Origin of the sequence: Mesorhizobium loti CJ3sym (genome assembly GCF_000472785.1) — a bacterium.
Lineage (GTDB): Bacteria > Pseudomonadota > Alphaproteobacteria > Rhizobiales > Rhizobiaceae > Mesorhizobium > Mesorhizobium loti_E.
In genome coordinates this window covers 57490-113482 of sequence record NZ_AXAL01000018.1, presented here as the reverse complement: position 1 = coordinate 113482, position 55993 = coordinate 57490, and the positions used below count along the sequence as shown (strand labels likewise).

Annotated in this window: 55 protein-coding genes (2 of these 55 running past the window's edge); 34 read left to right on the top strand and 21 right to left on the bottom strand. The window is 62.6% G+C overall.

The window, feature by feature from the left end:
* From A3A9_RS0123870 to trmB, 6 genes are all read left to right on the top strand, one after another.
* On the top strand, window positions 1–277 hold the final stretch of the coding sequence (locus tag A3A9_RS0123870; RefSeq protein WP_027061034.1) for a hemolysin family protein. 818 nt of this gene lie to the left of the window's left edge; the window shows 277 of its 1095 coding nt (coding positions 819–1095); the start codon falls outside the window, past its left edge; the stop codon is at window positions 275–277.
* Window positions 278–293: 16 nt separating this feature from the next.
* On the top strand, window positions 294–764 hold the full coding sequence (locus tag A3A9_RS0123865) for a VOC family protein (protein ID WP_033838759.1): 471 nt from the start codon (window positions 294–296) through the stop codon (window positions 762–764).
* A gap of 100 nt (window positions 765–864) precedes the next feature.
* Complete coding sequence (gene lnt, locus A3A9_RS0123860; RefSeq protein WP_027061032.1) at window positions 865–2457, top strand: apolipoprotein N-acyltransferase; 1593 nt, start codon at window positions 865–867, stop codon at window positions 2455–2457.
* 139 nt (window positions 2458–2596) lie between these two features.
* Window positions 2597–3016, top strand: coding sequence for a helix-turn-helix domain-containing protein (locus A3A9_RS0123855; RefSeq protein ID WP_027032979.1), 420 nt, complete (start codon window positions 2597–2599; stop codon window positions 3014–3016).
* 168 nt (window positions 3017–3184) lie between these two features.
* Window positions 3185–4450, top strand: a complete 1266-nt coding sequence (gene metK, locus A3A9_RS0123850) for a methionine adenosyltransferase (protein WP_027061031.1) — start codon at window positions 3185–3187, stop codon at window positions 4448–4450.
* Window positions 4451–4476: 26 nt separating this feature from the next.
* Complete coding sequence (trmB, locus tag A3A9_RS0123845; RefSeq protein WP_027061030.1) at window positions 4477–5178, top strand: tRNA (guanine(46)-N(7))-methyltransferase TrmB; 702 nt, start codon at window positions 4477–4479, stop codon at window positions 5176–5178.
* 92 nt (window positions 5179–5270) lie between these two features.
* Here the strand turns inward: trmB and A3A9_RS45300 are convergent, their stop codons facing one another.
* Entirely contained in the window at window positions 5271–5435 is a 165-nt protein-coding gene (locus A3A9_RS45300) for a hypothetical protein (protein ID WP_080680922.1), read from the bottom strand.
* Window positions 5436–5785: 350 nt separating this feature from the next.
* Between A3A9_RS45300 and rimP the strand changes: the two genes are divergently transcribed.
* The 10 genes from rimP to A3A9_RS0123790 all read left to right on the top strand — a co-directional run bounded on the left by rimP (window position 5786) and on the right by A3A9_RS0123790 (window position 17975).
* A complete protein-coding gene (gene rimP / locus A3A9_RS0123835) occupies window positions 5786–6430 on the top strand; it encodes a ribosome maturation factor RimP (RefSeq protein ID WP_027061029.1) in 645 nt (214 codons plus the stop codon).
* Window positions 6431–6478: 48 nt separating this feature from the next.
* Complete coding sequence (gene nusA, locus A3A9_RS0123830) at window positions 6479–8074, top strand: transcription termination factor NusA (RefSeq protein ID WP_027061028.1); 1596 nt, start codon at window positions 6479–6481, stop codon at window positions 8072–8074.
* Between the two features lie 38 nt (window positions 8075–8112).
* The gene (locus tag A3A9_RS0123825; protein WP_027032984.1) at window positions 8113–8763 is read left to right on the top strand and encodes an RNA-binding protein; all 651 of its coding nucleotides are present in this window, start codon (window positions 8113–8115) and stop codon (window positions 8761–8763) included.
* Window positions 8760–11336 carry a translation initiation factor IF-2 gene (infB, locus tag A3A9_RS0123820; RefSeq protein WP_027061027.1) on the top strand — a complete coding sequence of 859 codons (2577 nt, stop codon included), beginning with the start codon at window positions 8760–8762 and terminating at the stop codon, window positions 11334–11336. The genes A3A9_RS0123825 and infB overlap by 4 nt, the downstream gene beginning before the upstream one ends.
* Before the next feature lie 126 nt (window positions 11337–11462).
* Entirely contained in the window at window positions 11463–11897 is a 435-nt protein-coding gene (rbfA, locus tag A3A9_RS0123815) for a 30S ribosome-binding factor RbfA (RefSeq protein ID WP_027061026.1), read from the top strand.
* Window positions 11897–12874: a tRNA pseudouridine(55) synthase TruB gene (truB, locus tag A3A9_RS0123810; RefSeq protein WP_027061025.1), complete on the top strand. Its 978-nt coding sequence runs from the start codon at window positions 11897–11899 to the stop codon at window positions 12872–12874. The genes rbfA and truB overlap by 1 nt, the downstream gene beginning before the upstream one ends.
* 43 nt (window positions 12875–12917) lie before the next feature.
* Entirely contained in the window at window positions 12918–14012 is a 1095-nt protein-coding gene (gene corA, locus A3A9_RS0123805; protein ID WP_027061024.1) for a magnesium/cobalt transporter CorA, read from the top strand.
* Between the two features lie 182 nt (window positions 14013–14194).
* Window positions 14195–14464, top strand: a complete 270-nt coding sequence (gene rpsO / locus A3A9_RS0123800; protein ID WP_006202929.1) for a 30S ribosomal protein S15 — start codon at window positions 14195–14197, stop codon at window positions 14462–14464.
* 280 nt (window positions 14465–14744) lie between these two features.
* Window positions 14745–16892: a polyribonucleotide nucleotidyltransferase gene (pnp, locus tag A3A9_RS0123795; protein WP_027061023.1), complete on the top strand. Its 2148-nt coding sequence runs from the start codon at window positions 14745–14747 to the stop codon at window positions 16890–16892.
* A 69-nt stretch (window positions 16893–16961) separates the two neighbouring features.
* Window positions 16962–17975, top strand: coding sequence for a class I SAM-dependent methyltransferase (locus A3A9_RS0123790; RefSeq protein ID WP_027061022.1), 1014 nt, complete (start codon window positions 16962–16964; stop codon window positions 17973–17975).
* A 4-nt stretch (window positions 17976–17979) separates the two neighbouring features.
* Here A3A9_RS0123790 and A3A9_RS0123785 read toward each other — a convergent pair whose 3' ends face one another.
* The 4 genes from A3A9_RS0123785 to fabA all read right to left on the bottom strand — a co-directional run bounded on the left by A3A9_RS0123785 (window position 17980) and on the right by fabA (window position 22323).
* A complete protein-coding gene (locus tag A3A9_RS0123785) occupies window positions 17980–19524 on the bottom strand; it encodes a putative bifunctional diguanylate cyclase/phosphodiesterase (RefSeq protein ID WP_027061021.1) in 1545 nt (514 codons plus the stop codon).
* A 175-nt stretch (window positions 19525–19699) separates the two neighbouring features.
* Complete coding sequence (gene fabI / locus A3A9_RS0123780; protein WP_027061020.1) at window positions 19700–20503, bottom strand: enoyl-ACP reductase FabI; 804 nt, start codon at window positions 20501–20503, stop codon at window positions 19700–19702.
* A 31-nt stretch (window positions 20504–20534) separates the two neighbouring features.
* Complete coding sequence (fabB, locus tag A3A9_RS0123775) at window positions 20535–21755, bottom strand: beta-ketoacyl-ACP synthase I (protein WP_027061019.1); 1221 nt, start codon at window positions 21753–21755, stop codon at window positions 20535–20537.
* Between the two features lie 49 nt (window positions 21756–21804).
* Window positions 21805–22323: a 3-hydroxyacyl-[acyl-carrier-protein] dehydratase FabA gene (gene fabA, locus A3A9_RS0123770; protein ID WP_027032995.1), complete on the bottom strand. Its 519-nt coding sequence runs from the start codon at window positions 22321–22323 to the stop codon at window positions 21805–21807.
* Between the two features lie 243 nt (window positions 22324–22566).
* Between fabA and irrA the strand changes: the two genes are divergently transcribed.
* A complete protein-coding gene (irrA, locus tag A3A9_RS0123765) occupies window positions 22567–22998 on the top strand; it encodes an iron response transcriptional regulator IrrA (protein ID WP_027032996.1) in 432 nt (143 codons plus the stop codon).
* A gap of 46 nt (window positions 22999–23044) precedes the next feature.
* The gene (locus A3A9_RS0123760; RefSeq protein WP_027061018.1) at window positions 23045–23425 is read left to right on the top strand and encodes a DUF4260 domain-containing protein; all 381 of its coding nucleotides are present in this window, start codon (window positions 23045–23047) and stop codon (window positions 23423–23425) included.
* Here A3A9_RS0123760 and A3A9_RS0123755 read toward each other — a convergent pair.
* Window positions 23415–23972, bottom strand: coding sequence for an SH3 domain-containing protein (locus tag A3A9_RS0123755; RefSeq protein WP_033838758.1), 558 nt, complete (start codon window positions 23970–23972; stop codon window positions 23415–23417). The two genes, A3A9_RS0123760 and A3A9_RS0123755, sit on opposite strands and share 11 nt — an antisense overlap.
* 148 nt (window positions 23973–24120) lie before the next feature.
* Between A3A9_RS0123755 and A3A9_RS0123750 the strand changes: the two genes are divergently transcribed.
* A complete protein-coding gene (locus A3A9_RS0123750) occupies window positions 24121–25122 on the top strand; it encodes a 2-hydroxyacid dehydrogenase (protein WP_027061016.1) in 1002 nt (333 codons plus the stop codon).
* A 34-nt stretch (window positions 25123–25156) separates the two neighbouring features.
* Here the strand turns inward: A3A9_RS0123750 and A3A9_RS0123745 are convergent, their stop codons facing one another.
* The 9 genes from A3A9_RS0123745 to A3A9_RS0123705 form a co-directional block, all read right to left on the bottom strand.
* A complete protein-coding gene (locus A3A9_RS0123745) occupies window positions 25157–25633 on the bottom strand; it encodes a GNAT family N-acetyltransferase (RefSeq protein WP_033838757.1) in 477 nt (158 codons plus the stop codon).
* Between the two features lie 14 nt (window positions 25634–25647).
* A complete protein-coding gene (locus A3A9_RS0123740; protein ID WP_027061014.1) occupies window positions 25648–26400 on the bottom strand; it encodes a molybdopterin-synthase adenylyltransferase MoeB in 753 nt (250 codons plus the stop codon).
* Window positions 26401–26431: 31 nt separating this feature from the next.
* The gene (recF, locus tag A3A9_RS0123735) at window positions 26432–27571 is read right to left on the bottom strand and encodes a DNA replication/repair protein RecF (protein ID WP_027061013.1); all 1140 of its coding nucleotides are present in this window, start codon (window positions 27569–27571) and stop codon (window positions 26432–26434) included.
* Window positions 27572–27654: 83 nt separating this feature from the next.
* The gene (dnaN, locus tag A3A9_RS0123730; RefSeq protein WP_027061012.1) at window positions 27655–28773 is read right to left on the bottom strand and encodes a DNA polymerase III subunit beta; all 1119 of its coding nucleotides are present in this window, start codon (window positions 28771–28773) and stop codon (window positions 27655–27657) included.
* A 385-nt stretch (window positions 28774–29158) separates the two neighbouring features.
* A complete protein-coding gene (gene dnaA, locus A3A9_RS0123725; RefSeq protein ID WP_027061011.1) occupies window positions 29159–30703 on the bottom strand; it encodes a chromosomal replication initiator protein DnaA in 1545 nt (514 codons plus the stop codon).
* Window positions 30704–31553: 850 nt separating this feature from the next.
* Window positions 31554–31820, bottom strand: a complete 267-nt coding sequence (rpsT, locus tag A3A9_RS0123720; RefSeq protein WP_027033005.1) for a 30S ribosomal protein S20 — start codon at window positions 31818–31820, stop codon at window positions 31554–31556.
* Window positions 31821–32001: 181 nt separating this feature from the next.
* Window positions 32002–32775: an enoyl-CoA hydratase gene (locus A3A9_RS0123715; RefSeq protein ID WP_027061010.1), complete on the bottom strand. Its 774-nt coding sequence runs from the start codon at window positions 32773–32775 to the stop codon at window positions 32002–32004.
* A gap of 31 nt (window positions 32776–32806) precedes the next feature.
* Window positions 32807–33697: a bifunctional DNA-formamidopyrimidine glycosylase/DNA-(apurinic or apyrimidinic site) lyase gene (gene mutM / locus A3A9_RS0123710; RefSeq protein ID WP_027061009.1), complete on the bottom strand. Its 891-nt coding sequence runs from the start codon at window positions 33695–33697 to the stop codon at window positions 32807–32809.
* Window positions 33690–34931 carry a phosphopentomutase gene (locus A3A9_RS0123705; protein ID WP_027061008.1) on the bottom strand — a complete coding sequence of 414 codons (1242 nt, stop codon included), beginning with the start codon at window positions 34929–34931 and terminating at the stop codon, window positions 33690–33692. The genes mutM and A3A9_RS0123705 overlap by 8 nt, the downstream gene beginning before the upstream one ends.
* Before the next feature lie 214 nt (window positions 34932–35145).
* Here A3A9_RS0123705 and A3A9_RS0123700 point away from each other — a divergent pair, with 214 nt between their 5' ends.
* Window positions 35146–36069, top strand: coding sequence for a phosphate/phosphite/phosphonate ABC transporter substrate-binding protein (locus tag A3A9_RS0123700; RefSeq protein ID WP_027061007.1), 924 nt, complete (start codon window positions 35146–35148; stop codon window positions 36067–36069).
* 7 nt (window positions 36070–36076) lie between these two features.
* On the opposite strand, the gene A3A9_RS0123695 is transcribed toward A3A9_RS0123700, so the two are convergent.
* The 3 genes from A3A9_RS0123695 to A3A9_RS0123685 form a co-directional block, all read right to left on the bottom strand.
* Window positions 36077–36700: a TadE/TadG family type IV pilus assembly protein gene (locus A3A9_RS0123695; protein ID WP_027061006.1), complete on the bottom strand. Its 624-nt coding sequence runs from the start codon at window positions 36698–36700 to the stop codon at window positions 36077–36079.
* A gap of 35 nt (window positions 36701–36735) precedes the next feature.
* Window positions 36736–37326, bottom strand: a complete 591-nt coding sequence (locus tag A3A9_RS0123690) for a TadE/TadG family type IV pilus assembly protein (RefSeq protein WP_027061005.1) — start codon at window positions 37324–37326, stop codon at window positions 36736–36738.
* Window positions 37327–37460: 134 nt separating this feature from the next.
* The gene (locus A3A9_RS0123685; RefSeq protein WP_027061004.1) at window positions 37461–37883 is read right to left on the bottom strand and encodes a pilus assembly protein N-terminal domain-containing protein; all 423 of its coding nucleotides are present in this window, start codon (window positions 37881–37883) and stop codon (window positions 37461–37463) included.
* A 357-nt stretch (window positions 37884–38240) separates the two neighbouring features.
* Here A3A9_RS0123685 and A3A9_RS0123680 point away from each other — a divergent pair, with 357 nt between their 5' ends.
* The 9 genes from A3A9_RS0123680 (at window position 38241) to A3A9_RS0123640 (ending at window position 47360) form a co-directional block, all read left to right on the top strand.
* Window positions 38241–38417, top strand: coding sequence for a Flp family type IVb pilin (locus tag A3A9_RS0123680; RefSeq protein ID WP_027033013.1), 177 nt, complete (start codon window positions 38241–38243; stop codon window positions 38415–38417).
* 181 nt (window positions 38418–38598) lie between these two features.
* The gene (locus tag A3A9_RS0123675) at window positions 38599–39117 is read left to right on the top strand and encodes an A24 family peptidase (RefSeq protein ID WP_027061003.1); all 519 of its coding nucleotides are present in this window, start codon (window positions 38599–38601) and stop codon (window positions 39115–39117) included.
* A gap of 214 nt (window positions 39118–39331) precedes the next feature.
* Window positions 39332–40147 (top strand): Flp pilus assembly protein CpaB, encoded by an 816-nt coding sequence (gene cpaB, locus A3A9_RS0123670; protein WP_027061002.1) that lies wholly within the window; start codon window positions 39332–39334, stop codon window positions 40145–40147.
* Window positions 40144–41661: a type II and III secretion system protein family protein gene (locus A3A9_RS0123665; RefSeq protein WP_027061001.1), complete on the top strand. Its 1518-nt coding sequence runs from the start codon at window positions 40144–40146 to the stop codon at window positions 41659–41661. The genes cpaB and A3A9_RS0123665 overlap by 4 nt, the downstream gene beginning before the upstream one ends.
* A 14-nt stretch (window positions 41662–41675) precedes the next feature.
* Entirely contained in the window at window positions 41676–42413 is a 738-nt protein-coding gene (locus A3A9_RS0123660) for a CpaD family pilus assembly protein (RefSeq protein WP_027061000.1), read from the top strand.
* Window positions 42414–42469: 56 nt separating this feature from the next.
* Window positions 42470–43753 carry an AAA family ATPase gene (locus tag A3A9_RS0123655; RefSeq protein ID WP_027060999.1) on the top strand — a complete coding sequence of 428 codons (1284 nt, stop codon included), beginning with the start codon at window positions 42470–42472 and terminating at the stop codon, window positions 43751–43753.
* A 23-nt stretch (window positions 43754–43776) separates the two neighbouring features.
* Complete coding sequence (locus A3A9_RS0123650) at window positions 43777–45282, top strand: CpaF family protein (protein WP_027060998.1); 1506 nt, start codon at window positions 43777–43779, stop codon at window positions 45280–45282.
* A gap of 29 nt (window positions 45283–45311) precedes the next feature.
* Window positions 45312–46325 (top strand): type II secretion system F family protein, encoded by a 1014-nt coding sequence (locus A3A9_RS0123645; protein ID WP_027060997.1) that lies wholly within the window; start codon window positions 45312–45314, stop codon window positions 46323–46325.
* 9 nt (window positions 46326–46334) lie between these two features.
* On the top strand, window positions 46335–47360 hold the full coding sequence (locus A3A9_RS0123640) for a type II secretion system F family protein (protein ID WP_027060996.1): 1026 nt from the start codon (window positions 46335–46337) through the stop codon (window positions 47358–47360).
* A 70-nt stretch (window positions 47361–47430) separates the two neighbouring features.
* Here A3A9_RS0123640 and A3A9_RS0123635 read toward each other — a convergent pair whose 3' ends face one another.
* Window positions 47431–48255 (bottom strand): tetratricopeptide repeat protein, encoded by an 825-nt coding sequence (locus A3A9_RS0123635; RefSeq protein WP_027060995.1) that lies wholly within the window; start codon window positions 48253–48255, stop codon window positions 47431–47433.
* Window positions 48256–48383: 128 nt separating this feature from the next.
* On the opposite strand from A3A9_RS0123635, the gene A3A9_RS0123630 reads away from it, so the two are divergent.
* The 5 genes from A3A9_RS0123630 (at window position 48384) to pdeM (ending at window position 54510) form a co-directional block, all read left to right on the top strand.
* The gene (locus A3A9_RS0123630; protein ID WP_027060994.1) at window positions 48384–49748 is read left to right on the top strand and encodes a leucyl aminopeptidase family protein; all 1365 of its coding nucleotides are present in this window, start codon (window positions 48384–48386) and stop codon (window positions 49746–49748) included.
* 72 nt (window positions 49749–49820) lie between these two features.
* Entirely contained in the window at window positions 49821–50171 is a 351-nt protein-coding gene (locus A3A9_RS0123625) for a MarR family winged helix-turn-helix transcriptional regulator (protein ID WP_010913361.1), read from the top strand.
* Window positions 50172–50198: 27 nt separating this feature from the next.
* Window positions 50199–51059, top strand: coding sequence for a C40 family peptidase (locus A3A9_RS0123620; protein WP_027060993.1), 861 nt, complete (start codon window positions 50199–50201; stop codon window positions 51057–51059).
* A gap of 201 nt (window positions 51060–51260) precedes the next feature.
* Window positions 51261–53780: a ligase-associated DNA damage response DEXH box helicase gene (locus tag A3A9_RS0123615; RefSeq protein ID WP_027060992.1), complete on the top strand. Its 2520-nt coding sequence runs from the start codon at window positions 51261–51263 to the stop codon at window positions 53778–53780.
* Window positions 53781–53793: 13 nt separating this feature from the next.
* Window positions 53794–54510, top strand: a complete 717-nt coding sequence (gene pdeM, locus A3A9_RS0123610; RefSeq protein ID WP_027060991.1) for a ligase-associated DNA damage response endonuclease PdeM — start codon at window positions 53794–53796, stop codon at window positions 54508–54510.
* A 2-nt stretch (window positions 54511–54512) separates the two neighbouring features.
* Here the strand turns inward: pdeM and A3A9_RS0123605 are convergent, their stop codons facing one another.
* Both A3A9_RS0123605 and A3A9_RS0123600 read right to left on the bottom strand, forming a co-directional pair.
* Window positions 54513–55448 (bottom strand): dimethyl sulfoxide reductase anchor subunit family protein, encoded by a 936-nt coding sequence (locus A3A9_RS0123605; protein ID WP_027060990.1) that lies wholly within the window; start codon window positions 55446–55448, stop codon window positions 54513–54515.
* Window positions 55449–55451: 3 nt separating this feature from the next.
* Window positions 55452–55993: the 3' portion of a 4Fe-4S dicluster domain-containing protein gene (locus A3A9_RS0123600; RefSeq protein WP_027060989.1), read on the bottom strand. The gene runs 193 nt beyond the window's last position; only the last 542 of its 735 coding nucleotides appear in the window; its start codon lies beyond the right edge, outside the window; its stop codon occupies window positions 55452–55454.

The window sequence follows — 55993 nt, the reverse complement described above, 5'->3', positions numbered from 1 at the left end:
CATTGTCGACGGCAAGGCCGAGATCGACGACGTCGCCAAGATGATCGGCGAGGATTTCGCCGCCGGCGAGCATGGCGAATATGTTGACACGATCGGTGGCATGATCTTCAACACGCTCGGCCGCGTGCCCGCGCGTGGCGAGGTGGTGCAGGCCATTCCGGGCTTCGAATTCCATGTCCTCGATGCCGATCCGCGCCGCGTCAAGCGCGTGCGTATCGTGCAGAGCCAGAAGGGCGAGCGCCGCCGGCGCGCCACGGCCCGCACCGAGCAGGCGTGAGCATTTCGCTCAGCCGATGACCATCGACGACCCGTTCAAGCACGCAAGTCTGGGCTCAGGCGTCTTCTACAGGGATCCTCGTGCGGCGCTAGCGTGGCTTGAAGCGGCTTTCGGTTTCGAGCGCAGCATGGTGGTCAGCGACGCCGACGGAAAGCTCGTCCATTCCGAGATGCGGTTTGGCGAGTGTACCATCATCGTCGATTCCGAATGGGCCGACTATGTCGCAAGTCCCGCCTCGGTCGCGGGCAAGAACACGCAATCGGTCTATGTCAGGCTGAAGGACGGCCTGGATGCGCATTGCGAGCAGGCGCGGACAGCGGGTGCTGCCATAATCCAGGAACCGGCGGACCAGTTCTACGGTGAACGCCAGTACCGGGCCCGCGATCCCGAGGGCCATGTCTGGACCTTCAGCCAGCCCATCCGCTCGGTTTCCCGTGAAGAGGCCGAACGGCTGGGCGGCCTGCGCATCGAGGGCTGGCACGGGTAGAGCGGCGCTCGGGACGTGGCCGCTGACCGGCCGGCGTTTGGAGCGCGGAGCGCGGCCTGATAAATCTTGGCCTCCTGATTCGCGCGACTCGGAAGTTTGCATGGAGCGCCTGGCCGGCCGGATAATTCTGCTTTGGGGTTGGCGGCGTGCGCTTGTGGCGTTTCTTGCCGGAGCGCTGGCGGTACTTGGCCAGGCGCCTTACGATTTCTTCGCCGCCTGCTTCATCTCGTTTCCGCTGTTGGTCTGGCTGCTCGACGGCGCGACTGGCGAAGCCTCGGGCAGCCTGTTCCGGCGCCTGCGGCCGGCCTTCGCCGTCGGCTGGTGGTTCGGTTTCGGCTATTTCCTCGCCGGCCTCTGGTGGATCGGCTCGGCGCTGCTGGTCGAGGCCGATGATTTTGCCTGGGCGCTGCCCTTCGCCGTGGTCGGCATTCCCTTTGCGCTCGCCTTTTTCTATGGCTTCGCAACGATGGTCGCCCGGCTGCTGTGGAGCAGCGATATCGGCCGCATCGCCGCCCTTGCGTTCGGCTTCGGGCTGACGGAGTGGCTGCGCGGCTTCCTGTTCACCGGTTTTCCCTGGAATGCCATCGGCTACGCGGCAATGCCAGTGCCTCTGATGATGCAGAGCGTATCGGTGACCGGCATGATCGGCATGAACGCGCTTGCCGTGTTCGTCTTCGCGCTGCCCGCACTGCTGGCGGCGCGCCGGCATCTTCGCCTGGGCGCGGCTCTGTTCGTCGCGCTGGCCGCGGCCCATGTCGGCTTCGGCTATGTCAGGCTTGCCGCCCCTGAAAAGCCGGCCGAGCGCAGCCTGGATGTCCGCATCGTCCAGCCGGCCGTCGACCTCAGTGAAAAATGGGACGCTTCGGTGCGCGACCGCATCTTCGCCACCTTGCTGGGTCTGTCCGCCAAGGCGCCGGACCCCGGTCACGGCAAGCCACAGCTCATTCTTTGGCCGGAAACCTCCGTGCCATTCCTCTTCACCGAACGCCCGGACGCGCTGACGGCGCTGGGCGACATGCTGGCCGACGGCCAGATGCTGATCGCCGGCGTCGTTCGCGAGGAAGGCGGCTCGGCGGCCGGCACCGACAGCCGCTATTACAACTCCGTGGTGGCGATCAATGACAAGGGCGAAATCGCTGACGCCGTCGACAAGGTCCATCTGGTGCCGTTCGGCGAATACCTGCCTTTCACCGACCTGTTCAACCGTTTCGGCATCGCACAGCTTGTCGCCGGACCGGTGACGTTCGCCGCCGGCAACGAGCGCCACGCCATCACGCTGCCGGGCGGCATCCGTGCCCTGCCATTTATCTGTTATGAGGTGATCTTCCCCGATCTTGTGGCAGTTGACGCTACGTCAGCGCAGCTTATTGTGAACGTTACCAATGATGCGTGGTTCGGCGACACGCCGGGACCGTATCAGCATTTCAGGCAGGCCCAGATTCGCGCGGTGGAGAACGGATTGCCCTTGCTGCGTGCTGCCAACAACGGCATCTCGGCCGTCGTCGACCCACATGGCCGCGTCGTCGACGCGCTGGCGATCGACGCGCGCGGGGCCATCGATGTGAAGGTGCCGATTTCCGGACAGAGTGTAGTTTCCCCCAGTCAGCGGCGCATTAACGGAATGCTGATCATGTTGCTGTTTGCGCTGGTCGGGGCGCTGTTGAACGTAAGGCAAAGGCTACGGGTGAATTGACAGTCGACACATTAGAAACTCATACTGTATCGCCTGAAAATTTCTCGAAGCTGGTGGATCGTTCTGTTGGGGCAGTCGCCTCCGGCATTTTTTGGGCGAGAAAAAAATCACAAAGCCGAAAAAATTCGGCGAGGAAAAAATGACAGAAGAAAACAAGAAGAAACCGAATCCCATCGACATCCACGTTGGAAGTCGCGTCCGGCTTCGGCGCAACATGCTCGGAATGAGCCAGGAAAAGCTGGGCGAGAATCTCGGCATCACATTTCAACAGATCCAGAAATATGAAAAGGGCACCAATCGCGTCGGCGCCAGCCGGCTGCAGGCGATTGCCTCCATACTAGGCGTGCCCGTCGCCTTCTTTTTCGAGGATGCGCCGGGCCAGGAAGCGGTGGCCGGCCGTGGATTTTCGGAGGATGCGTCGATGGCTTTCGCCGTCGAGTTCTGCGGCAGTCCCGAAGGCCTTCAACTCAACCGGGCGTTCGTCAAGATCGCCGACGTCAAGGTGCGCCGCAGGATCATCGACCTGGTGAAGTCGCTCGCCGCCGACGATCTCGACTGACCCTCAATGCGCCTCGAGCCGGCGGCGTTTGCCGCCGGTGGCACAAGATATCGACATCGACAGTCGTGCCAGAATGGCGGCAACGCTTGACGAGCGGCGCTTTGCCCCGCTAACACGTGGCGCGCCAAAATCGGCAGCCTGCCGATCGTTTTTCAAGAGGGGACACCCGTGACGCGGCAGAACTACTTCTTTACCTCGGAATCCGTTGCCGAGGGCCATCCCGACAAAGTCTGTGACCGGATCTCCGACGAGATCGTCGATCTGGTCTACCGTGAAGCCAAGAAGACCGGCATGGACCCATGGAAAGTCCGTGTTGCCTGCGAGACGCTGGCGACCACCAACCGCGTCGTCATCGCCGGCGAGGTGCGCGTTCCCGAGACGCTGCTGAAGAAGGACAAGGCCGGCAATATCCTCAAGGATGCGGCCGGACATTCGATCATCAACCCAGCCAAGTTCAAGTCGGTCGCCCGCAAGGCGATTCGCGAGATCGGCTATGAGCAGGCCGGTTTCCACTGGAAGACGGCCAAGATCGAGGTTCTGCTGCACGGCCAGTCGCCGGACATCGGCCAGGGCGTCGACAACGCGTCCGACCGCCAGGGCGAGGAAGGTGCCGGCGACCAGGGCATCATGTTCGGCTATGCCTGCCGCGAGACGCCGGACCTGATGCCGGCGCCGATCTATTACAGCCACAAGATCCTCGAGCTGCTCGCCGCCGCCCGCCACGAAAACAACGGCGAGGCCGGCAAGCTCGGGCCGGACGCCAAGAGCCAGGTCACCGTCCGCTACATCGACGGCAAGGCCGCCGAGGCAACGCAGATCGTGCTGTCGACCCAGCATCTCGACGCCACCTGGGATTCCAACAAGGTCCGCAAGGTCGTAGAGCCATACATCCGCGAGGCATTGGGCGACCTCAAGATCGCCGACGATTGCATGTGGTACATCAACCCGACCGGCAAGTTCGTCATCGGCGGGCCGGACGGTGACGCCGGCCTTACCGGCCGCAAGATCATCGTCGACACCTATGGCGGTGCTGCCCCCCATGGCGGCGGCGCCTTCTCCGGCAAGGACACCACCAAGGTCGACCGATCGGCGGCTTACGCGGCGCGCTACCTAGCCAAGAATGTCGTGGCGGCGAAGCTTGCCGACCGCTGCACCATCCAGCTTTCCTACGCCATCGGCGTCGCCCAGCCTTTATCGGTCTATGTCGACCTGCATGGCACCGGCAAGGTCGATGAGGCAAAGCTCGAGGACGCGCTGCGCACCGTGATGGACCTGTCGCCGTCAGGCATCCGCCGCCATCTCGACCTCAACAAGCCGATCTACGCCAAAACGTCCTCCTACGGCCATTTCGGCCGCAAGGCCGGCCGTGATGGGTCTTTCTCCTGGGAAAAGACCGATCTCGCCAAGGCGCTCAAGGATGCTGTCGCGGCCTGAGCGCCACGACGGCCTTGCTCCACCCGATGAGCCCGCAAGACAGGCCAAGCCGTGCGACCGAAGCCTTCTTCGGTCGTCGGCGTGGCAAGCCGGTGCGTCCGCAGCAGGCGGCGGCGTTGGAAAGCGGCCTCGGCGCCTATGGCCTCGATCTGAAGGCTGAAGCGCCGCCCGATCTGCGCACTCTGTTTGAAATTGACGTTTCGGCAGTCAGGCTCGAGATCGGCTTTGGTGGCGGCGAGCATCTTCTGCACCGCGCGCTCGAAGCACCGACAACCGGCTTCATCGGCGTCGAGCCCTTCGTCAATGGCATGGCCAAGATGATGATGGCGGTGCGGCAAAGGCCGCTGGCCAATTTGCGTGTCTTTGATGACGATGCCACGCAATTGCTCGACTGGCTGCCGCAAGCCTCGCTCGATGGCATTGATCTTCTCTACCCGGATCCCTGGCCGAAGAAGAAGCACTGGAAGCGGCGTTTCGTCGGCCCGGTCAATCTCGACCGTTTCGCGCGCGTCCTCAAGCCGGGCTCAAGATTCCGCTTCGCGTCCGATATCGACACGTATGTGAACTGGACCTTGCTGCATTGCCGGGCACATGGCGCTTTCGCATGGCATGCAGCGGAAGCGGCCGACTGGCATCGCCCTTACGATGGCTGGCCGGGCACGCGTTACGAGGCGAAAGCCATTCGTGAGGGCCGCAGGCCAGCCTATCTTACCTTTATCAGGAAATAGGCGCCCTGAAGCAATTCCAGGAAAAGTGTGTAACGGTTTTCCGTCCGGAATTGCGTCAAAACAAAGAGTCTACGGCACCTATCGCCGGATTTTCAGAAACGGCCGATCCTGTTGAAGATGGCCGGATCCATGCCGAGCGTGCGCAAATCGTCCGCGCGTGGCTTGCGGCCGGCTTCCACGGCGCGCGATGCGGCGACGGCGCTGCCGAATGTGGTGAAGAGATCGCCCAGGGCGGAAAATATTCTGCGGTTGCTCATGATCTTGTCCTTTCGCGCGCCACCGCGCGTTCTTTCTGTTCGTGTCGTGGCTAACAAATAAGAGCGCTCTGCAGGCTCTCACAGGGGGATTGCCGCATGGGGGCCATGCGCCTGGAGCAATGCTGAAGCTGTCAGGGCTTTTGCCGGCCCGCCACGGCGGGCTTGAAACACAGGCCGTGTTCGTTTATATCATCCTCAAATTCTTGGTCGGTATGACGAAGAGTGGGTCCACCCGGTCCCGCTCTTTTTTGTTACCTGCCGGGTGCATCGGACCGAAAAGTGCGAAGCGGTTTTCGGATGGTTCCGATGCGCAAACTAAAGAACGTTGCGAAACGAACGACAGGCAATTGATGACTGCAACGGCAAGCGAAGGTGACGACCGCATCATCCGCGAAAGCGGCATCGATGCACGCATTGCGCTGATCGTCCAGCCGGTGCTGCGCGGCATCGGCTTTCGCCTCGTGCGCGTGCATCTGTCCGGCCAGAACGGGCTGACGCTGCAGATCATGGCTGAACGTGAGGACGGCACCATGACCGTCGAGGATTGCGAAGAGGTCAGCCGCGCGGTGTCACCGGCGCTCGACGTCGATGACCCGATCGAAAAGGCCTATCACCTCGAAGTCTCTTCGCCCGGTATCGACCGGCCGCTGGTCCGCAAATCGGATTTCGTGACCTGGACCGGTCATTTGGTAAAGATGGAAACATCGATCGTTGTCGCCGACCGCAAGCGCTTCAAGGGCAAGATTGCCGAGGCCGGCGAGGACGACGTGCTGATCGAGCGCGACAAGGCGGCCTATGGCGAGGAGCCGACGGTGCGCGTTCCCTATGACGCGATCGCCGATGTGCGGCTGATCCTGACCGACGACCTCATCCGTGAGGCCCTGTCGAAGGACAACCGGGAACGCAAGGAAGCCAAGAAACGCCGCGGCGAGCCTGATGATGCACCCGAGGGTGCTGAGGGCGGCGCGGAAGACGAAATCGAACAGGAACTATGATTGAGCCGCCGGGCGTAAAAGCTCGGCAACAAGCTCGGGAGAAATAAGATGGTTGTTAGCGCCAACAGACTTGAACTGCTGCAGATTGCCGACGCGGTCGCGCGTGAAAAGTCGATCGACAAGTCGATCGTCATCGCCGCCATGGCCGATGCGATCCAGAAGGCGGCGCGCTCGCGGTACGGCCAGGAGACCAACATCCGCGCCGACATCAATCCCAACACCGGCGAGATGAAGCTGCAGCGGCTGATGGAAGTGGTCGAAAAGGTCGACGACTATGCCACGCAGATCGCCATCTCCTCGGCCCGCGAGCGCAATCCCGACGCCCAGCTCGGCGACTTTATCGCCGAACAGCTGCCGCCGATGGATTTCGGCCGCATCGCCGCCCAGTCGGCCAAGCAGGTCATCGTGCAGAAGGTGCGCGAGGCCGAGCGCGACCGCCAGTATGACGAGTACAAGGACCGCATCGGCGAGATCGTCAACGGCACCGTCAAGCGTGTCGAATATGGCAACGTGATCGTCGATCTCGGCCGTGGCGAGGCGATCATCCGCCGCGACGAGTTGATCCCGCGCGAAAATTACAAGTATGGCGACCGCGTCCGCGCCTATGTCTACGACGTGCGCCGCGAGCAGCGCGGCCCGCAGATATTCCTGTCGCGTACCCATCCGCAGTTCATGGCCAAGCTCTTCACCATGGAAGTGCCGGAGATCTATGACGGCATCATCGAGATCAAGGCCGTCGCCCGCGATCCGGGCTCGCGTGCCAAGATCGCCGTCATCTCGCGTGACTCGTCGATCGATCCGGTCGGCGCCTGCGTCGGTATGCGCGGCAGCCGCGTCCAGGCCGTCGTCGGTGAATTGCAGGGCGAGAAGATCGACATCATTCCGTGGTCGCCTTCGGCAGCGTCGTTCATCGTCAATGCGCTGCAGCCGGCGGAAGTCGCCAAGGTCGTGCTCGACGAAGACGCCGAGCGCATCGAAGTCGTGGTTCCCGACGATCAGCTGTCGCTGGCCATCGGCCGTCGCGGCCAGAACGTGCGTCTCGCCTCGCAGCTGACCGGCTGGGACATCGACATCCTGACCGAGGCCGAGGAGTCCGAGCGCCGCCAGAAGGAATTCGTCGAGCGTTCGTCGCTGTTCATGGAAGCCCTCGACGTCGACGAGATGGTCGGCCAGGTGCTGGCCTCCGAAGGCTTCACCAGCGTTGAGGAAGTCGCCTATGTCGACTCCAGTGAGATCGCCTCGATCGACGGCTTCGACGAAGACACCGCTTCCGAAATCCAGACCCGCGCCCGCGAATATCTGGAGAAGATCGAGGCCGAGCACGACGAGAAGCGCAAGGCGCTCGGCGTCGCAGACGAGCTGCGCGAAATCCCCGGCATCACCACCGCCATGCTGGTGACGCTCGGCGAGGACGGCGTAAAGACCATCGAGGATTTCGCCGGCTATGCCGCCGATGACCTGACCGGCTGGAAGGAACGCAAGGACGGCGAGACAAAAGTTTATCCGGGCGTCCTGGCCAGCCACGGCGTCGCGCGCGCCGATGCCGAGCAAATGGTTCTGGCTGCCCGCCTCAAGGCCGGCTGGATCACCGAAGACGAGCTTGCGGCCGAAGAAGTGTCGGCTGACGAAGCCGTCGGTGCGTGAGGTGAAACCGCATCGCACCGAACCCGCCCCAGGACGAGATGAACGATCGCACCTGCATCGTTACACGCAAGCAGGCCGAACCGGATGAATTGATCCGGTTCGTCGTCGGCCCGGATTCGGCCGTCGTTCCCGATCTCAAGAGAAATCTGCCCGGCCGTGGTTGCTGGGTGAGCGCCGACCGCCTACATATCGACAAGGCGGCGGCCAAGAACCTTTTTGCCCGCGCCTTCAAGGCACAGGTGGTCGTGCCGCCCGATCTTGGCGGCATGGTTGACGGGCTGCTTTCCAGATACGCTCTGGGCATGTTGGGCCTTGCCCGCAAGGCAGGCGCGATTTCGCTTGGTGCCACCAAGGTAGAGAGCGCGGTACGCGGCGGGTTGGCGCTTTTCGTGCTCCACGCGACCGAAGCATCCGACGATGGCGTGCGCAAGATCAGCCAGGCGCGGCGGGCGACCGTCCATCTTGGCGGCCCTTCCATCCTTGCCTACAAACTTTTCTCCGAGGCCGAGTTGAGCTTGGCATTGGGGGGCACAAATGTGATACATGCTGCCGTTCTCGCGGGAGACGCGGGCAAGGCGGTCCAGAAGCGCATGGTTGCGCTCGACCGATATCGGGGCGGTACCCCGGACGATCTGGCAATGCTTGCGGCTGTTGCTGACGAAGATGATGCCGCAGAGGATATGGAATGAGCGATACGAAATCGGGTGACGACAATACGCTGAGTGTGACGCCGAAGAAGACCTTGACGCTGAAGCGCCCCGGCATGGAGCAGGGCACTGTGCGTCAGAATTTCTCGCACGGCCGCACCAAGCAGGTCGTCGTCGAAACCAAGAAGCGCAAATTTTCGATGCCCGGCGACAAGCCGGAGCCGGTTGCCGCTCCCGTCTTCACACCGAAGCCGGTGGTTGTGGCCGCGCCTGTCGTACAGGAAGCGCCAAAGGCGCCACCTCCTCCCCCGCCACCACCAGCCCCGGTCGAACGCGGCGGTATGGTGCTGAACGAACTGTCGCGCAGCGAAATGGAAGCGCGCCGCAGGGCGCTTGAGGGCTCGAAGGTCCGCGAGGTCGAAGACCGCCAGCGCGCCGCCGAAGATGCCAAGCGCCGCGCCGATGATGAGGAGCGCCGCAAGCGCGAACGCGAGGACTCCGCGCGCCGCCAGGCCGAGGAAGAGGCACGGTTGCAGACCGAGGCCGAATCCCGCCGCCGCGCCGAGGAAGAGGCGCGCCGCCGCGCGCCGCAAGCCGCTGAATTGGCAACCGCCGATGACGAGGAAGAGGTCAAGCCGAAGCGGGCCGTAGCCGGTGCGCCGGTGCGCCGCCTGGTCACGCCAGAAGTGGCGCGTCCGGCCAAGCCGACCAAGAGCGAGGAAGACCGCCGCCGTGGCAAGCTGACGCTGAATTCCGCGCTTTCCGACGAGGATGCGCGCGCCCGCTCGCTGTCGTCGATGCGTCGTCGCCAGGAAAAATTCAAACGCGCGATGCACAATGAGCCGCGCGAGAAAGTCATGCGCGAAGTGATCCTGCCGGAGACGATTACCATCCAGGAACTGGCGCAGCGTATGTCCGAGCGTGCGGTCGATCTGGTCAAGTACTTCATGAAGCAGGGCCAGATCCTGAAGCCTGGCGACGTCATCGACGCCGACACGGCCGAGCTGGTTGCCACCGAATTCGGCCATACCGTCCGCCGCGTTGCCGAGTCCGACATCGAGGAAGGCCTGTTCAACATCGCCGACAATACCGAGGACCTGGTGTCGCGTCCTCCTGTCGTGACGATCATGGGCCATGTCGATCACGGCAAGACCTCGCTGCTCGACGCGATCCGCAATGCCAATGTCGTCTCCGGTGAAGCCGGCGGCATCACCCAGCATATTGGTGCCTATCAGGTCGAGAAGAACGGTCACAAGATCACCTTCATCGACACGCCCGGCCACGCCGCCTTCACGGCGATGCGCGCCCGCGGCGCCCAGGCCACCGACATTGCCATTCTGGTGGTGGCGGCCGATGACAGCGTCATGCCGCAGACGATCGAATCGATAAGCCACGCCAAGGCGGCCGGCGTTCCGATCATCGTGGCGATCAACAAGATCGACAAGCATGACGCCGATCCGCAGAAGGTTCGCTCAGAACTGCTGCGCCATGAAGTCTTCGTCGAATCCATGGGCGGTGAAGTGCTTGACGTCGAAGTGTCGGCAACCAAGGGCACCAATCTCGACAAGCTGCTCGAGGCGATCCTGCTGCAGGCCGAAATCCTCGACCTGAAGGCCAATCCGGACCGTACCGCCGAGGGTGTCGTCATCGAGGCGCAGCTCGACAAGGGCCGTGGTCCTGTTGCTACGGTGCTGGTGCAGACCGGCACCTTGATGCCTGGCGACATCCTTGTCGCCGGCAACGAGTGGGGTCGGGTGCGCGCTCTGGTCAACGATCGCGGCGAGCAGATCAAGGAAGCGCCGCCGGCGATGCCGGTCGAGGTGCTCGGCCTTCAGGGCACGCCGCAGGCTGGTGACCGCTTCGCCGTGGTCAACAACGAAGCCCGCGCCCGCGAAATCACCGAGTACCGCCAGCGTCTGGCACGCGAGAAGGCGGTGGCCAAGCATGCCGGCCAGCGCGGCTCGCTTGAACAGATGATGTCGCAGTTGCAGACGAGCGGGCTGAAGGAATTCCCGCTGGTCATCAAGGGCGACGTGCAGGGTTCGATCGAGGCGATCAACGCCGCGCTTGACAAGCTCGGCACCGACGAGGTGCGTGCGCGCATCGTCCATGCCGGCGCCGGCGCCATCACCGAAAGCGACGTCTCGCTGGCGGAAACGTCCGGTGCGGCAATCATTGGCTTCAACGTCCGTGCCAACGTTCAGGCGCGTGCCGCTGCTGTGGCAGCGGGCATCGAGATCCGCTATTATTCGATCATCTACAACCTCGTGGATGACGTGAAAGCGGCTCTGTCGGGCCTGCTGTCGCCGGAGCGTCGCGAGACCTTCATCGGCAATGCCGAGATCCTCGAGATCTTCGACATCACCAAGGTTGGCAAGATCGCCGGCTGCCGTGTCACCGAAGGCAAGGTCGAGCGCGGTGCTGGCGTACGCCTGATCCGCGACAACGTCGTCATCCACGAAGGCACGCTGAAGACCCTGAAGCGCTTCAAGGACGAAGTTTCGGAAGTCCCCGGCGGCCAGGAGTGCGGCATGGCCTTCCAGAACTACGAGGACATGCGCGTGGGCGACGTCATCGAGTGCTTCCGCGTCGAGATGGTGACCCGGACGCTCTGAGTTCGAGTGGTCTGTCGGTATCGGGCGGTGGTCGAAAGACCGCCGCCCCAAGCTCGTTGAGAATGACCCGTTCGAGACATGCGGCACGGTCCTATCCCGCGCCTCACGCTTTCAGGATTGAGAAAAATGCCCCGTCCAACCACATCCAGCCCATCCCAGCGCATGCTGCGCGTCGCCGAGCAGGTGCGCCATGCGCTCTCCGAAACCTTGCAGCGCGGTGAAATCATCGATCCGTTGATCGAGAATACCGTCATTTCGGTCTCGGAAGTGCGTATGTCCACCGATCTGAGGGTCGCTACCGCGTTCGTCTCGCCGCTTGGCGCCAAGGATACCGATGCGGTGGTCGAAGCTCTGAACAAGCATGCGAAATTCATCCGCGGTCGTGTCTCCGGCGCGCTGCGGCAAATGAAGTTCATGCCGGAGTTCCGCTTCAAGCTCGACACCTCGTTCGACAATTTCGCCAGGATCAACGACCTCTTGAAGTCACCCGAAGTGGCACGCGATCTGGGTCCCGACGACCATATAGACGACAAGGCCAAGCACGACGAGGACTCTGAATAATGGGGCGCCGTGGCAAGAAGAAGGGCCGGCCGATCTCCGGCTGGGTGGTGCTCGATAAGCCGGTTGGCATGGGTTCTACCGAAGCCGTCTCCAAGATCAAATGGCTGTTCCAGGCGGAAAAGGCCGGCCATGCCGGCACGCTCGATCCGCTGGCCTCCGGCATGCTGCCGATTGCGCTGGGCGAAGCCACCAAGACCGTGCCCTACGTGCAGGATGGCGCCAAGATCTATCGTTTCACGGTTGCCTGGGGCGATGAGCGTTCCACCGACGATCTCGAAGGGCCGGTGACGAAGAGCTCCGACCTGCGTCCGGCGGAAGCCGAGGTGCGCGCGCTGCTGCCCAAATACACCGGCGTCATCATGCAGACGCCGCCGCAATTCTCGGCCATCAAGATTGCGGGTGAACGCGCCTACGACCTCGCCCGCGAAGGCGAGACGGTCGACATACCGGCGCGAGAGATCGAGATCGGTCGTCTGGATGTCATCGAGCACCACGCCGGTCACACGATTTTCGAGATCGAATGCGGCAAAGGCACCTATGTGCGCTCGCTGGCCCGTGACCTGGGCAGGGACCTCGGCTGCTTTGGCCACATCAGCGAATTGCGCCGGGTCGAGGTCGAACCGTTCACGCCGGAAGATTTCGTCACCATCGCCGAATTGGAAGCGGCTCGCTTCGGTGTGCAAGGTGAGGATGAGCCTGAGCCTGCCGACGATGCTGATGCGATTGAAGTGCCGGTGGATTTCAGCGCCATCGATGCGCTTCTTGTCGATACCTCAGCGGCTCTAGACTGCCTGCCCCAGATCGCCATCAGCGACGATGCGGCGACAAAGATCCGCCTCGGCAACCCGGTCATCATTCGCGGCCGCGATGCGCCCGTGGAGGCGGAAGAAGCCTGCGCCACGGCGCGCGGCAAGCTGGTTGCCATCGGCGCGATCGAACAAGGCATGTTCAAGCCCAAGCGGGTCTTTGCCGGGTGATGGCTGTCGTCTAACGTCAAGTCGATTTACGCTCGAGGGGCACATGGTCAAGGCCGAGGCGGTGAAAAAGCGGGCGCCGGTGAAGACGCGGCGGCCGCCGGTCGGTGCCTCGCCGGGCACGCTCATCGCCGATCCGGCGGCGCGTCGTAGCGAGCTCAGGCTGACGCTGATCTCGCCCGAGAAATTCAAGACCATCAACGATGCCAGCATCGACGATCTCAATACCCATTGCGACAACTGGCCCGTCGTCTGGCTGGACTGTACTGGCCTCGCCAACATCCAGCTGATCGAGGAGATCGGCCGGATTTTCAACCTGCATCCGCTGGCTCTGGAAGACGTCGTGAACACCGGCCAGCGGCCGAAGGTCGATTTCTTCGAGGACCACGCCTTCGTCGTCATGCGCATGATCGACGACGTCACGGCCCACCGCTACGAACAGATCGCCGTGTTCTTCGGCAAGAATTTCGTCGTTACCTTCCAGGAACGTGAGGGAGATCCGTTCGATCCCGTGCGCAAGCGCATCGAGAGTTCGGCGCCCAACCGATTGCGAGCCCGCGGCGCCGACTATCTCGCCTACGCGCTGATCGATGCCATCGTCGACAGCTATTTTCCGCCGATCGAGGTGGCCGGCGACCTGGTCGACAACATTGAGGACCAGATGCTGAACACGACACACAAGCATCAGATGCGGCAACTGCACGAATTGCGGCGCGACGCCAATGTGCTGAAGGGCGTGCTATGGCCGATGCGCGATGCCGTGGCGACACTGATCCGCAACGACGTGCCTTATGTGAAGGCTGAGACCAAGATTTTCTTCAACGACACACTCGACCACACGTTGAGGCTGATCGAACTGGTCGAGACCCAGCGCGACATGCTGACCGGCTTGATCGAGATGCATCTGTCGCTGAGCCAGGCGCGCACCAACGACGTTATCTCCTACCTGACCATCGTCTCGGTGATTTTCATGCCGCTTACCTTCCTGGTCGGCGTATGGGGCATGAACTTCAGTCCCGACGCCTCGCCGTGGAACATGCCGGAGTTGCGATCCTACTATGGCTATCCGGCATCACTGCTGTTCATGGCTGTTGTCGCGGTCGGCTTGATTGCCTTCTTCAAATGGAAGAAATGGCTTTGACAGCGATAAGTCTGGCGTTTGAGGCTGAAAAGCCGGCTTTATGAATTGGGCTGGTGTTTTCTGGGGAATTGCCCTATATGCGCCGCAGCATAGCGCCAAGACGCTTTGCTTGCACCGGCCCCTGCTGGACGACATCCTGGCTGAGGGCGACCCGTTTCCTCAAACAGATAAGGAAAAACACGATGTCGATTACTGCCGAGCGCAAACAGGAATTGATGGGTGAATTCGCAACCGCCAAGGGCGATACCGGGTCTCCGGAAGTCCAGGTGGCCATCCTTTCCGAGCGCATCAAGAACCTGACCGACCACTTCAAGGACCACAAGAAGGATAACCATTCCCGCCGTGGTCTGCTCGCTCTCGTCTCCCAGCGCCGCAGCCTGCTTGATTATCTCAAGCGCAAGGATGACGCGCGCTACCAGACGTTGATCGAGAAGCTCGGTCTGCGCCGTTGACGAATTGACCGGCGGGCTTTCTCAGGAGAGCCCGCCGGTCGCGCATTCTGCCAGTCGTATCGATTGGCCAGACCCGGTTTCGAGCGTGCAGAGGGCCACTCGAAACCGCCCATGGACGGTCATGGGGCAGGATTGCAGGACGCTCGTGCGCTTAGTCCGCGCCGAAATTTACCCGAGCTTCCCGTTGTCTTGCCCGTGGCTGCCCGAGAAAGGAAGCCAGGGAAAGGGCATCCGCGCACCGTGAAACGGCGCGGCCCTTTCCGCTTATTAAGGACAAGACATGTTCAATCACCACAAAGTAGAAATCGAATGGGGCGGCCGTCCGCTCATCCTGGAAACCGGCAAGATCGCGCGTCAGGCTGACGGCGCGGTGCTCGCGACCTACGGCGAGACCAAGGTTCTGGCCACCGTCGTTTCGATGAAGGAGCCGAAGCCAGGCCTCGATTTCTTCCCGCTGACCGTAAACTACCAGGAAAAGACCTACGCCGCCGGCAAGATCCCGGGTGGCTACTTCAAGCGCGAAGGCCGTCCGAGCGAAAAGGAAACGCTGGTTTCCCGCCTCATCGACCGCCCGATCCGCCCGCTCTTCGCCGCAGGCTACAAGAACGACACGCAGATCGTCGTCACCGTCGTCCAGCACGATCTCGAAAATGATCCCGACATCCTGTCGATCGTTGCCACCTCGGCTGCCCTGACGCTCTCCGGCGTTCCGTTCATGGGCCCGATCGGCGGCGCTCGCGTCGGCTACATCAACGGCGAATACGTGCTCAACCCGCATGTCGATGAGATGCAGGAATCCAAGCTCGACCTCGTCGTCGCCGGCACCACTGATGCCGTGCTGATGGTCGAGTCCGAAGCCAAGGAACTTGGCGAAGAGCTGATGCTCGGCGCCGTCATGTTCGGCCACAGAGGCTTCCAGCCGGTCATCGACGCCATCATCAAGCTGGCCGAAGTTGCCGCCAAGGAGCCGCGCGACTTCACCGCGCCGGACTATTCCGCGCTTGAAGCCGAGATGCTGAAGATCGTCGGCGACGAACTCAGCGCTGCCTACAAGAATGTCGACAAGCAGAAGCGTTACGCCGCCGTCGACGCCGTCAAGGCGAAGGTCAAGGCTGCATTTGCCCCGGCCGAAGGCGAAGACGCCAAGTACACGTCCGAACAGATCGGCTCGGTGTTCAAGGAACTGCAGGCCAAGGTCGTGCGCTGGAACATCCTCGACACCGGCTCGCGCATCGATGGTCGCGATCTGAGCACGGTTCGCAAGATCGTCTCGGAAGTCGGCGTCCTGCCGCGCACCCATGGCTCGGCGCTGTTCACTCGCGGCGAGACCCAGGCGCTGGTCGTTGCCACGCTCGGCACCGGTGAGGACGAGCAGTATGTCGATTCGCTGACCGGCATGTACAAGGAGAAGTTCCTCCTCCACTACAACTTCCCTCCCTACTCCGTCGGCGAGACCGGCCGCATGGGTTCGCCGGGTCGCCGCGAAATCGGCCATGGCAAGCTCGCCTGGCGCGCTATCCGCCCGATGCTGCCCTCCGCTGACCAGTTCCCCTACACGCTGCGCGTGGTTTCGGAGATCACCGAGTCCAACGGCTCGTCGTCGATGGCCACTGTCTGCGGCACCTCGCTGGCGCTGATGGATGCTGGCGTGCCGCTGGCCAAGCCGGTTGCCGGCATCGCCATGGGCCTGATCAAGGAAGGCGAGCGCTTCGCCGTGCTCTCCGACATCCTTGGCGACGAGGATCACCTCGGCGACATGGATTTCAAGGTCGCCGGCACTGAAGGCGGCATCACCTCGCTGCAGATGGACATCAAGATCGATGGCATCACCGAGGAGATCATGAAGATCGCGCTTGGCCAGGCCAAGGACGGTCGCTTGCATATCCTGGGCGAAATGGGTCACGCGCTGTCCGGCGCGCGTTCGGAACTCGGCGAGTTCGCACCGCGCATCGAGGTCATGCACATCCCGACCGACAAGATCCGCGACGTGATCGGCTCGGGCGGCAAGGTTATCCGTGAAATCGTCGAGAAGACTGGCGCCAAGATCAACATCGAAGATGACGGCACGGTCAAGATCGCTTCGTCGAATGCCAAGGAGATCGAGGCGGCGAAGAAGTGGATCCACACCATCGTCGCCGAGCCGGAAGTCGGCGAGATCTACGAAGGCACGGTCGTCAAGACCGCCGACTTCGGCGCCTTCGTGAACTTCTTCGGCCCGCGTGACGGCCTCGTCCACATCTCGCAGCTTGCCAACGACCGGGTCGCCAAGACCTCGGACGTCGTCAAGGAAGGCGACAAGGTCTGGGTCAAGCTGATGGGCTTCGACGAGCGCGGCAAGGTCCGCCTGTCGATGAAGGTCGTCGACCAGGCCACCGGCAAGGAACTGGCCCGCGACAAGAAGACCGAAGGCGAAGAAAACGCCGCCTGAGCGATCTGACAATGTAATCGAAGCGGGCGCGACTTATGTCGCGCCCGCTTTCATTTGAGGGATATTGGAATGCCTGCCGAGGCCCTGAAGACGCTTTTCCATCCGTTCGAGGCCGAGGCAGTCGCCCTGCCGCGAGAGGATGAGCGCGTCCTCTTCCTCGGCGCTGAACCCGGCTTCCGCGTCCCCGACGGTTTTGCCGCGACGCTGCATGTCGTCCAGGGCTTCAGGCCGTATTTTCGCACCTTGCAGGCGTCTGGCCTGACGATCACGCCGTTGGCGGAAGGTGCCGGTTTCGATGCGGCGCTGGTGCTTGCTGGCCGCCATCGTGGACAAAACGAAATGCGCATCGCGGAGGCCGTCGAGCGCGTGGTCCCCGGCGGATCGATCGTTGTTGCCGGTGGCAAGGATGAGGGCATTGCCAGCCTGCGCAAGCGCGTCGACGAGTTGGTGCCGCTTGAAGGCCATCTGCCGAAGTATCACGGCATCGCCTTCTGGCTTCGCCGGCCTGCCGATCTGGAGGCTGCGGAAAGACTGCGAGCCGCCAATCCTGCCCTGCTGGTGGACGGCCGATTCCACGCCGCGCCAGGCATGTTTTCCTTCGACAAAGTCGACGCGGGCTCGAAACTTCTGGTGGATAATCTGCCCGGCGACCTGCGCGGCAACATTGCCGATTTCTGCGCCGGCTGGGGCTATGTGGCCGCCGAGGTCGCCGCGCGCTCCTCCGGCATATCAGGGCTCGACCTCTACGAAGCGGACTTTGCCTCGCTCGAAGCGGCAAAGGGCAACATCGGCAATACTGCCGCCGTCCCGGGCTTTTTCTGGATTGATCTGCTCGCCGAGCCTGTCGAGCGCCGCTATGACGCCATCGTTATGAACCCGCCCTTTCACCGTAGCCGTGCGGCCGAGCCGGAAATTGGCGCCGGCATGATCCGCGCGGCAGCCAAGGCGTTGAAGCCTGGTGGCAAGCTGTTCATGGTCGCCAACCGCCAGCTTCCCTACGAGCCCGTGCTGTCGGCCGTCTTTGCCAGCCATGCGGAACTCGCACGCGACGGCATGTTCAAGGTGTTTGTCGCGCGGCGGTGATTTTTCAGTGCAGATTGGCGACGCGCCGTACCTCGTCTGTGGCGTGCCCGTCATTCGCGCTGAACTTGAGCGGTGCTGGTCGGCCGAACAGGTAGCCCTGGACTACTTCACAGCCGGCTGCCCGCAGCAATGTCGCCTGGCTTTCCGTCTCGACGCCTTCGGCAATGATGCTGACGCCCAACGCCCGCGAAAGCCCGACAATGGTCGAGACGACGGCGCCAGAGCTGGAGTCGGTATCGATGCGGCTGACGAAGGAACGGTCGATCTTCAACTTGCCGAACGAGAAATCGATCAGGTAGCTCAGATTGGAATAGCCGGTGCCGAAATCATCGACGGCAACCGAGATGCCCATGTCGGCAAGCTCTTTCAGGATGGCGGCCGCGCGGTCACGATCCTGCATCATCGCCGTTTCGGTCACCTCCAGCTCCAGCCGTGATGGCTTGATGCCCGTAGCCCGCATCGTATCGCGCACGATGCCGACGAAATCCTTGGTCATGAACTGGACCGGCGAGATGTTGACGGCGACGAAGCAGTCGTCCGGCAAATGGCGGGCGTCGCTGCAGGCCTTGCGCAGAACCCATTCGCCGATCGGGTTGATCATCCCGGTTTCCTCGGCGATCTGGATGAATTCCATGGGCGGGATCATGCCGCGTTCGGGATGGTTCCAGCGGATCAGCGCTTCGTAGCCGACGATACGGCCGGTCGGCAGGTCGAGCTGCGGCTGATAGTGGAGGTCGAAGTCCCCGCGTTCGAACGCGGTGTGCAGTTCGGATTCGACCCATTGGCGATAATCGGCGACGCGCCCCATCTCGCTGTCGAACACCGACCAGTTGCCGACCCCGCTGGCGCGCGCATTCTGCAGCGCCAGGTTGGAGCGGCGCAAGATGAGGACCGGATCGACGCCATCCTTGGGCATGGCCACGATACCCACGGACAGACCTACCGATTGCTGATGGCTGCTGAGTTCATAGGGCTCCATCATCTCGTCGATGAGCCTCTCGACCATGCTTTCCATCGTTCCCGAGATCTGATGATCGGGAATCAGCACGGCGAACTCGCCGGCGCCAATGCGTCCAATCAGGGCGCGCGGCGGCACGCAGCTCTGCAGCCGCTTGGTGAAGGCGCGGATCAGCTCGTCGCCCTGGCTGTATCCGATCGCGTCATTGATGTGCTTGAACCGGTCGATGTCGATGTCGATCAGGAACACCGGTTCCCCGGTCCGGCTTGTCGCGCATGCCGCCTCGGCGATCTTGCCGACCATCGCCGGGCGCGCCAGCAATCCCGTCAGCTTGTCGAAATGGGTTTCGTTGAAGACGAAATCCGCCGATTCATCGACGCCGGCGAAGAAGGACATGGCCGCCACCGACGCCGCCAGCGCGCAAAGCGCGGCCATGATCGCGACCATCATGTCCACCGATATGCCGGCAAACTCATCGCCGAGACCGTACTTCAGGCCCCAGATGCCGAGGACGAAACTGCCAATGCCCGAGCTTGCTATGGTGAGCAGTCGGAACACTGGTGTTCGCTTCGGGTTGCTGACGGCAGGCATTCAAAGGTCCCCAGACTGCGGGACTCTATAGCGGAAATCTTCTTAAAATCAGTTTCCGCGAATGCATCCAATTTTACTGGAGGGGATTATTTTTCTACTGGAAAAGAGCCAGATCTCCGAACAGGCTCTATGCATGTTGCCCAAAGCGTGTCGCCTTGAGCTGCTTCAGTGCTCGTTAGCCATCCGTTTGCTTCAACTCATCGAGCGTCGGCATCGAGACGATGTGATAGCCGGAATCGACATAGTGGATTTCGCCGGTGACGCCGGAGGCAAGGTCTGACAGCAAGTAAAGCGCCGAGCCACCGACCTCGTCGATGGTCACCGTGCGGCGCAGAGGCGAGTTGCGCTGCTGGTAGGAGAACATGTGGCGGGCGTCCGAAATGCCGGCGCCGGCGAGCGTGCGCACCGGTCCCGCCGAGATGCCGTTCACCCGGATGCCGCGCGGGCCGTAGTCGTTGGCAAGGTAGCGCACGCTGGCCTCCAGGCCGGCCTTGGCGACGCCCATGACATTGTAGTTCGGCATGACGCGGACCGAACCGGCATAGGTCAGCGTGATCATCGAGCCGCCCGCCGTCATCAGTGGCGCTGCATTGCGGGCCACTTCGGTGAAGGAGTAGCAGGAGATCACCATGGTGCGGACGAAGTTGTCCCGGCTGGTGTCGGCGTAAAGGCCCTTCAACTCGTTCTTGTCGGAAAAGCCGATGGCGTGGACGACGAAGTCCAGTCCGCCCCATTCCTTGCCAAGCGTCTCGAACGTCGCGGCCACCGATGCGCTGTCCTCGACATCGCAGGGAACGACCAGCGAGGCGCCGAGCTTGTCGGCGAGCGGCTTGACCCGGCGGCCGAAGGCCTCGCCCTGATAGGTGAAGGCGAGCTCCGCGCCATGCTCGGACAATTTCCTGGCAATGCCCCAGGCGATCGAATGATCGTTGGCTACACCCATGACAAGCCCGCGCTTGCCCTTCATCAGTCCGTCCATGACTGCCAATCCTTTTAGAAAACCGCTGGCCTTATGCGGAATAGCGCTGGAAAATCAGCGTTGCGTTGGTGCCACCGAAACCGAACGAATTGGACAAAACGGTGTCGATCTTGGCGTTGTCGATGCGCTTGCGCACGATCGGCATGCCTTCGAATTCAGGATCGAGCGTCTCGATATGGGCGCTCTCGCCGATGAAGCCGCCTTGCATCATCAGGATCGAGTAGATCGATTCCTGCACGCCGGCCGCGCCCAGCGAATGGCCGGTCAGCGATTTTGTCGAGGTGATGAACGGCATCTTCTCGCCGAACACCTCGCGGATCGCGCCCATTTCCTTGGAATCACCGACCGGCGTCGAGGTGCCGTGGGTGTTGATGTAGTCGACAGGCGTCGAAACCGTCGCCATCGCCTGGCGCATGCAGCGAACCGCGCCTTCGCCGGAAGGCGCCACCATGTCATGACCGTCCGAGGTCGCGCCGTAGCCGACGATCTCGGCGTAGATCTTGGCACCGCGAGCCTTGGCGTGCTCGAGTTCTTCCAGGATGAGTACGCCCGCTCCGCCGGCAATAACGAAGCCGTCGCGGTTGATGTCATAAGCACGGGAAGCAGCCGATGCCCGGTCGTTATACTTCGACGACATCGCACCCATGGCGTCGAACAGGTCCGACATCGTCCAGTCGAGATCTTCGTGACCGCCAGCAAACATCACATCCTGTTTGCCCCATTGGATCAACTCATAGGCATTGCCGATGCAGTGCGCCGAGGTCGAGCAGGCCGATGAGATCGAATAGTTGACGCCGTGGATCTTGAACCATGTGGCCAGCGTCGCCGACGCCGTCGACGACATCGCCTTCGGCACCGCGAACGGGCCGATGCGCTTGGGGCTGCCGTTTTTGAGGGTGGTTTCGGCGGCTTCGACGATGGTGCGGGTGGAGGGGCCGCCCGAGCCCATGACGATGCCGGTGCGCTCATTGGTGACGTCGCCTTCACCGAGGCCCGCATCGGCGATCGCCTGGTCCATGGCGACGTGGTTCCAGGCAGCACCTTGTGACAGGAAGCGCATCGCGCGGCGATCGATCATGGCGGAGGGGTCGAGCGTCGGTGCGCCCCAGACCTGGCAGCGGAAGCCGTGCTCGGCAAAGGAATCGGAAAAGCTGATGCCGGATCTGGCGTCATGCAGCGAGGTCTGCACCTCGTTGGCATTGTTGCCGATCGACGACACGATGCCGAGGCCTGTGACTACGACACGTCTCATTCGCAACTCCTTCCAGGGGTGCTGGCCAGTGGGCAGGCCAAGGCTGCGGTCAAGCGACCGCCGACTGCTTGGACAGACCGACCTTCAGGTCAGTCGCCGCATATATGGGCTCGCCATCCGCCTTCATCCAGCCATCGGCGATGCCCAGCACCAGCCGGCCGCGCATCACGCGCTTGAAATCCACGCCATACTCGACCTTCTTGACCGATGGCGTGACCATGCCCTTGAACCTGACCTCGCCGGTCGACAGCGCCATTCCCTTGCCGGGTTCGCCGAGCCAGCCGAGATAGAAGCCGGTCAATTGCCACAAGGCGTCCAGACCAAGGCATCCTGGCATGATCGGATTGCCGATAAAATGGCAGGCAAAGAACCACAGGTCCGGCTTGATATCGAATTCCGCGCGGATGAAGCCCTTGTCGAAGGCGCCGCCCGTCTCGCTGATCTCGGTGATGCGGTCAAACATCAGCATCGGCGGGTAGGGCAGCTGGGCATTGCCCTCTCCGAACAGCTCGCCGCGGGCGCAGGCCAGCAATTCTTCGTAGTCGTAGCTGGATTTCGAACCCGCCATCAATCTCGTCCCCATATCGTCCCGGGCGGTAGCGCGCCCTTGTCCTTGGTGTCCTAACACAATCTGTTTCAGGCCGGAAACCGGCGCTTGCGCTTAACCCGCCAGTCTGCCCGGGTCAATGCGCGCTATTGATCGCATTCGGACGACAGAATATATGTCGATAGGGGTCCATGTTTGGCGGAGTTTCATTTTTTTGCCATTCTGGGCGTGTCTTGAAGCGGGATTGTGAGCTTGGAAGACCAGATGGACCGGGGCTGCCGGAAGGAAAATGTCGCTGTGGACAAGCGGGTACGTGAAGCCGGCCTGAGGCCGACGCGTCAGCGTATCGCGCTGGCCGACCTGCTTTTCGCCAAGGGCGACCGCCATCTCTCGGCCGAGGAATTGCACGAAGAGGCCGTTGCCGCCGGGGTGCCGGTATCTCTGGCCACGGTCTACAACGCGCTTCACCAGTTCACCCAGGCGGGGCTGCTGCGCATTCTCGCCGTCGAGGGTGCCAAGACCTATTTCGACACCAACACCTCCGACCACCACCATTTCTATATTGAAGGCGAAAATCGCATCTTCGACATCGACAGTGGTCCGGTGACGGTCACCAACCTGCCGGAGCCGCCCGAGGGGATGGAAATCGCCAATGTCGACATCGTGGTAAGGCTGCGCCCCAAGCGCCAGGAATGAGCGGCGAAGTCCGAACAATCGGTCAGGCCCGAATGATCGGTCTGGGATGAAACCCCTTGACCTGATAATCCGGCTTGAATGGGCCGTCGTGGCGGTGGTCGCCATCGTCTTCTATGCTTCGACAGGCGCTTCCTGGCGGCTCTTTGCAGCGCTTATCCTGGCGCCGGACCTGTCAATGTTCGGCTATCTCGGTGGCCCGCGCATCGGCGCCATCGCCTACAACGCCTTGCACATCCTGATCGTACCCGTGCTGCTGCTGCTCGCCGGTCACCTGTCCGGCAGTGCGGCAGCAATCGCGGTTGCGCTGATCTGGATCGCTCACATCGCCATCGATCGTGCGCTCGGCTACGGCCTGAAGCTGTCGACCGGTTTCCAGGACACCCATCTCGGCCGAATCGGGCGCAAGCGTAACGACCTCAGTCCTTGACCCGCTCGCCAGGATAGGCGCCCCAGACCGCCGCCTGGGCGAGCCAGCCGGTGTGCCCGTCGAGCGTCATTTCACACCACTGGCCGTCGCAGGCCTTGATCGTGCCCATGACGCCCGGTTCGATGATCGCCACCACGCTGGCATCCTTGTCGGGGCTTCTGAGCATATTGATCTGGGCGCCCTTGCCGCGCTGCCATGGCGCGATGATCGCGGTGCGCCGTCCTGACAGCAGCGACTGGTTGATCCAGCCCTCCGAGCCGTCGGCATCGCGCACGCGGCGCCATGTGTCGAATTCCTGGATGATTTCCATCGGCAGGCCGGCCTTCATATACATCCAGTCGACCGAATAGTTGGCGCCCGGGCCGACGCGCGAGTTGACGCGGCCGGATTTCAGGCTGACGAATCGCGGCAGCGGCAGGCCGCTCGGCCCGAGCGTGACACTTTGGACGGGTGCCGCCGCACTCTGCGCGGCAGCAAGCGGAGAATAAAGCAGAGCGCCGAGAAATGCTGCGCTGAGGGTCAGGCGAAGCGACGCGAAACCAGACACTTTCGTTCCTTTCGGCGCCCGCTCGGTGGCCTCGGCGCCCCTTTTTCTTTGTCTTCGGCGGCACCGCTTGTTACATGGGTAAATCGGCTACCGCGACCGGCTTTCAGTTTCGCCGGTCTTGGTTAAAGAGGTCTCAACGAGGGAAACAATGGCAGGCAAAAAGAAGCCTCTCGTGGTCATCACGCGAAAACTGCCCGACCCGGTCGAGACCCGCATGCGCGAGCTGTTCGACGCCAGGCTGAATGTCGAGGACAGGCCGATGACGCAGCCGGAACTGGTTGCTGCGGTGAAGGAGGCCGACGTGCTGGTGCCGACGGTCACCGACCAGATCGACGCGGCGCTGATCTCCCAGGCCGGCGACAACCTCAAGCTGATCGCCAATTTCGGCAATGGCGTCGACAAGATCGACGTGGCGGCGGCGGCCAGGAAGGGCATCACCGTCACCAACACGCCCAATGTGCTCACCGAAGACACCGCCGACATGACCATGGCACTGATGCTGGCGGTGCCGCGCCGGCTGGCCGAAGGCGCCAACGTGCTGACCGGCGACAAGAAATGGGCCGGCTGGTCGCCGACCTGGATGCTTGGCCGGCGCATCTGGGGCAAGCGGCTCGGTATCGTCGGCATGGGACGCATCGGCACGGCCGTTGCCCGGCGGGCCAGGGCCTTTGGCCTTTCCATCCACTACCACAACCGCCATCGCGTGCTGCCGGCGGTCGAGGACGGGCTGGAGGCGACCTATTGGGAGAGCCTCGACCAGATGCTCGCCCGCATGGACATCATCTCGGTCAATTGTCCGTCGACACCCGCGACTTTTCATTTGCTGTCGGCCCGGCGCTTGGCCCTGCTTCAGCCCACCGCCTATGTGGTCAACACTGCGCGCGGAGACATCATCGACGAAGAGGCGCTGGTCAAGCTGATCCAGGACGGCAAGATCGCCGGCGCCGGCCTCGACGTCTACGAGCACGAGCCGGCGCTCAATGCCAAGCTGCTCAAGCTCGCCGCCAGGAACAAGGTCGTGCTTTTGCCGCATATGGGCTCGGCAACGCTCGAAGGCCGCATCGATATGGGCGAGAAGGTCATCATTAACATCAGGGCGTTCGTTGACGGTCACCGCCCGCCGGACCGTGTGCTGCCACTCAGGACCTGAAATTATCGGCGCTCGCCTTTAGGTAAGCAACGACTTACGAAATAGATTTGCGCATGGTGATCGAGGTCGGCCTGTCGTAGCCTTCATGCGCCGTCCGCTCGGTCTCGTGGAAACCGAGGCTGGCAAAGGCGGCATGATTGGCGGTGAGCTCGATGCGCGTCTGAAGCTCCAGCGCCGCCTTGCCGCGGTCGAGCGCAAGAATTTCGACCGCCCGCATCAGCCGCCGGCCAATGCCTTGCCCCTGGCAGTCCGGGGCAACGGCGAGCTTGCCGACATAAAGGTCATCGGCCCTTTCAAGGGCGAAGACGCAGCCGACGATCCTGTCGCCATTGAGCGCCACGAAGCCGGTCTCGTGCAAAGCCTTGCCGCGCAGCGTGTCGATGGTGAGCAGGTGGGCAGAGGACGGCGGGTCAATGACACCGTCCATGAACGCGAAGGCGCGCATGATCAGGGCGAGCACATCATCCCAGCGGCTGAAATCAGCCGGGATACGGTCGATGGAGAGGGGCATGGTCCACTCCAAGGTCAGCGCCTGGCGTAGCGGATCGTTTCGAAGCGCGCTGAAAGTGCATCATAGAGCAGCAGCCGGCCGACAAGTGGCTCGCCGATGCCGGTGATCAACTTGATCGCTTCCATCGCCTGCAATGTGCCGACGACACCGGTCAGGGCACCGAGCACGCCGGCCTCGGCGCAGGACGGCACCAGACCCGGCGGCGGGGCCTCGGGGAAGAGGTCGCGATACCCTGGGTTCGGCTTGCCATCCCTGCCGTCCTCGAAAGGCTTGAGCACCGTCACGGAGCCGTCGAAGCGACCGACGGCGGCATGCACCAGCGGTTTGCGCTCGCTGGCGCAGGCGTCGGCCACCGCATAACGGGTCTCGAAATTGTCGGAACCGTCGACGACGATGTCATAGCGGGCAATGAGAGCTGGGGCGTTGTCCGGGGTCATCCGGAATGTGTGCGTCTCGACCGCGGTGTTGGGATTGATGCGGGCGATTGCCGCCCTGGCGCTATCGGTTTTCAGCATGCCGACCGTATCGGTGCCGTGGATGACCTGGCGCTGCAAATTGGAGAGCGACACGGTGTCGTCGTCGACAATGCCGAGCGTGCCGACGCCGGCCGCGGCAAGGTATTCGAGCACCGGCGCACCCAGTCCGCCGGCGCCAATCACCAGGACCCGGGCTCGCTTGAGCTTCTGCTGGCCCGCACCGCCGATTTCGGGCAGCACGATGTGGCGGGCATAGCGTTCGATCTCGTCGGTGGTGAGCGCGGTGGTCATATCAGGACCATATCTCGGCGCAAAAACCTTGTCAGGCGTCTTCGGTTGGCCCAACCGTACCATGGTCGACGGTCAGGAATTGCGCTCGCCCCTTGAGGCTGGAAAACAGCGCCGCATCGGTCCCCGTCATGAAAGCCTGACAGTTCAATTCCTCCAGGATCGAAAACAGCGCCGCGCGCCGGCCACCGTCGAGGTGTGCTGCGATCTCATCCAGCAGCAGGATTGGCGTCATCCCGGACATCTCGCCGGTCAGTCGCGCGTGAGACAGGACGATGCCAACCAGCAATGCCTTCTGCTCTCCGGTCGAACAGAGTTCAGCCGGCATTGCCTTGGGCCTGTGCCTCACCAGGAGATCGGAACGGTGCGGGCCTTCGAGCGTTCGTCCCGCGGCACGATCACGATCACGGCCATCGGCAAGCGCGCGCCGGAACCGCTCCTCGACATCGACCGCAGGCGCACTGGCGATCTCGGTTTCCAGATCGCCCGAGAGGCCGATGTCGGCCTGCGGGAATGGTCCCGTGTCGGGTAGCCTGTCGATCATGGCGGCGAGCAAGCGCACCAGTTCGGCGCGCGCCGCCGCAATGGCGACACCGGTTTCGGCCATTTGCGTCTCGATCGCCTCGAACCAACTGATATCCCGCGAGCCTTCAGTAAGTAATCGGTTACGGCCGCGCATGGCCTTCTCGTAATCGATCGCGCGCTGGCCGTGGCCGGGATCGATCGCCAGCACCAACCGGTCGAGAAAGCGCCGGCGATCCCCAGCCGGTCCGGTGAACAACGCATCCATGGCCGGCGTCAGCCACACCACGCGCAGCCACTCCAGCATATCCTCGGCCGACCGCGCGGTGGCGCCGTTGATGCGCACCCGCCTGCCGGCTTCGCCGTCCGCACCGGAAATGCCCGTCCCGATCTCGACCTGACCGTCAGGTCCGTCGAGCCGGGCGTGGAGCGCAAAACCGCCGTCGCCGCCTTCGCGCGCGACATCGCCGTAAGGGGCACGGCGCAGGCCGCGCCCCGGCGTCAAAAAGGAAATCGCTTCGAGGAGGTTGGTTTTGCCGGCGCCGTTATCGCCGGAAAAGACCACAGGGCCTGGGCCCAGGTCGATCGCCAGCGCCGCGTAATTGCGGAAATTGGTAAGTGTAAGCTTACTTATATGAGTCTGTTCCGGCAACCGCTATCCGCCTGTAGAAGTCGCCGAAGCCATTGTTCTTGCTGCCAGTTCGACCGCAGAACCTTGTTGAGGATGCGCGCCGCCTATACCCGCATCGGCATGAGCACGTAAAGCGCGGTCTCGTCGGCCATGTCGTGGATCAGCGTCGGCGAACCGGCATCGGCCAGCATGAATTTGGCTTCCGTGCCGGTCAACTGCGCGGCAACATCGAGCAGATATTTGGCGTTGAAGCCGATTTCGATCGGGTCAGACGAATAGTCAGCCGACAGTTCCTCGGTGGCGCTGCCAGAATCCGGATTGTTGACCGCAAGCGTCACCTGACCTTCGCTGATCGAAAGCTTCACCGCGCGGCCGCGTTCGGAGGAAATGGTCGAGACGCGATCGACTGCGGCAGCAAAACTCTGGCGATCAAGGATCAGCTTCTTGTCGTTGCCGGTCGGAATGACCCGCTGATAATCGGGGAAGGTGCCGTCAATCAGCTTGGAGGTCAGGACCACGCTGCCGATGGTGAAGCGGATCTTGGTATCCGACAGTTCCGTGGTCACGGCGATATCGGGATCATCGACCAGCTTTTGCAACTCGCTCACCGTCTTGCGCGGAATGATGATGCCCGGCATGCCCTCGGAACCGGCTGGCGCGTCGATTTCGGCGCGCGCCAGGCGGTGGCCGTCCGTCGCCACCGAGCGCAGCTTCAGCTTGCCACCGACTTCGTGCGTGTGCAGGTAGATGCCGTTGAGATAATAGCGCGTCTCCTCGGTGGAGATGGCGAACTGCGTCTTCTCTATCAGGCCTCTCAGGGCAACCGAGTCGAGCCTGAAGATATGCGAGAAGGATCCGGCCGAAAGCTCGGGGAAGTCGGACTGCGGCAGGCACTGCAGGCGAAAGCTCGAGCGGCCCGACGTCACCGTCATGGCGTTGCCGTCCTCATCCGTCTTCAGCATCACTTCGGCGCCGTCGGCCAGCTTGCGCACGATGTCGTAGAGCAGATGTGCCGGCACCGTCGTCGCCCCGCCGCGCTCCACCTTGGCAGGTGTTGCTTCCGTCACCTCCAGGTCGAGGTCGGTGGCCTTCATTTCGAGGCTGGCGCCTTCGGCGCTGAGCAGCACATTGGACAGGATCGGTATGGTGTTGCGCCGTTCGACCACGCGGTGGACGTGGTTGAGCGACTTCAGGAGATTTGACCGTTCCAGGATAACACGCATGACGAAACAGGCTCGCTTGAAAGGATGAGCGGGTCTCCGGCTGGCGGCGCCCCGCGAAAGGTCTGAACAGGCTCAGAATCTGCGTAAACTGACAGGAAAAAGCCAGCGAACGCAAGCCCGCGCCACCGGTTCGGGCCGGCTGCACGGGCTTTCTGGGGATAAAGGCCACGAAGACCGCCAGCCGGTGTGCTGAATCCGGAATCCGGATCGTCTCCAGGCTCTATTTTGACACAATTCCCAAGGGAAAGCGCTATGCGCTTTCCCGGGAAAACCGTTTCACGATTTTCCTGGAATTGCTCTAGGTCGCGAGCCCGCTTCGGGTCCAGGGCCAGGCAGGCAAGCCATTGAATTCCAGTGCAGTTCTGGCTTGCCTGTCCTTGACCGGTCAGGCCTGGTCGTTGATCAGCCGCCGCAGCAGCTCGAGTTCCTGGGCCAGCGTGTTGTCGTTGCCGGAAAGGTCCTCGATCTTGCGCACGGCGTGCAGCACCGTGGTGTGATCGCGGCCACCGAAGCGCCGTCCGATTTCGGGCAGTGAGCGCGGCGTCATCACCTTCGACAGGTACATGGCGACCTGCCGCGGCTTGACGATTGTGCGCGTACGCCGGTTGGACAAAAGCTCCGTCTTCGACACGTTGTAGTGGCGCGCCACGATGCGCTGGATATCCTCGATGCGGACCCGCTTCGGCTCGCCGGTGCGATAGATGTGGCCAAGGATCTCGTCGATGCGGTCGATGGTGATCTGCGGCTCGAAGGACTGGCGAAACAGCAGCTGATTGAACGCGCCCTCCAGTTCACGTCCGCTGCCGGTCACGGTGCGGGCGACGTGATTGAGGATCTCTTCCGAGATGTCGAGCGATGCGTCGTCGACCCTGGCCGTGGCCAGGCGCAGCTTGAGCATGCCGAGGCGCATGGCGAAATCCGGAGCCGACATTTCGAGCGCGACGCCGCCATTGAGGCGCGAGCGGACGCGCGGCTCAAGCGATTCCAGCTCGGACGGCGGCCGGTCGGCGGCGACGACGACTTGCTTGGCGCTGTCCAGCAGCATGTTGATCAAATGGCAGAATTCATGCTGGATCGACTTGCCCTGCAGGAACTGCATGTCGTCGATGATCAAGAGGTCGATGTCGCGCAGCTGCTCCTTGAGCGTCAGCGCGTTGTTGTCGCGGATCGCGGTGGCGAAGCGCCACATGAAATACTCCGCGGTGAGATAGACGACGCGGGACTTGGGGTTCTGCTTCAGCGATTCAGCCGCGATGGCCTGCAAGAGGTGGGTCTTGCCGAGCCCGACGGTGGCATGCAGGAAAAGCGGATTGAAGCGCACCGCGCTCGACTGCGATTCCGCCACGGCCTTGGCCGCGGCGAAGGCCACCCGGTTCGACGGCCCTTCGATGAACGAGCCGAACGTGTAGCGCGGGTCCAGCGGCGATCCGAGCACATTGTGGCGGAATTCGCTCTCGACCGCAGCGCCGGGACGCGGCACGGGAGACCGCTCCACCCTGCCTGGGCTTGCGGTGCCCGCGGCCAGCACCGTCTGTGTCTGCCGCGTCATCTTGCGTGCCGGCGCCAATTCCGGTTCGACAGGGCTGCGTCCTTGGCGGGTGGCGTTGCGCACGACGATCTCGATCTTGAGGAGTTCGGGATCCTCGTGCTTCCACAGCTCGGAAATGAGGTCATGGTAGTGGCCGTTGATCCACGAGCGCAGGAAGGCGGTGGGCACCGAGATGCGGACAATGCCCTTGGACGCCTCCGCGACCTTCATGCGGCCGAACCAGCTCGAATAGACTTCAACCCCCAGACGCGCCTTCAACTGGGTCTTGACCCGGTCGAACTTCTGTTCCGCGTCGCTGGAGACCGCCATCTCGTTTGCTCCGATCAAAGTTCCAGGAAATGGGAGGTCGCCCGTAAGCTCCCTTTCGATGCCGCTCTGCATGATCTCTTCCTTCTGTACCTGTTTTCCGCCGGGGATGCGCCTCCTGCATCCGTGTTCCGGCGACCTAAGTCTTTGCTACGATGTCCGCTGCCGCCGCCGGCAGATGAACGTCGCCACGATCCAAGGGGAACCGGTGCCGGCCCATGGAAGCCAGTCCGCGTTGGGTATGTCAGGGCAATACAACACCGTCCGGCGAAAGAGCGCCGGCGCGCCGTCTACCTGCCATGTCTTGTTACGCCAGTCCCCTTACCCACATCAAAAAAGACAAACCAATCCCGTTCACGGACTTGATCCGCGTTGCAAATCCCGCCAATTTACGCTGGCCGATTCGGACTTGGTTAAGGGCCACAGGCCCGTCCCTCTTGATGACCCAACATTACCGAAAACGCTGTGGATAGGGCAAGGCCACCCCTAACTGATTTTTAAGGAATCTGGTTACCTCGGGCTGGTGCGAGCCACATGCCGCAACGGCATATTTTGACAAAGCCATTGTGATTCAAACCCTTTTCCGAAGAATATGAAAAAGCCGGGCCGGTGCGAAATATTCTGAAATAATTCGCTTGACAGGCAGTTGTCCTCCCGTCCCCTTGACGCTCTGTGGACAAGGTGTGGATGACCATGGGTAAATATTTGAAAAATATAGATTATTTCTGATGGTTAAGAATTTTAACGCCATCACTTTTCAGGCGTGTCAACCATCAGCAGGCATGCCTGTGCCGGCAAAGCATTTCGAAGTCGGGAATGCGCTTCAAACGCCGTTTGCGGGCATTCTTTTTAAGTGCTTGCCGGCAAACGAAAAAACCCGGCTCAATCGGCCGGGCTTTGAAGAAGATCGGTTTGGAAGGCTATATCAGGCCGACAGCACCTTGAGGCGCTGAGCCAGCCGCGACACTTTGCGAGACGCGGTGTTCTTGTGGAGGATGCCCTTGGTTGCGGCACGCATCAATTCCGGCTCGGCAGCCTTGAAAGCAGCCTGTGCCGCGGTCTTGTCGCCGGAGGCCAGTGCCTCCTCAACCTGACGGACATAGGAGCGGACCCGCGAGCGGCGGTTCTTGTTGATCGCCGCACGGCGGGCGATCTTGCGCGTTGCCTTTTTGGCCGAGGATGTGTTGGCCATGATGCCTCTCTTCTGATCTGGTCGGCGCACGCGGCGTGCCGCAGGGCGCAAAAAACAAACGGGCAGCCACGGGGCCGCCTCGGTTGGTGCGGCTTATAGTTCAGCTTTTCCGGCGCGTCAACGCTGCCTGGCGTTCTTTTTGGCCGACACCACAGCGTTTCGATCGCGGGCCGGCGACGCTCTACCGATTGGTGAAATTCGGCTTCCGCTTTTCGGCGAAGGCGGCCATGCCTTCCTTCTGGTCTTCGAGCGCGAAAAGCGAGTGGAACAGGCGGCGTTCGAACCGCAATCCTTCGGCTAGCGTCGTCTCATAGGAACGGTTGACGGCTTCCTTCGCCATCATCACCGACGGCAGGGAGAAATCGGCGATCTTGGCCGCCGCCTTGACGGCCTCCTCGACAAGTTCGGCGGCAGGCACGACCCGCGACACCAGGCCTGAGCGCTCGGCTTCCGCTGCATCCATCAGCCGTCCGGTCAGGCACATGTCCATCGCTTTCGACTTGCCGACGAACCGGGTCAGGCGTTGCGATCCGCCCATGCCGGGAATGACGCCAAGCGTGATTTCGGGCTGGCCGAACTTGGCGGTGTCGGCGGCGATGATGAAATCGCACATCATCGCCAGTTCGCAGCCGCCTCCCAGCGCATAGCCGGCCACTGCCGCAATGATCGGCTTGCGCGCCCGCGTGAACTCTTCCCAACCGACGAAGAAGTCCTGGCTGTAGGCGTCCACATAGGAGATCGCCTGCATCTCCTTGATGTCGGCGCCGGCGGCAAAGGCCTTGTCGGAACCGGTGATAACCATGGCGCCGATGCCCGGATCGGCGCAGAAACCGTTCACCGCTGCGACCAGCTCGGCGAGGATCTGGGAATTCAGCGCGTTGAGCGCCTTTGGCCGGTTCAGTGTGATCAGCCCGACCTTGCCGCGCGTCTCGGTGATGATCGTTTCAAAGGCCATGGCTGCTTCTCCTCGCTCAAGCCGATTTAACTCAGAGCTGACATGTCCGGCAATAGAAGGTCGAGCGTCCGCTCTGTGCGATGCGCTCGATGTGGCCACCGCAGCCGGGCCTCGGGCAAGGTTCGCCCTCGCGGTCGTAGACGGCGAAGGAATGCTGGAAATAGCCCAGCGACCCGTCGGTGTGCATGTAGTCGCGCAGCGAAGACCCGCCGGAGGCGATGGCATCTGATATGACCGATCGGATCGCCTCGGCGAGGCGTTCGCTTTGTTCCCTGGCTTTCTTGGCCGGCTTGGCGATGGTGCCCGCCTCGCGCAAGGGCGACAGGCGAGCGCGCCACAGCGCCTCCGAGACGTAGATATTGCCAAGACCCGCGATCAGCCTCTGATCGAGAAGTGCGGCCTTCAGCGGCGATCTGCGGCCCTTCAGCAACGAGGCGAGCAGCACGCCGTCCAGCGTATTGCCCGTCGGCTCGACGCCCAGTCCGGCCAGCATCGGATGCGTTTCCGGCAGCTCCTCCGCAAACAGCATGAAGCCGAAGCGGCGCGGGTCGTTGAAGATGACGCGGGACCGGGCGCCGGCCGCGGAGACGACATGGAACACGACATGGTCATGCGCCGTGCTTTTCGAGCGTTCATGGTGAAACACTCCCGGTGTCTCGCTGTCGTCGTCCGCCTCGATGCGAAAGGAGCCCGACATGCCGAGATGGCAGATCAGCACCGGGCCGTCCTGCACATGGATGATCAGATATTTGGCCCGGCGGCCGATCGCGGTGATCGTCCTGCCGGTGAGCCGTTCCGAAAACCGCTCGGGAAAGGGGAACCGCAAATCTGGCCGTCGCGCCTCGACCTTGGCCAGGCGGGCGCCTTCCAGGACCGGCTGCAGGCCACGCCGGACCGTTTCGACTTCGGGTAATTCAGGCATGGCCGCCAATCATCGCGTGGAAAGAAGTGCCGTGGTGGCCACGCGCCAGCCCGAGATGCTCAGCGACCGTCTCGCCGATATCGGCGAATGTTGCTCTCAGTCCGATGCCGCCGCCTCTGAAGCCTGGTCCGGTGCCGATAACCGGGATGCGTTCACGCGTGTGATCGGTCCCGCGCCAGGTCGGATCATTGCCGTGATCGGCCGTCAGGATGAGAAGGTCGCCCTGCCGCAGCCGTGCGAATGCCTCCGGCAGTCGCCGGTCGAAGGCCTCAAGCGCGGCGGCATAGCCCGCGACATCGCGGCGATGGCCGAATTCGGTGTCGAAATCGACGAAATTAGCAAAAACGAGATCGCCATCGCCGGCATCGTTCATCGCACCAAGCGCCTTGTCGAACATGGCCATGTTGCCGGCGGCCTTGCGCACTTCCGAAATCCCGCGATGGGCGAAGATGTCGCCGATCTTGCCGACGGCGATGACGCGGCTTCCGCGCGCCGTCAGCCGGTCAAGCAGGGTCGGCTCCGGCGGCGGCACGGCATAGTCATGACGGTTGTAGGTCCGCTGGAAGGTGCCGGCGGTTTCGCCGACGAACGGCCGCGCGATCACCCGCCCGATCCTCAATGGATCAACCAGCCGTCGCACCACCTGGCAGAATTCATAAAGCCGGTCCAACCCGAAATGGACTTCATGCGCCGCGATCTGCAGGACCGAGTCGACTGATGTGTAACAGATCGGCTTGCCGGTGCGGATGTGTTCCTCGCCGAACCGTTCGATGATCTCGGTGCCCGGCGCATGGCAGTTGCCGAGAACGCCCGAAACCTCGCCCTCGCGGATCATCGCCGCGGTCAGATCAGCCGGGAAGGCGGGAACCGTATCCGGGAAATAACCCCAATCGAAGCGCACCGGCAGCCCTGCGATCTCCCAGTGGCCGGAAGGTGTATCCTTGCCGCTCGAAACTTCCTGCGCCGCGCCGTGGAAGGCATTGGCGAGCAGATCCGTCCCGAAATGGGTAAAACCCAATCCTGTCGCCGTCTCGGCTGCCTTGCCGAGCCCGAGCGATGCCATGTGGGGGACAAACAGCGGTCCCTGACGAAGGCCTTCGCGATCCGCACGGCCTTCCACGCAAGCCTCGGCGATGTGCGCGAGCGTGTTGGCGCCGGCATCGCCGTAGCGTTCGGCGTCGGCCGCGCCGCCGATGCCGAAAGAATCCAGGACAAAGAGGAAAGCACGCGCCATCGGGTCATTGTTGCCAGTGTGGACGACCAGACATAGGGTTCCACGGCGGCATTGGCAATTCGGAAACCAAACGGCAATGGCTTGGCGCGATAGTCGGTCCATGTCGCCCGAAAGTGCCCGGCGGTTTTGGGGCAACGACTTGGATAAACACAAAAGGTATTGCGACACGCCGGACATGGGACATGGATCGAGGAAAACAGACGACGGTCTTGTCATGAAAGCTGTGCTGAAGGCGTGCGGCGCCCTCATAGTCGTGCATGGAGCGCTCTGGTCTGGTCCCGCACGAGCCGACTGGCGCGATGATATCGGCACGTTTCGCATAGGCATTGTCGCCGAGCCTGGCGCCGGCAACACCGTTCCGGGGCTGGCTGTGTTGACGGAGGCCTTTACCAATGCGCTTGGCATGAAGGTGGAGTTCGTGGTCGCGCGCGATTATGCAGCATTGATCGAGGCGCAGGCCAATAGCCGCATCGAATATGCCATCTATTCGGCGACCGCCTACGCCACGGCGCTGCAACGCTGCGGCTGCGTCGAGCCGCTCGTGGCTCCGGTCGATTCCAACGGCGCGGCCGGCATTCGTTCCGTCCTGTTGACCAGGAACGGCAAGCTGCCGGATCTGGCGGCGATGGCGACGCACCGGATCGCCATGCCACCGCAAGACAGCATCGGTGGCGCGCTTTTGCCGCTGGCGGGGCTCGCCGCCGAGCATGTCGCGATCGCGGATGACTCACCGTTTCTGGTCCATGCCGATTCAGCGTCGGCGGCGGAAAAAATGTTCTTCGACGGTCAGGCCGACGCTGTGTTCGGTTGGGTGACGGCCACAGTCGACGGCCAGCCATTATTGTCTGATGGCACGCAGGCAAGGCTCGAATTGGCCGGTCTTTCGCCGTCGGCTTTCCAGGTTGTGTGGACGTCGCCCTTGCTGAGATACGGTCCCCATACCGTGCGCAGTGATCTCGACCCTGAAGCCAAGCGTCGGCTGACCGTGTTCCTCACCAACCTCAAATCGACGACGCCGGATGTCTACGATCTCCTGGAATCGAAACATTCCGGCGGCTTCGCAACCGTGGCTCCGAAGGATTATGCGACGGCGGAAGCCATCGTGCGCCTGGTGTCGGCCAATAGTGGGCAGCAATGAAAAGTCTTCAGCAATCGCCGCAGGGGATGGTCAGGCTTCGGCGCGGGCGCAGATAGTAGGTCTCGCCCATCGAGATCGTGGTGGTCAGCGACGGGGTCAATCCGAGCTTTTGCTTGGTGTCCGACTGCCAGTTGATAATTGGCGCATAGGCGAGATTGCTGTCGACGCGGATAAGGAATGTGCCGGCCACCTTGAGCGTTGCCGGAACCGTCGTCGCGGTACCCGCGGTGGCACCGACGCTGTTGACGCCGCCCACCACCTTGCGCGACCAGACCACCAAGACCTTGACCGGGTTATCGGTGGTGACCTGTATCGCGGTGATGGTGATGTTTGGCGTCGAGCGGTTGTAGGGCTGGATGGTTGACGTGCCGATCTGCATGATGGCATCGAGATCCGCCTTGACGATGGTCGACTGCTGCGTGATGAGATCGGCGACCATGCTGCCGATGCGGCTGACCTTCTTGCTGGTCTCGATGGCCTGCGAAGCCTCCATTGTCATGAAGTACATGACCAGCAGGATCGGCACGATCAGAGCGAATTCGACCGCCGCCACGCCACGGCGATTGGAGCAGAATCCCGCTGCCTTGCTCCAGAGTCCCGCAATTCCCGGATGTGCCCCCGCACGCATCATGCCCATTGCCTTTTTTCTTGTTGGTGTCTGCGAATTCAATTGTCGAACGGTTCGTTCTGCCAGGTCACGGACGCAAAGTGCAGCGTCCTGCCGCCACTCAGATTGGCCATCGACTTCGCCATCAGATCGGTCATGACGGGCCATTTGTAGAAGACCCGCAGCATGTTTCTCGATTCCGCCGGACCCGGCGAGTTGGCGAAAGTCTGTGAACTCGTGCCTTGCATCAGCACGACATCGCCGTTTTGGATCTGGAAGCTCGCCGTGGCCGCGTCGGCGAAAGTCGTATACTGGCGCAGGTCCACCAGCAGCTGTTGTGGGCAATCCGTGGAGACGATGATCTCCAGTTTGCCGCAGATCAGGGTCGTCAATTTGGTCCCGGCGACATCGGCCGGCCTCAACTGGCCGGTGCGCAACTGGCGCGCGACATCGTCGGTGATGTTGGCCATCACTTCCTGGCCGGCAAATGAGATGCAGCTTTCAAGGATGGCGAAGACGAGGAGGGCGAACGGCAATGCCAGCAGCGCGAACTCCAGCGCCGTGGCGCCTCGCCTGTCGCGAATGAAACGTCTGAAAAAACTGGCGCGCTCCACCTTGCGCTGACCTGTCGAGCCGAATTCCTTGCCCATACCCTGTTCCTGCCACCCCTGGACGGTTCCGACAGGTGTATTAGCGCAAACCAATTGAGGTCCGGTGTGAATGATCGTTAAAGTCGGCGCGGGCGTTTTAACCAGCCGGTAACTCGCACGACAGTCGGCGCCGGCTATTTGCTGCCACTCATCTCGTTTTCGGAGGATTTTTCGGCCTCGCTCTTATAGGAGCTTTCGCAATAGGGCGTGCAGGACATGGTCTGGACCTCGGCACGCCGGTAGATGCGGACCGATGAAGCTGCCTGCCGCACGACGGTGACCTGCGCGTCGACGATCGGGCTGCCCTCCTGGTCGAGGACGACGAGATTGGTGACACCGAAACCCTTGCCGGTGAGCACGATCGTCGAGGCGTCCTGGACGGAGGCATCGGCGATTGCCGGGTTGCCGACGACGATCGTGTCGGCGGGGCGCGACAATTTCACGATCTTGGCCTGATTCATTGTGACCTCGATGCCGGCGCCGGCCCTGGCGGGCGTGATCAGGCTTGTGGCGGCAAGAAGTGCGGCAATCAGGATTGAGGATCTCGGCACGGCCATCAAGGCGCTCCACGCAAGCAGACTGTTCAACAGAACATGAACGAGATTGGTGAACCAACGGTTAAGCCGGCTTGCCGCCACCGGATGCAGCGACCGGCATGGCCGCTCGCATGGCCGGATTCGCGCGGGGCCGCGAACTTCCGTGAGTCCTTGCCTTTTGCGGCGTTGGCCTGGGGAACGGTATTTTAGCCAGCGCTTAGTATGGGGTTAACCACGCAATATGTTCGAGCCGGGAAAGGAATCGGTAAGGCTGTTTATTAAGCCGATCGAAAGAGCTTCTTCCTAGATTGGCAGCATCCGATCAACCACCACAGAAGTTGACGGAAGTGCTGTAACACGTGGAGTAGGAGCTCTCAAATGTCTAACCTTTTTGCACGTTTCGTGAAGGACGAATCCGGCGCGACCGCCATCGAATATGGTCTGATCGCCGCCCTCATCGCGCTCGCCATCATCACCGGCGCTGGCGCACTCGGCAACGCAATCAACGCCAAGTTCACGGCTATCGGCACCACGCTGAACTCCAGCGGCGGCTGATACTTACGATTGATCGCACATAGCGTTCTGGGCAGGGGCCGCCACATGGCGGCCCCTGTTTTTATGCTGATTGTTTTGGCGCAGCAAAACCAGTCGCCTTTTCGTCACGGGTCTCATCAATCGTTAATCGAGCCAAGCTAGATTGAGCCCCATCAATTTCGGACAATAGGCATGAGCGCCGATGCTTGAAGCCCTGATCTTTGTCGTCTTTCCATTCTGCATGCTGTTTGCCGCGATCTCCGACATGCTGTCGATGACGATTGCCAACCGCGTGTCAGTGCTGCTTGTCGTCGTCTTCGCGCTGGTTGCGCCGCTGACGGGTATGGAATGGGCGGCGTATGGTTTGCACTTCGCCGCCGGCGCCCTGGTCCTGACCGTGACGTTCGGCCTGTTCGCGATGGGTGGCATGGGTGGGGGCGATGCCAAGCTGCTGGCCGCCACGGCCGTGTGGATGGGGCTCAATATCCAACTCGTCCAATATCTCGTGGCCTCGACATTGATCGGCGGCCTGCTCACAATCGCCATCCTGCTTTACCGGAAGTCGCCGCTGGCTGCTTTTACTGGCCAAAATCCGTTCCTGCGTCATTTCGCGGATGAGAAGACCGGCGTTCCCTACGGGATCGCGCTCGGCCTTGGCGGGCTGCTGACTTATCCGGATTCGCCTTTGATGGTGTGGGCGCTGGCAAGGCTGGCGAGCTGAGCTCGATCCAATTTATTTTTCTGGTTCTCTTCTGCCGGATACGCCTTGAAGAGGGGAAAGCTGGCGGCGTTGCTGGGTCGCGGCATGATGCAGCTAATTTATGTAAACCTTAAATTAATCACGATCGTAAGCATTGCATTAACCTTGTTTTGACGATTGCCGCTGCACAGTCCGGCCTGGCTACGTGGTTTGCCAAGGGCGAGGGTTCGGACAGATGCCAGCATCCCGATTGATCATTCTGAGCGTGGCGGTGGCCGCGGCGGGTGGTGCTGGCTATGTCGCGAAGAACATGGTCGCCACGCCACCGCCCCAGATCGTCGTCGATTCCGGCCCCCAGGCCCCCGCGGTGGCCCTGCAGGATGTGCTCGTGCTCTCGGGCGATGTCATGATGGGCAATGCACTCGAGAACAACATCACCTGGCAAGCGTGGCCGGCTGACGGCCTCAACCCGAATTTCATCACCAAGGCCACGGCTCCCGACGCCCTGGAGAAACTGAAGGGGTCGATTGCCCGTGTGCCGATGTATGCGGGTGAGCCCGTGCGGCGTTCCAAGCTGATCGGCGAGGGACAGAGCTTCATGTCTTCCATCCTGCCGTCCGGGATGCGGGCGGTCGCCACGACCATATCGGCCGACACCTCGGCCGGCGGCTTCATCCTTCCAAACGATTACGTCGACGTCATCATGACCCGCAGGGCGGATGCCAACAGCGGCAGCACTGGCTTCAACACCGAAACCATCCTCAAGAACATCCGTGTCCTGGCGATCGACCAGACGATCCAGGAAGACGAGGAGGGCAAGAAGACCAGGGTGGGCCAGACCGCCACGCTGGAACTGACGCCCAAACAGGCGGAGATCATCACCGTCGCCCAGCAGATGGCGGATCGCCTGACACTGGCGCTGCGGGCGGTCGCGGACACCCAGGAAAAGAATGTGGGCGAAGCCGACTATCTCGTTTCCGGCAATGGCCGCAAGGGGACAGTGAGACTGATCAAGTCGGGTGAAGTCTCCGAAGTAGGGGCAAGGAAATGAGGTTAAGCGGTAAACTGCCGGCAATCGTAGCCACAGCACTCAGTCTTCTGATCGTCGGAACGAATGTGCAGGGCGTTGTCGAGGCGAAGAATACGCAGGTGACGGCGACGACAGCCAGCCAGCGCGTCAAGCTTGGCCTCAACAAATCGGTGGTCATCGACCTGCCGAGCGATGCCTACGACATTCTTGTCGCCAACCCGACCGTTGCCGATGCGGTGACCCGCACCGCAAGGCGTATCTACCTGTTCGGCAAAGCGGTCGGCGAGACCAACATCTTCGTCTTCGGTCCAAACGGCGAACAGATCGCCAGCCTGGATCTGGCCGTCGAGCGCGACGTCGCCGGCCTGGAGGACTACATCAAGCGCTTCCTTCCGACGGCGGCCGTCAAGGTCGAACTGCTGAATGACAATGTGATCTTGACGGGAACCGTCGACACGCCGCTGGACGCGAAACGGGCGGTCGACCTGGCGACGATCTTCGTCTCGGGCGGTGAAGCAACGACCGGACAATATTCGCAGACCGCGGCCGGCGGCTCGGCTCAGAGCGGCGTCGACATCAACAACCCAGACCAGGAGCGCCGTACCAGCAAGATCGTCAACCTGCTGCAGATCATCGGCGACGATCAGGTCACGCTGAAAGTGACGGTCGCTGAAGTCAGCCGATCGGTGATGAAGCAACTCGGCGTCAACATGATCGGCAGCGGCGGCAGCAACGGCATCAGCTATGGCGCGATCAGCGACAATTTCACTGGATTGGGCACGGAGTTGTCGAATTCGGGCTTCGGCATCGGCAACTCGGCGCTGAAGGCCTATGTCAACGCCATGGAGCAATCCGGCGTCATGAAGACGCTGGCTGAACCGACCTTGACCGCCGTGTCCGGCGAGAAAGCCACATTTAAGGTGGGGGGCGAGTACAACATGGTGACCGGGGTCAGCGCCAACGTATCCACCGACAACCAGACGGGTCTGACGACCTACAACATCCAAAAGATAGAGTATGGCATCGGTCTGGAATTCCAGCCGGTGGTTTTGTCTCCCGGCCGCATCAGCCTGAAGGTCAGAACCTCGGTTTCCGAGCCGACGACCGAAGGAGCGGTCGCGCTTTCCGCTGGCGGGAAAACCCCCGGCACGAATATCCTCTCGTTGCGCAAGCGCCTTGCCGATACGACGGTCGAGCTGCCCTCCGGCGGTTCCATGATGATCGCCGGCCTGGTTCGCGACGATGTCAGGCAGGCTGTCAATGGCTTGCCGGGACTGACGAAGATCCCCGTGCTTGGCGCGCTCTTCCGCAGCCGGGATTTCGTGCGCAACGAAAGCGAGCTCGTCATCATCATCACGCCCTATTTGACGAAGCCGGTGGCACGCAACGATCTCGCCAAGCCGGACGACAATTTCAATCCTCCGAGCGACGGCGCCGGCATGTTCCTGGGCAAGGTCAATCGCGTCTACGGCACCATGCAGACCGACAAGCCCAACGGCCGCTACCACGGCGTTGTCGGCTTCATCTACAAGTGAATGGGGAAGCGGACATGTTTCAGTCAGCGTTGAAGACAAGGACCATCGCCACCACGATGCGCTCCAGCCATTCGCGGACCGGCCTGAGGGCGCTCCCCCTCATGGCGGTGGCGTTGACGGCTCTGCTGGCCGGTTGCGCCCAGCGCGACAGCATCACCGTCGGCGCCATTCCGGACGATTATCGCACCACCCATCCCATCGTCATCGCCGAGAAGAACGAGAAGATCGACCTTCCGGTCGGCGCCGGCGACCGCGGCATGACCGGCTCGCAGCGCGACACGCTTCTCGGTTTCCTTGATGGCTATGACAAGAGTGCCGCTCCGACATTGACGATCCAGATTCCGAACGGATCGGCCAATGAGGTCGCCGCGACGGCCGCCGGCCGCGATTTCGCCAGGCTCGCGGTCGCAAGCGGCGTCAAGCGCAACCGGATCGTCGTGGTCTCCTATCAAGCTGGATCGAGCGAGACATCCGCCCCGGTTCGCGTCTCGTATATCGCTGTGAGAGCCCAGACCGACAAATGCGGACGCTGGCCCGATGACCTCACCGAGACGTCGGAAAACAAGCACTACGCCGACTTCGGCTGCTCCTATCAGAACAATCTTGCCGCCCAGATGGCCAACCCGGGCGATCTGCTCGGGCCTCGGAAGCAAACCACCATCGACGCGGAAAATCGTGGCGCGGTGATCGATGTCTACCGCGGCAGGGGCATTTCAGGTGAATTCCTCGGCAATTCGGAAGTGACCTACTAAGCCGCCCCTTGGGAAGAGAAGTCGCGCAAAGAGCAGGCCACGGAAAGAGCATGACGATGAGCAATCTTGCCTATGACGCCACCGTGGACGGCGGGGACACCTCGCCGCAGGACATCGCTGCGATGCAGGCGTTGCGGCCGGTGCCGCGCATCTCGATCCAGGCATTCTGCGAGACGGAAGGCGTTGCCAATCCGGTCGAGCGCGCCGGCGAGGACCGCCGCATGACCAAGGCGCATCTCAAGGTCCATATGGGCGGCATTCCCACGGCAATCGAGTTCTATCAGTCGGCACCGACGCCGAACCTGATCCTGCTCGAGTCACGCAGCGAGCCCAAGCAACTGCTCGAGCAGCTCGCCCAGCTCTCGGAATACTGTGACCCATCCTCGAAAGTGGTGGTGATCGGCCACTACAATGATGTCGGTCTCTATCGGGAACTGATCCGCTCCGGGATCTCCGAATATGTCATCGCGCCGGTGTCGATGGCCGACATTGTCAGTGTCATATCGTCGATTTTCGTCGATCCGGAAGCGGAGCCGCTCGGCCGCTCGATCGCCTTCGTTGGTGCCAAGGGCGGCGTCGGCTCCTCAACCATCGCTCACAATGTGGCCTGGGCGATGTCCTCCCTGTTCAAATCCGAGGTGGTCGTTGCCGACCTCGACCTTGCCTTCGGCACGGCCAACATCAATTTCGATCAGGATCCGGCTCAGGGCATCGCCGAAGCGGTGTTTTCGCCCGAGCGGGTCGACGAAGTTTACCTAGACCGGCTGCTGACTCAGTGCGCCGAGCACCTGTCGCTGCTGGCGGCGCCCTCGACACTGGAACGCGTCTACGACTTCGATCCGGACGCCTTCGCGCAGCTTGTCGATGTCGCGCAGCGCAGCGTGCCGCTGCTGGTGCTGGACGTTCCCCATGTCTGGACGGGCTGGGCCAAGAACACGTTGGTCAAGGCCGACGAGATCGTCATCACGGCGACGCCGGAACTGGCCAATCTGCGCAACACCAAGAACCTGGTCGACATGCTGAAGCGGCTTCGTCCCAACGACCCGCCGCCGAAGCTGATCATCAACCAGGCCGGCATCCCCAAGCGGCCGGAAATCTCACCGTCCGATTTCGCCGAGCCGCTCGGCCTGATGCCGATGTCGGTCATCGGCTTCGATCCGCTATTGTTCGGCAATGCCGCCAACAACGGGCGCATGCTTGGCGAGATGGATGCCAAGAACCCGGTTGTAGCCATGATCAACGAGATTGCCCATGTGCTGACCGGCCGCAGTGAGATCAGGTCGAAAAAGAAGGCTGGCCTGGGCAGTCTGCTCGGCAAGCTTTCACGCAACAAGAAGTGACGCAGTGGGGTCGGTAGTCGATCATGTTCGGTAAAAGAGGCAACGACGACGGCAACCGGTTCACGCCGGAATTCCGCCAGCCAGCACCGACGCCATCCGTGCCGCCGCCCGCGGGTTCGGCGGATACGGCGGTTCTTGCCCGGCCTGTGGCAGCGCCGCAGCCGAGCACGCCTGTCGCACCACCGGCTCGCCGCGCCGTCGAGGCGCCGCCCATCGCGCAGGACTCGAAGCGAGGCCGCGAAAAGAGCGAAACCTACTACGACACCAAGAGCCAGGTCTTCTCCGCACTCATCGACACGATCGATCTGTCGCAGCTCTCCAAGCTTGAGCCCGAAAGCGCACGCGAGGAAATCCGCGACATCGTCAATGACATCATCGCGATCAAGAATTTCGCGATGTCGATTGCCGAGCAGGAGGAACTGCTCGAGGACATCTGCAACGACGTGCTTGGCTATGGGCCGCTCGAGCCATTGCTCGCCCGCGACGACATCGCCGACATCATGGTCAACGGCTCGAAGAACGTCTACATCGAAGTCAACGGCAAGGTCGAGCAGACCGGAATCCGCTTCCGCGATAACCAGCAGCTCCTCAACATTTGCCAGCGCATCGTCAGCCAGGTCGGCCGGCGCGTCGACGAATCGAGCCCGATCTGCGACGCGCGTCTTCCAGACGGCTCCCGCGTCAACGTCATCGCGCCACCGCTTTCCATCGACGGGGCCACGCTCACCATCCGCAAGTTCAAAAAGGACAAGCTGACTCTCGATCAGCTGGTCAAGTTCGGCGCCATCTCGCCGCAGGGCGCCGAAGTTCTCAAGATCATTAGCCGTGTCCGCTGCAACATCGTCATCTCGGGCGGCACCGGCTCCGGCAAGACGACGCTGCTCAACTGCCTGACCAACTACATCGACCGCGAGGAGCGCGTCATCACCTGCGAGGACTCGGCCGAACTGCAGCTGCAGCAGCCGCATGTCGTGCGCCTCGAAACCCGCCCGCCAAACCTCGAAGGCGAAGGCGAAGTGACGATGCGCGACCTGGTCAAGAACTGCCTGCGCATGCGGCCCGAACGCATCATCGTCGGCGAAGTGCGTGGACCCGAAGTGTTCGACCTCCTCCAGGCGATGAACACCGGCCATGACGGCTCGATGGGAACGATCCACTCGAACAGCCCGCGCGAATGCCTGAACCGTATCGAATCCATGATCGCCATGGGCGGCTATTCCCTGCCGCAGAAAACCGTGCGCGAAATCGTCGTCGGCTCGATCGACGTGATCATCCAGGCGGCGCGTCTGCGTGACGGATCGCGCCGCATCACCCACATCACCGAGGTGATCGGAATGGAAGGCGACGTCATCATAACGCAGGACATCGTCCTCTATAACATCAAGGGTGAGGACGCCAACGGCAGGCTGATGGGCGAGCATGTATCGACCGGCATTGGTCGTCCGCATTTCTGGGAACGCGCCCGTTACTATGGCGAGGAGCAGCGCCTCGCCAAAGCACTTGAGGCGATGGAGAAACGCGCTGACTGACGCATTCGCAGGCGTGAAGGTTCTGGTTGATGTTTGGAATTGACGGCACCGTATTGGCGTTTGTCGTGCTCGCTGGCTTCAGCGCCGGCGCGGTTGCCTATGCGTTCCTGTTCACCCAGATCAGCAATGAGAAACAGGCCGGCAAGCGGCTTGAAACAATCAAGGCCGCGGAGACGGACCGGTCCATCGTTACGGCCACGCGCGACCGCGCGGCGGACGCGGCCAAGCGCCGCAAATCGGTCCAGGATTCGCTGAAGGAACTAGACGAGAAGCAGAGGACCAAGGACAGCGCCGTCAAGAAGCCGCCGCTGAAGGCCCAGCTGCGGCAGGCTGGAATGAAGGTTACGATCGAGCGCTTCTACATTTATTCCGCCATATGCGGAATAGCGCTAGCGGTGCTCGCGTTCGTGGCCGGTGCGCCGCTGCTTGTCGTGCCCGGCGTGCTGCTGGCCGGTGCGCTTGGCCTGCCGCGCTGGTTCGTTTCCTTTCGCCGCAAGCGGCGCGTCAAGGCGTTTCTCAATGAATTTCCAAACGCGCTCGACATCATCGTGCGCGCGGTCAAGTCCGGCCTGCCGTTGAACGATGCCGTACGCCTGATCGCCAACGAATCCCCCGAGCCGGTCAAGGGGGAGTTTCGCCGCATCGTCGATTCGCAGCAGATGGGCCTGTCGATCCCCGATGCGACCTTGCGCATGCCCGAAACCATGCCGTGCACCGAGGCGAGTTTCTTCGGCATCGTCATCCAGATCCAGTCGCAGGCCGGCGGCAACCTGTCCGAGGCGCTGGGCAACCTTTCGCGCGTGCTTCGTGATCGCAAGAAGATGAAAGCCAAGGTCCAGGCGCTGTCCATGGAGGCGAAGGCATCCGCTGCCATCATCGGAGCACTGCCCTTCATCGTCGCCTTCCTAGTCTACCTTTCGAGCCCGCTCTACCTGATGCCGCTGTTCAACACCAGCGTCGGCAATCTGATCCTTGGCGTAGCCGCTGTCTGGATGTCGATCGGCATTTTCGTAATGCGCAAGATGATGAATTTCGAAGTCTAGGGCCGCGGCATGAGCGAACAAGTCATCAAGTCACTGACGGACCCCAGCCTCCTGATTGCGCTGCTGGTCGCCATCGCCGTATTCGCCACCGTCTTTACGCTGCTGCCGGCCTTTGGCGGAAACCAGCTCAAGTCACGCATGAAGTCGGTCGCGCTCGAGCGCGATGCGCTTCGCGCCCAGCAACGCGCGCGGCTTGCCAGCGAGGCCGATCGCCGCCGCAAAGGCTTGCGCGAACAGCAGTCAGTCGGCATGCGCAACATCGTCGACCGGCTCGACCTGCGGCGCGCACTGGCCGACGAGAGCACCTTGCAGAAGCTCAAGGTTGCCGGCTTTCGCGGACAGAACCCGCTGACGCGTTTTCTCTTCTTCCGTCTCGTGCTGCCCTTTGTCGGCTTCGCGCTGGGCCTGTTCTACATATTCGTGCTCGGAGGATTGCCGGATAAACCATTGGTCATCCGGTTGTTCGTCTGCGTCCTCGTCGCCTATGGCGGCTTCTACGCGCCGGTCCTCTATGTCAACAACCGCGCCACCAAGCGCAAGAAGTCGATTCAGATGGCGTGGCCGGATGCACTCGACCTGATGCTGATCTGCGTTGAATCAGGCATGTCGGTGGAGGCAGCACTGCGCAAGGTCGCCGACGAGATCGGCGCCCAATCGGTGCCGCTGGCGGAAGAATTCATCCTCACCAACGCCGAGCTTTCCTATTTGCAGGAGCGCAAACAGGCCTACGAAAACCTGGCCAACCGTACCGGCCTGGAATCGGTCAAGTCGGTGTCGCAGGCGCTCGTCCAGGCCGAGCGCTACGGCACACCTGTGGCGCATGCGTTGCGCGTGCTTGCCGCAGAAAGCCGCGACATGCGTATGAACGCCGCCGAGAAAAAGGCCGCCGCCTTGCCGCCCAAGCTCACCGTGCCGATGATCCTGTTCTTCCTGCCGGTGCTTTTTGCCATCATCCTGGGCCCTGCCGGTATCCAGGTCAGCCAGCGCGGCATCTTCGGCGATCATTCTGGGGCGGCAGCGGCAGCCACCCAGTAACGGTACGGCAAATGCAAAAGCCGCGCTGCATGCAGCGCGGCTTTCAACGTCTGTTGGAGAAATCGCCCTGTCAGTTGGTGACCGGCTTCTTCGACTTGTCCTGATCCTTGAGCTGGCTCCAGGCATTCTGCTGGGCCAGCATCTGCCTGAGATAAGCGACGTTGGCCTGTGCCTGTTCGGGCGAGAGTTCCTGCGAGGCGATCTTCTCGGCTTCATCGAAGCGGCCCTGCAGGCCGACGACCAATGCCAGGTTCTGGCGCACACGGCTGTCGGCGCCGAGCTGCTGGGCGGCCGAACGCATATAGGTCTCGGCGGTGCGCAGATCCCCTTCCAGCACATAGGACATGCCGAGATTGGAGAGCACCGAAGGCTCGTTCGGCTTGAGTTCCAGGGCCTTGCGATAATCCTGGCGCGCCTCGTCCTTCTGGCCAAGCTGGTCGAGGATAGCGGCTTCAGCCGACACCAGCTTCCAGTCAGGATATTCCGGCGTCTGCGCGCGTCGCACGGAGTCCAGCGCTGCCTCGAACTGGCCATTGGCGGCCTGCGCCTTGCCGTAGGCGGCAAGCACATCGCGATCCTTTGGATAGACGATCGCCAGCTTGCGCATCACGGCAAGCGACTGGTCGGCGTCGCCGTCCATCTGCAGCGCCGCAGCAAAGTTCGTCGCGGTACGCTTGTCGTTGGGGTTCCTGGCGTAGGCCTGGCCAAGTGCCGCCGTGGCATTGTGCACTTCTCCCGCCGACATGGTGTCCAGCGGCTTGCCGTCGCTGCGGCCGATCGAGCCGGTGGTCATCCTGCTGGTTCCGCATCCGGCGACGCCCGCGGCGAGCGCCAGCATGAGGGCCGTGGTGACCAGCCGTTTTCCCCTGGCATTCATTGTGCGGTTGGTCGGCATCGCTACCTGGGCCTCCATTCATGCGCGCGGCCATTGCGTGGCCATCTTCCCTCCCGCAGAAATATTCTGTTAACCCTAACGGAGAGTTAAGAAGAGCCGACTCACAGCGGTCGGCAGGAGAACATCAAATGCCTGTCGAACTCGTCGAGAAGAAATTGCAAGGCGCGCTGCCGGTGCATCTGGTGGCCCGTGACGGTCTGGAAGCCTCGGGCCTTGCGCCATCAACGGTCACCTGGGCCAGGGCCAACGGTTTTTCCGGTGAGGCAGGCAGGACATTGGTCGTGCCTGCCGAAAACGGCGCGCTTGGGGGCGCGCTGTTCGGTATTGGCGACAGTGCGGATGCACTCGCTCTCGGCGCATTGTCGAAAACCCTGCCGGAAGGCGACTGGCATTTCGCCTCGGCGCCTGCCGAGCCGGAACTCGCGGCAATCGGATTGGCGCTCGGCGGCTATGTCTTCACACGTTACGGCAAGAAGCCGGGCAAGGCGCTGCGCTTCGAGTTGCCGATCGGCGTCGATGCGGCGCGTGTTCGCCGCATCGCCGACGGCGTCTTCCTGGCGCGCGACCTGGTCAACACGCCGACCAGCGATATGGGTCCAGACGATCTGGAGAAGGCTGTGCGGACCCTCGCTGCGGCGCACAAGGCCGAAGTCTCGGTGGTCAAGGGCGACGATCTGCTCACGCAGAATTTCCCGATGATCCACGCCGTAGGCCGCGCATCAACAAGCGCCCCGCGCCTGATAGACATGAGATGGGGATCCGAGAGCGCGCCGAAGGTGACGCTGGTCGGCAAGGGCGTCTGCTTCGACACCGGCGGTCTCGACATCAAGCCTTCATCCGGGATGCTGCTGATGAAGAAGGACATGGGCGGTGCGGCCAATGTCCTGGGCCTGGCCACTATGATCATGGCCGCCGGACTGAACGTGCGGCTGCGGGTGCTGATCCCCGCGGTCGAGAACTCGATCGCCGGCAACGCCTTCAGGCCGGGTGACGTGCTGGCGAGCCGCAAGGGCATCACCGTCGAGATCGGCAACACCGACGCTGAAGGGAGGCTGGTGCTGGGTGATGCCCTTGCGCTGGCCGACGACGAGGAGCCGCAGCTGCTGGCCGACATGGCGACGCTGACCGGAGCCGCCCGTGTCGCGCTTGGCCCCGACCTGCCGCCCTTCTACAGCGCTGACGAGGCGCTGGCCTCGGACTTGGCGGCGGCATCGCTGGCGGTCGAGGATCCGCTGTGGCGCATGCCGCTGTGGCGGCCTTACGAGGCGAAACTGTCGTCGAAGATCGCCGACATCAACAACGTCACCACGGACGGTTTCGCCGGTTCGATCACGGCAGCACTGTTCCTCAAGCGCTTTGTCGAGAAGACGGCGGGCTGGGCGCATTTCGACATCTTCGCCTGGAATCCAGCCGATCGTCCGTATGGCCCCGCCGGTGGCGAAGCCCAGGGTATCAGGGCTTTGGAGCAGGTGATTTCGAGACGTTTTGGCTGAGACCCGCCAACGGAGCCGGCAAATCGCCGAAACTGAAACGGAACCGAAACAATTTGCCGTCATACTGGCGCGATGTCGATTGCGATGCGCCCGAGCCAGGCCTTGCGACTGTGGCAGCAAGTGATGCTGTCGCAGGTGCGCGACGACGCGCCCGATCTGACCATGCGCCAGACGGCGATCCTGTTCACCATCTATCTCGATCCGCCGCCGCACACGGTGCGCGGGCTCGCTGCCCGTCTCAACGTCACCAAGCCGGTCATCACCCGTGCGCTCGACACGATGGGCGCGCTGAAACTGGTGTCGCGCCATCGCGACGAGCTCGACAAGCGCAACGTGCTGATCAAACGCACGGTCGAGGGCGCGCTCTTTGTCGAGCGCTTCGGCGATGGTATCATCGCCAGGGCGCATGAACTGCCGATCTGACCACCAGCATTTGACCGGATTGCCGATTTGACCGCCCACGACGCCCGCCTTCACGCCTTTCGTACCGATCTTGCCGATGCGAGATTGCAAGGAGAGGTCACCGCCGACCGCTTTGTCAGCGGCCAGCCAGTGCGGATCACCGCGCCCGTGGCCGACGTCCGCAAGGCGCCGCGGCCCGATGCCGGCGTCGACACGCAGCTCCTGTTCGGCGATGATGTCCTCGTTTTCGAGGTCGCCGAGGGCTGGGCCTGGGTGCAGGCTGAACGCGACGGCTATGTCGGCTATGTCGCCGACACCATGCTGGGCGGCCGCGACCAGGTGTCCACCCATACCGTCTCGGTCCCCCGCACCTTTCTCTATCCTGGTGCCGACCTGCGCTTTCCGATCGCGGGACGGCTGTCGATGGGATCGACGGTGACGGTGACAGGCGTTGCCGAGACGCGCGGCACGCACTATGCCGTCTTGCCCTCCGGAGAGGCTGTTATCGCGGGTCATCTGCGACCTGTCGACGAGGTCGCTGCCGACTATGTTTCCGTGGCCGAGATGTTTCTCGGCACACCCTATCTCTGGGGCGGTGCATCTGGCTTCGGCATTGACTGTTCGGGCCTGGTGCAACTGGCGATGCGCATGGCCGGCCGGGACGTGCTGCGCGATTCCGACATGCAGGCGGCGACACTTGGCGAGCCAGTCGAGCTTGGCCCGGACTATGTCGGGTTGCGCCGGGGTGACCTCGTCTTCTGGAAAGGCCATGTCGCTGTCATGACCGACGCCGAGACCATGATCCACGCCAATGGCCACACCATGCTGGTCTCGCGCGAAGGGCTGAAGGACGCCATCGCTCGGATAGGCTATCTCTATGGCGGGCCGACGGGGTTCAGAAGGCCGTAGCGCAGTCTCTTCCTTCCCCCCGTCACTATACGGGGAGAAGGTGCTCGAAGGGCGGATGGGGGGCGGAGCTAACGATTGAAGGCTCGCGCTGCCCCTTTGCCTACCGGCATCCTCTCCCCGTAAACGGGGCGAGGGACGCTCCGATCCCCTTTTGTTCCGATTTTTCTTGGCGATTGCCCGCCGCCGCGCTACCTCTGGCGCGTGACAGTTGAGCCGCGCCTTGCCGATCAGAATGCCGCCGTCGTCCTGCCTGAGCCATTCCTCAGATGGTTCGGCGAAAAGGGCTGGTCGCCGCGCGCCCATCAGATCGAACTGCTGGCGAAGGCCCAGGCCGGGCAATCGGTGCTGTTGATCGCCCCGACCGGCGCCGGCAAGACGCTGGCCGGCTTCCTGCCTTCGCTGACCGAACTGGCGGTCAGGCCGAGGCGAAGGCCGGGGCAGGCGCATCGCGGCATCCATACGCTCTATATCTCGCCGCTCAAGGCACTGGCCGTCGACATCGAGCGCAATCTCGGCAAGCCGGTCGAAGAGATCGGGCTGCCCGTCACCGTCGAGACGCGCACCGGCGACACGCCTTCGCACAAACGCCAGCGCCAGAAGCTGGTGCCGCCCGATATTCTCCTCACCACGCCCGAACAACTGGCGCTGCTGATCGCGGCCCCCGATGCCAGGCGCTTCTTCGAGGATCTGCGCTATGTCGTGCTCGACGAATTGCATTCGCTGGTGACATCGAAGCGCGGTCATCTCCTGGCACTCGGTCTGGCGCGGCTGCGCAACTACGTGCCAGACCTGCAAACCATCGGCCTGTCGGCGACGGTGGCCGAGCCCGACGAATTGCGGCGCTGGCTGGTCAGCCAAAATCCAGCAGGCGCGATGGCTGGTCTCATCACTGTCGCTGGCGGCGCAAAGCCCGATATTTCGATCCTGGACTCGCAGGAGCGCGTGCCTTGGTCCGGCCATTCGGCCCGCTACGCCATTCCCGAAATCTATGAAGCGATCAAGCGTCATCGCACGACGCTGCTTTTTGTGAACACCCGCAGCCAAGCCGAACTGCTGTTCCAGGAACTGTGGCGGGCGAACGAGGATTCGCTGCCGATCGCCTTGCATCATGGCTCGCTCGACGTCGGGCAGCGCCGGCGGGTCGAAAAGGCGATGGGCGAGAATGCGCTGCGCGCCATTGTCGCGACCTCGACGCTCGATCTCGGCATTGACTGGGGCGATGTCGATCTGGTCGTGCATGTCGGCGCGCCGAAAGGAGCGAGCCGGCTGGCGCAGCGCATCGGCCGCGCCAACCACCGCATGGACGAGCCTTCGAAAGCGATCCTCATTCCCGCCAACCGTTTCGAGGTGCTGGAATGCCGGGCTGCCCTAGACGCCAACTATCTCGGCGCGCAGGACACGCCACCGCTGATCACCGGCGCGCTCGACGTGCTATCGCAGCACGTGCTGGGCGTCGCCTGCGGCGCGCCTTTCGACGCCGACCATCTGTTCGAGGAGGTGCGCAGCGCCGCCCCCTATGCCGGGCTGGCGCGCGAAACCTTCGACCGTGTCGTCGATTTCGTCGCCACCGGTGGCTATGCGTTGAAGAACTACGAGCGGTACGCGCGTATTCGCAAGACCAAGGATGGGCTGTGGCGCGTCTCGCATCCGCGCATCGCGCAGCAATACCGTCTCAACGTCGGCACCATCGTCGAAATGCCGGAGCTCAATGTCCGCTATGTCCGGCAAGGCCGCGGCATGGCCGGGCGCGGCGGGCCGGTGCTCGGCAAGGTCGAGGAATATTTCGCCGAGACGCTGCGGCCCGGCGACAATTTCCTGTTTGCCGGCAAGGTGCTGCGCTTCGAAGGCATCCGCGAGAACGAATGTGTCGTCTCCAACGGCGCCGGGGCCAACATCATCGTGCCGTCCTATGCCGGCGGCAAGTTTCCGCTGTCGACCTATCTGGCCGACCAGGTGCGCGGCATGCTGGCCGACAGCGATCGCTGGCAGGCGCTGCCCGAACAGGTCGCCGACTGGCTGCGGCTGCAGAAGGAGAAGTCGGTGCTGCCAAAGCGCGGCGACCTTCTGGTCGAGACCTTTCCGCGCGGCAACCGCCACTACATGGTCGCCTATCCCTTTGAAGGCAGGCTGGCGCACCAGACGCTCGGCATGCTTCTGACACGGCGGCTGGAGCGGGCGAACGCCCGTCCACTCGGCTTCGTCGCCACCGACTATTCGCTGGCCGTCTGGGCGCTTGACGACATGGCTGCCTTGTTCAAGGCGAAGAAGCCCTCGCTGGCCGCCCTGTTCGACGAGGACATGCTGGGCGACGATCTCGAAGCCTGGCTGAACGACAGCTGGATGCTGAAGCGAACTTTCCGCACTTGCGCGGTCATTGCCGGGCTGATCGAGAAGCGCTTCCCCGGACAAGAGAAGAGTGGCCGCCAGGTGACGGTCTCCGCCGACCTGATCTATGACGTGCTGCGCAGCCACGAACCGGACCATATCCTGCTGCAGGCGACACGCACCGATGCATCGGCCGGTCTGCTCGATGTCAGCAGACTTGCCGAGATGCTCTCGCGTGTTCGCGGTCGAATCATGCATAAGCATCTTGAGCAGATTTCGCCGCTGGCGGTGCCGATCATGCTGGAGATCGGCAAGGAATCGGTGAACGGCGGCGCCAACGACTCGCTGCTGATGGAAGCCGCCGATCTGGTCGAGGAGGCCATGGGCCAGAGATGAGACTGATTTCGAGATGAATTTTTCGCTGGGGCGCGCATCGCTGATCGCCGAGGCCGATCTTGTCGGCATCGCCGGCGAGCGCGCGGTCTGCGATCCGCGCGGCGTGCTCTATTTCCCGGAACTTCGGCTTCTGGCCGTATCCGACCTGCATCTGGAAAAAGGGTCGTCGCTGGCAAGGCGCGGCTCGCTGATCCCGCCCTACGACACCGGGGCGACCTTGCTGCGGCTGCAGGCGGTCATATCGGACTATCAACCGTCGATCGTCATCAGCCTGGGCGACTCCTTCCATGATGGTGGCGGTGCCGAGCGCATGCATTCGAGTTTTCGCGAGCGGCTGGAAGCGCTGATGGTAGGCCGCCAATGGTTCTGGGTTGCCGGAAATCATGATCCGGAAGCGCCGGCGGACCTGCCGGGCGAAACAGTGCCGGAACTCGCCATCGGCTCGCTGCTGTTCCGGCACGAGCCGTCCAAGGTCCGCGTCGAGGGCGAGATCGCAGGCCATCTCCATCCCTGCGCGCGCATCGTCCAGCGCGGCCGCTCGGTGCGGCGGCGCTGCTTTGCAGGCGATGGCGGGCGCATGATCATGCCGGCCTTCGGTGCCTATACCGGCTCGCTCAATGTGCTTGACCGCGCCTATGCCGGGCTGTTCCGCCTGGAAACGCTGATGGCCTACATGCTTGGCAGCGACCGCATCTTTGCGATCTCCCGCTCGATGCTGCGACCGGGCTGACCTTAACGCCCGTAATACAGGGTAACCGTATGCTTCGCCTCGGCGAAGAACAGCCAGCGCTCGACCAGCATCCCGGCGAACTGTACGATCGCCGCCAGCACCGAAGGCACCGCCGCAAAGGGCCAGGGCAAGGCGAATGTCGCGGCGAGAAGCAGGACTGGCAGGGCGAAGGCCAGAGCCTGTGTGATCTGGCGCAGGCGCGCACTGTGCTTGCGCGCGATGCGAAAGCCCATTTCCTTGAGCAGGTAGTTCTCCTCGGTGTGCGGCCATTCCAGCGACCGCACCGTGCCGCCGGCCAGCCCCGTCGCGGTGTTGGCGGTGGTTGGGATCTCAAGCCGGTCATTGTGCAGCCAGGTCGCGAGTTTCCAGCCCCAGCCCAGCACCGTCAGCAGTACGCACGCCGCCAGAAGCATTTTCGAGCCGATCGCGAAACCCTGGCATAGTGCGTTCAGAAGCACACCGCCGGTCATTGCCGAGAAGATGAGGTACGCCGGCAGTGTGAAGCGGCTGTGCCACTGGGCGATGGGCTTGAGTGACGCATAAATCATGCCGGTGGTGTAAACAGTGACGATCGCACCAACAGCCGCGAGCAGCCCGGCTGCGGACACCCATCCGCCGGTTTTGCCCAGCAGCACCCAGCCGATGCCGAACAGTCCCGCCGGGATGAAGGTAGCGACCGAGGCAACGCCTTCACGCGACAGCCAGGAACTGCGCCACTGCGAGAACGCCCTCCAGGCGCGTTCGGGCCTGCTAAGATGGCCGGTCGACGATAACAGCCCTGCCGCGATCAGGCCGAGCGCCAGCCCTATGCCGATGAGGCCGAGCCAGAAATCGGCCGGGATGATCTGGAACCCGCCGAGCACGCCTAGCAGCGCGAGCAGGCCATAGCCGGCACCCGTGGCGGTGGTGAAGAAGACGACGGAGAAGGCGGGATGCATGGGCTAGTTCGAAAGCATGCGATCGACCCAACCGAGGAAGCCACCTTCGGCCCGCACCGGCTCCAGCGCCTTCGCAGGCACGGATGCGGCGCGTTGCGTATGGGCGCGTGGCGGCAGGTACTTGTTGGTCGGGCGATAGCCCAGCTCCGGCATCAGGTCGACGCCGCCGCGCTCCGCCACCAGTTGCGAAACGGCTGAGTGGGGATCGCCAAGATCGCCGAAATGCCGTGCGCTGGTCGGGCAAGCGGCGACGCAGGCCGGCACGCGATCCTCTTCGGCCAGGTTATCATTGTAGATGCGGTCGACGCACAGCGTGCATTTCTTCATCACGCCGACATCACTGTCGAATTCGCGCGCCCCATAGGGACAGGCCCAGCTGCACAATTTGCAGCCAATACATTTGCTTTCGTCGATCAGCACGATGCCGTCCGATGCCCGCTTGTAAGAGGCACCGGTCGGGCAGACGGTGACGCAGGCCGGCGTCTCGCAATGCAGGCAGGAGCGCGGGAAGTTGACGGTACGCCCGCCCGCCTCCGTCGTGTGCT

What these genes read in the sequence shown, in the direction of transcription:
- A3A9_RS0123745 (WP_033838757.1), bottom strand. Translation starts at nt 25,633, where the DNA reads ATGCCCCTCTCCATCGACCGTATCCCGGCTGATTTCAGCCGCTGGGAT.
- A3A9_RS0123630 (WP_027060994.1), top strand. Translation starts at nt 48,384, where the DNA reads ATGCCTGTCGAACTCGTCGAGAAGAAATTGCAAGGCGCGCTGCCGGTG.
- A3A9_RS0123660 (WP_027061000.1), top strand. Translation starts at nt 41,676, where the DNA reads ATGTTTCAGTCAGCGTTGAAGACAAGGACCATCGCCACCACGATGCGC.
- A3A9_RS0123605 (WP_027060990.1), bottom strand. Translation starts at nt 55,448, where the DNA reads ATGCATCCCGCCTTCTCCGTCGTCTTCTTCACCACCGCCACGGGTGCC.
- A3A9_RS0123635 (WP_027060995.1), bottom strand. Translation starts at nt 48,255, where the DNA reads ATGCCGACCAACCGCACAATGAATGCCAGGGGAAAACGGCTGGTCACC.
- A3A9_RS0123700 (WP_027061007.1), top strand. Translation starts at nt 35,146, where the DNA reads ATGAAAGCTGTGCTGAAGGCGTGCGGCGCCCTCATAGTCGTGCATGGA.
- A3A9_RS0123650 (WP_027060998.1), top strand. Translation starts at nt 43,777, where the DNA reads ATGTTCGGTAAAAGAGGCAACGACGACGGCAACCGGTTCACGCCGGAA.
- rbfA (WP_027061026.1), top strand. Translation starts at nt 11,463, where the DNA reads ATGCCCCGTCCAACCACATCCAGCCCATCCCAGCGCATGCTGCGCGTC.
- A3A9_RS0123680 (WP_027033013.1), top strand. Translation starts at nt 38,241, where the DNA reads ATGTCTAACCTTTTTGCACGTTTCGTGAAGGACGAATCCGGCGCGACC.
- irrA (WP_027032996.1), top strand. Translation starts at nt 22,567, where the DNA reads ATGGACCGGGGCTGCCGGAAGGAAAATGTCGCTGTGGACAAGCGGGTA.
- A3A9_RS0123750 (WP_027061016.1), top strand. Translation starts at nt 24,121, where the DNA reads ATGGCAGGCAAAAAGAAGCCTCTCGTGGTCATCACGCGAAAACTGCCC.
- A3A9_RS0123790 (WP_027061022.1), top strand. Translation starts at nt 16,962, where the DNA reads ATGCCTGCCGAGGCCCTGAAGACGCTTTTCCATCCGTTCGAGGCCGAG.
- mutM (WP_027061009.1), bottom strand. Translation starts at nt 33,697, where the DNA reads ATGCCTGAATTACCCGAAGTCGAAACGGTCCGGCGTGGCCTGCAGCCG.
- truB (WP_027061025.1), top strand. Translation starts at nt 11,897, where the DNA reads ATGGGGCGCCGTGGCAAGAAGAAGGGCCGGCCGATCTCCGGCTGGGTG.
- A3A9_RS0123855 (WP_027032979.1), top strand. Translation starts at nt 2,597, where the DNA reads ATGACAGAAGAAAACAAGAAGAAACCGAATCCCATCGACATCCACGTT.
- A3A9_RS0123695 (WP_027061006.1), bottom strand. Translation starts at nt 36,700, where the DNA reads ATGATGCGTGCGGGGGCACATCCGGGAATTGCGGGACTCTGGAGCAAG.
- A3A9_RS0123740 (WP_027061014.1), bottom strand. Translation starts at nt 26,400, where the DNA reads ATGACCACCGCGCTCACCACCGACGAGATCGAACGCTATGCCCGCCAC.
- A3A9_RS0123760 (WP_027061018.1), top strand. Translation starts at nt 23,045, where the DNA reads ATGAAACCCCTTGACCTGATAATCCGGCTTGAATGGGCCGTCGTGGCG.
- A3A9_RS0123825 (WP_027032984.1), top strand. Translation starts at nt 8,113, where the DNA reads ATGAACGATCGCACCTGCATCGTTACACGCAAGCAGGCCGAACCGGAT.
- infB (WP_027061027.1), top strand. Translation starts at nt 8,760, where the DNA reads ATGAGCGATACGAAATCGGGTGACGACAATACGCTGAGTGTGACGCCG.
- A3A9_RS0123685 (WP_027061004.1), bottom strand. Translation starts at nt 37,883, where the DNA reads ATGGCCGTGCCGAGATCCTCAATCCTGATTGCCGCACTTCTTGCCGCC.
- A3A9_RS0123645 (WP_027060997.1), top strand. Translation starts at nt 45,312, where the DNA reads ATGTTTGGAATTGACGGCACCGTATTGGCGTTTGTCGTGCTCGCTGGC.
- cpaB (WP_027061002.1), top strand. Translation starts at nt 39,332, where the DNA reads ATGCCAGCATCCCGATTGATCATTCTGAGCGTGGCGGTGGCCGCGGCG.
- A3A9_RS0123715 (WP_027061010.1), bottom strand. Translation starts at nt 32,775, where the DNA reads ATGGCCTTTGAAACGATCATCACCGAGACGCGCGGCAAGGTCGGGCTG.
- fabB (WP_027061019.1), bottom strand. Translation starts at nt 21,755, where the DNA reads ATGAGACGTGTCGTAGTCACAGGCCTCGGCATCGTGTCGTCGATCGGC.
- A3A9_RS0123785 (WP_027061021.1), bottom strand. Translation starts at nt 19,524, where the DNA reads ATGCCTGCCGTCAGCAACCCGAAGCGAACACCAGTGTTCCGACTGCTC.
- A3A9_RS0123665 (WP_027061001.1), top strand. Translation starts at nt 40,144, where the DNA reads ATGAGGTTAAGCGGTAAACTGCCGGCAATCGTAGCCACAGCACTCAGT.
- A3A9_RS0123865 (WP_033838759.1), top strand. Translation starts at nt 294, where the DNA reads ATGACCATCGACGACCCGTTCAAGCACGCAAGTCTGGGCTCAGGCGTC.
- lnt (WP_027061032.1), top strand. Translation starts at nt 865, where the DNA reads ATGGAGCGCCTGGCCGGCCGGATAATTCTGCTTTGGGGTTGGCGGCGT.
- rpsT (WP_027033005.1), bottom strand. Translation starts at nt 31,820, where the DNA reads ATGGCCAACACATCCTCGGCCAAAAAGGCAACGCGCAAGATCGCCCGC.
- pdeM (WP_027060991.1), top strand. Translation starts at nt 53,794, where the DNA reads ATGAATTTTTCGCTGGGGCGCGCATCGCTGATCGCCGAGGCCGATCTT.
- fabA (WP_027032995.1), bottom strand. Translation starts at nt 22,323, where the DNA reads ATGGCGGGTTCGAAATCCAGCTACGACTACGAAGAATTGCTGGCCTGC.
- pnp (WP_027061023.1), top strand. Translation starts at nt 14,745, where the DNA reads ATGTTCAATCACCACAAAGTAGAAATCGAATGGGGCGGCCGTCCGCTC.
- A3A9_RS0123655 (WP_027060999.1), top strand. Translation starts at nt 42,470, where the DNA reads ATGAGCAATCTTGCCTATGACGCCACCGTGGACGGCGGGGACACCTCG.
- rpsO (WP_006202929.1), top strand. Translation starts at nt 14,195, where the DNA reads ATGTCGATTACTGCCGAGCGCAAACAGGAATTGATGGGTGAATTCGCA.
- corA (WP_027061024.1), top strand. Translation starts at nt 12,918, where the DNA reads ATGGTCAAGGCCGAGGCGGTGAAAAAGCGGGCGCCGGTGAAGACGCGG.
- dnaA (WP_027061011.1), bottom strand. Translation starts at nt 30,703, where the DNA reads ATGCAGAGCGGCATCGAAAGGGAGCTTACGGGCGACCTCCCATTTCCT.
- A3A9_RS0123705 (WP_027061008.1), bottom strand. Translation starts at nt 34,931, where the DNA reads ATGGCGCGTGCTTTCCTCTTTGTCCTGGATTCTTTCGGCATCGGCGGC.
- rimP (WP_027061029.1), top strand. Translation starts at nt 5,786, where the DNA reads ATGACTGCAACGGCAAGCGAAGGTGACGACCGCATCATCCGCGAAAGC.
- dnaN (WP_027061012.1), bottom strand. Translation starts at nt 28,773, where the DNA reads ATGCGTGTTATCCTGGAACGGTCAAATCTCCTGAAGTCGCTCAACCAC.
- A3A9_RS0123690 (WP_027061005.1), bottom strand. Translation starts at nt 37,326, where the DNA reads ATGGGCAAGGAATTCGGCTCGACAGGTCAGCGCAAGGTGGAGCGCGCC.
- A3A9_RS0123640 (WP_027060996.1), top strand. Translation starts at nt 46,335, where the DNA reads ATGAGCGAACAAGTCATCAAGTCACTGACGGACCCCAGCCTCCTGATT.
- fabI (WP_027061020.1), bottom strand. Translation starts at nt 20,503, where the DNA reads ATGGACGGACTGATGAAGGGCAAGCGCGGGCTTGTCATGGGTGTAGCC.
- A3A9_RS45300 (WP_080680922.1), bottom strand. Translation starts at nt 5,435, where the DNA reads ATGAGCAACCGCAGAATATTTTCCGCCCTGGGCGATCTCTTCACCACA.
- nusA (WP_027061028.1), top strand. Translation starts at nt 6,479, where the DNA reads ATGGTTGTTAGCGCCAACAGACTTGAACTGCTGCAGATTGCCGACGCG.
- A3A9_RS0123675 (WP_027061003.1), top strand. Translation starts at nt 38,599, where the DNA reads ATGCTTGAAGCCCTGATCTTTGTCGTCTTTCCATTCTGCATGCTGTTT.
- A3A9_RS0123625 (WP_010913361.1), top strand. Translation starts at nt 49,821, where the DNA reads ATGTCGATTGCGATGCGCCCGAGCCAGGCCTTGCGACTGTGGCAGCAA.
- trmB (WP_027061030.1), top strand. Translation starts at nt 4,477, where the DNA reads ATGAGCCCGCAAGACAGGCCAAGCCGTGCGACCGAAGCCTTCTTCGGT.